This window comes from Nocardia sp. NPDC005978, assembly GCF_040614455.1.
Lineage (GTDB): Bacteria > Actinomycetota > Actinomycetes > Mycobacteriales > Mycobacteriaceae > Nocardia.
Map to the genome: position 1 here is coordinate 57,672 of NZ_JBEXUS010000021.1, position 44,660 is coordinate 102,331.

At 69.3% G+C, this 44,660-nt stretch carries 29 protein-coding genes (1 of these 29 only partly in view); 13 read left to right on the top strand and 16 right to left on the bottom strand.

What is annotated here, in order from left to right; translation table 11 throughout:
- The 7 genes from ABZ319_RS12530 to ABZ319_RS12560 all read left to right on the top strand — a co-directional run.
- A protein-coding gene (locus ABZ319_RS12530) for an alpha/beta hydrolase-fold protein (protein ID WP_354986483.1) crosses the window boundary here: on the top strand, positions 1-1,507 show its 3' portion. 494 nt of this gene lie to the left of the window's left edge; only the last 1,507 of its 2,001 coding nucleotides appear in the window; its start codon lies off the left edge, out of view; the stop codon is at positions 1,505-1,507.
- Positions 1,508-1,646: 139 nt separating this feature from the next.
- The gene (locus ABZ319_RS12535; RefSeq protein WP_354986484.1) at positions 1,647-2,174 is read left to right on the top strand and encodes a DUF732 domain-containing protein; all 528 of its coding nucleotides are present in this window, start codon (positions 1,647-1,649) and stop codon (positions 2,172-2,174) included.
- Complete coding sequence (locus ABZ319_RS12540) at positions 2,174-3,145, top strand: cutinase family protein (protein WP_354986485.1); 972 nt, start codon at positions 2,174-2,176, stop codon at positions 3,143-3,145. Before ABZ319_RS12535 ends, ABZ319_RS12540 begins: the two co-directional genes overlap by 1 nt.
- A gap of 600 nt (positions 3,146-3,745) precedes the next feature.
- Complete coding sequence (gene fadD32, locus ABZ319_RS12545; protein ID WP_354986486.1) at positions 3,746-5,668, top strand: long-chain-fatty-acid--AMP ligase FadD32; 1,923 nt, start codon at positions 3,746-3,748, stop codon at positions 5,666-5,668.
- 154 nt (positions 5,669-5,822) lie between these two features.
- Complete coding sequence (gene pks13 / locus ABZ319_RS12550; protein ID WP_354986487.1) at positions 5,823-10,994, top strand: polyketide synthase Pks13; 5,172 nt, start codon at positions 5,823-5,825, stop codon at positions 10,992-10,994.
- Between the two features lie 52 nt (positions 10,995-11,046).
- Positions 11,047-12,591 (top strand): acyl-CoA carboxylase subunit beta, encoded by a 1,545-nt coding sequence (locus ABZ319_RS12555; RefSeq protein WP_354986488.1) that lies wholly within the window; start codon positions 11,047-11,049, stop codon positions 12,589-12,591.
- A gap of 129 nt (positions 12,592-12,720) precedes the next feature.
- Positions 12,721-12,921: a DUF5988 family protein gene (locus tag ABZ319_RS12560; protein WP_354986489.1), complete on the top strand. Its 201-nt coding sequence runs from the start codon at positions 12,721-12,723 to the stop codon at positions 12,919-12,921.
- A gap of 12 nt (positions 12,922-12,933) precedes the next feature.
- Here the strand turns inward: ABZ319_RS12560 and ABZ319_RS12565 are convergent, their stop codons facing one another.
- The 8 genes from ABZ319_RS12565 to ABZ319_RS12600 all read right to left on the bottom strand — a co-directional run bounded on the left by ABZ319_RS12565 (position 12,934) and on the right by ABZ319_RS12600 (position 29,595).
- A complete protein-coding gene (locus tag ABZ319_RS12565; RefSeq protein WP_354986490.1) occupies positions 12,934-13,710 on the bottom strand; it encodes an alpha/beta hydrolase in 777 nt (258 codons plus the stop codon).
- 145 nt (positions 13,711-13,855) lie between these two features.
- A complete protein-coding gene (locus ABZ319_RS12570) occupies positions 13,856-17,161 on the bottom strand; it encodes an arabinosyltransferase domain-containing protein (RefSeq protein ID WP_354986512.1) in 3,306 nt (1,101 codons plus the stop codon).
- A 281-nt stretch (positions 17,162-17,442) separates the two neighbouring features.
- A complete protein-coding gene (locus ABZ319_RS12575) occupies positions 17,443-20,727 on the bottom strand; it encodes an arabinosyltransferase domain-containing protein (protein WP_354986491.1) in 3,285 nt (1,094 codons plus the stop codon).
- Between the two features lie 101 nt (positions 20,728-20,828).
- The gene (locus ABZ319_RS12580) at positions 20,829-22,655 is read right to left on the bottom strand and encodes a glycosyl transferase (RefSeq protein ID WP_354986492.1); all 1,827 of its coding nucleotides are present in this window, start codon (positions 22,653-22,655) and stop codon (positions 20,829-20,831) included.
- Positions 22,656-22,864: 209 nt separating this feature from the next.
- Positions 22,865-24,730, bottom strand: coding sequence for a glycosyl transferase (locus ABZ319_RS12585; protein ID WP_354986493.1), 1,866 nt, complete (start codon positions 24,728-24,730; stop codon positions 22,865-22,867).
- A gap of 196 nt (positions 24,731-24,926) precedes the next feature.
- Positions 24,927-27,011, bottom strand: a complete 2,085-nt coding sequence (locus tag ABZ319_RS12590; RefSeq protein WP_354986494.1) for a galactan 5-O-arabinofuranosyltransferase — start codon at positions 27,009-27,011, stop codon at positions 24,927-24,929.
- A 341-nt stretch (positions 27,012-27,352) separates the two neighbouring features.
- Positions 27,353-28,114, bottom strand: a complete 762-nt coding sequence (locus ABZ319_RS12595; RefSeq protein WP_354986495.1) for a decaprenylphospho-beta-D-erythro-pentofuranosid-2-ulose 2-reductase — start codon at positions 28,112-28,114, stop codon at positions 27,353-27,355.
- Positions 28,111-29,595: an FAD-binding oxidoreductase gene (locus ABZ319_RS12600; RefSeq protein ID WP_354986513.1), complete on the bottom strand. Its 1,485-nt coding sequence runs from the start codon at positions 29,593-29,595 to the stop codon at positions 28,111-28,113. The genes ABZ319_RS12595 and ABZ319_RS12600 overlap by 4 nt, the downstream gene beginning before the upstream one ends.
- A 64-nt stretch (positions 29,596-29,659) precedes the next feature.
- Between ABZ319_RS12600 and ABZ319_RS12605 the strand changes: the two genes are divergently transcribed.
- A complete protein-coding gene (locus ABZ319_RS12605; protein ID WP_354986496.1) occupies positions 29,660-30,142 on the top strand; it encodes a GtrA family protein in 483 nt (160 codons plus the stop codon).
- Between the two features lie 19 nt (positions 30,143-30,161).
- Here ABZ319_RS12605 and ABZ319_RS12610 read toward each other — a convergent pair whose 3' ends face one another.
- From ABZ319_RS12610 to ABZ319_RS12625, 4 genes are all read right to left on the bottom strand, one after another.
- Positions 30,162-30,785, bottom strand: coding sequence for a pyridoxamine 5'-phosphate oxidase family protein (locus ABZ319_RS12610; RefSeq protein WP_354986497.1), 624 nt, complete (start codon positions 30,783-30,785; stop codon positions 30,162-30,164).
- A gap of 268 nt (positions 30,786-31,053) precedes the next feature.
- Complete coding sequence (locus ABZ319_RS12615; protein ID WP_354986498.1) at positions 31,054-31,716, bottom strand: Crp/Fnr family transcriptional regulator; 663 nt, start codon at positions 31,714-31,716, stop codon at positions 31,054-31,056.
- 40 nt (positions 31,717-31,756) lie between these two features.
- Positions 31,757-33,784 carry an adenylate/guanylate cyclase domain-containing protein gene (locus ABZ319_RS12620; RefSeq protein ID WP_354986499.1) on the bottom strand — a complete coding sequence of 676 codons (2,028 nt, stop codon included), beginning with the start codon at positions 33,782-33,784 and terminating at the stop codon, positions 31,757-31,759.
- 16 nt (positions 33,785-33,800) lie between these two features.
- Positions 33,801-36,467, bottom strand: coding sequence for a molybdopterin-dependent oxidoreductase (locus ABZ319_RS12625; protein WP_354986500.1), 2,667 nt, complete (start codon positions 36,465-36,467; stop codon positions 33,801-33,803).
- A 149-nt stretch (positions 36,468-36,616) separates the two neighbouring features.
- Between ABZ319_RS12625 and ABZ319_RS12630 the strand changes: the two genes are divergently transcribed.
- Positions 36,617-37,165, top strand: a complete 549-nt coding sequence (locus ABZ319_RS12630) for a LuxR C-terminal-related transcriptional regulator (RefSeq protein WP_354986501.1) — start codon at positions 36,617-36,619, stop codon at positions 37,163-37,165.
- A gap of 196 nt (positions 37,166-37,361) precedes the next feature.
- Here ABZ319_RS12630 and ABZ319_RS12635 read toward each other — a convergent pair whose 3' ends face one another.
- Positions 37,362-37,856: a hypothetical protein gene (locus ABZ319_RS12635; RefSeq protein WP_354986502.1), complete on the bottom strand. Its 495-nt coding sequence runs from the start codon at positions 37,854-37,856 to the stop codon at positions 37,362-37,364.
- Positions 37,857-38,193: 337 nt separating this feature from the next.
- Here ABZ319_RS12635 and ABZ319_RS12640 point away from each other — a divergent pair, with 337 nt between their 5' ends.
- Positions 38,194-38,778 carry a DUF4282 domain-containing protein gene (locus ABZ319_RS12640; protein ID WP_354986503.1) on the top strand — a complete coding sequence of 195 codons (585 nt, stop codon included), beginning with the start codon at positions 38,194-38,196 and terminating at the stop codon, positions 38,776-38,778.
- A 41-nt stretch (positions 38,779-38,819) separates the two neighbouring features.
- Positions 38,820-39,689: a helix-turn-helix transcriptional regulator gene (locus ABZ319_RS12645; RefSeq protein ID WP_354986504.1), complete on the top strand. Its 870-nt coding sequence runs from the start codon at positions 38,820-38,822 to the stop codon at positions 39,687-39,689.
- Between the two features lie 90 nt (positions 39,690-39,779).
- On the opposite strand, the gene ABZ319_RS12650 is transcribed toward ABZ319_RS12645, so the two are convergent.
- On the bottom strand, positions 39,780-40,184 hold the full coding sequence (locus ABZ319_RS12650) for a MarR family transcriptional regulator (RefSeq protein ID WP_354986505.1): 405 nt from the start codon (positions 40,182-40,184) through the stop codon (positions 39,780-39,782).
- A gap of 87 nt (positions 40,185-40,271) precedes the next feature.
- On the opposite strand from ABZ319_RS12650, the gene ABZ319_RS12655 reads away from it, so the two are divergent.
- Positions 40,272-41,756 (top strand): MFS transporter, encoded by a 1,485-nt coding sequence (locus tag ABZ319_RS12655; protein ID WP_354986506.1) that lies wholly within the window; start codon positions 40,272-40,274, stop codon positions 41,754-41,756.
- Positions 41,757-41,850: 94 nt separating this feature from the next.
- Here ABZ319_RS12655 and ABZ319_RS12660 read toward each other — a convergent pair whose 3' ends face one another.
- Both ABZ319_RS12660 and rfbA read right to left on the bottom strand, forming a co-directional pair.
- A complete protein-coding gene (locus ABZ319_RS12660; protein WP_354986507.1) occupies positions 41,851-42,411 on the bottom strand; it encodes a dTDP-4-dehydrorhamnose 3,5-epimerase family protein in 561 nt (186 codons plus the stop codon).
- 2 nt (positions 42,412-42,413) lie between these two features.
- Positions 42,414-43,313, bottom strand: a complete 900-nt coding sequence (rfbA, locus tag ABZ319_RS12665) for a glucose-1-phosphate thymidylyltransferase RfbA (RefSeq protein ID WP_354986508.1) — start codon at positions 43,311-43,313, stop codon at positions 42,414-42,416.
- A 257-nt stretch (positions 43,314-43,570) separates the two neighbouring features.
- Between rfbA and ABZ319_RS12670 the strand changes: the two genes are divergently transcribed.
- On the top strand, positions 43,571-44,560 hold the full coding sequence (locus tag ABZ319_RS12670; protein WP_354986509.1) for an alpha/beta hydrolase: 990 nt from the start codon (positions 43,571-43,573) through the stop codon (positions 44,558-44,560).
- Positions 44,561-44,660 lie beyond the last annotated feature (100 nt).

The window sequence follows — 44,660 nt, forward strand, 5'->3', positions numbered from 1 at the left end:
GCGCAATCCCGGCTGGGTCCGGCACGCCTCGTCGTACTCCGGTTTCCTCACGCTGACCACCCTCGGCATGCCGCAGATGGTCAACTTCGCGATGAAGGATTCCGGCGGCTTCGACTCCAACGCCATGTTCGGCCCGCCGAGCAGCCCGGAGTGGAAAGCGCACGACCCCTACGAGATCGCCGACCAGCTCAAGGGCGTCGGGCTGTACATCTCGAGCGGCAGCGGCACCGCCGGGGCCTCCGATCCGCCGTCCGACATTCCGGGTCTCACCAGCAATTACGCGGGCGTGGGCCTGGAAGTGCTGTCCCGCTTGAGTTCCCAGAACTTCGTGTCCAAGCTGCACAAGCTGAATATCCCGGTGCAGGTGAGCTACCGCCCCTCGGGCACGCACACCTGGCCCTACTGGGACTTCGAGATGCGCCAGTCCTGGTCGGACATCGCGGCCTCGCTCGGCGTGGACGGCACCGCCACCGACTGCAAGCTCGGCGGTGCGATAGCCGGTGCGGCACAGGCCAACAACTGGCTCGGCGACTGCCTGACCCCGGAGTACCCGGTCGCCAACGGCGTCGCACAGGATTTCCGCAACGGGCAGGTCTACTTCTCCCCGGCAACCGGGGCGCAGGTCGTCGGGGGCGCCATCAGCGGCACCTTCGCCGGTCTGAACGGCGCCGGCAGCGGGCTCGGATTCCCCACCGGCGGTGAGCAAGTGCTGCCCGACGGCCGCGGCCGCTTCCAGGGCTTCCAGAGCGGATCCATCTACTGGACCCCGCAGACCGGCGCGCAGATGGTGCGCGGCGCGATCCTGGACGAGTGGGGCAGGCAGGGTTTCGAGGGCGGCCCGGCCGGTTATCCGAACGGCCCCGAACAGCGCACCCCGAACCGGGACGGCGTGGTGCAGGGCTTCGAACACGGGCCCATGTACTTCAGCGCCAAGACCGGCGCGCACCTGCTGCAGGGCCTGATCCTGGGCAGGTACGCCCAGATCGGTTTCGAGAACAGTGCTTTCGGCTTCCCGATGGGCGCCGAGCAGGGACTGCGCGATCTCGGCCGCTACGTCGCCTTCGAGGGCGGCAACATCTACTGGAGTCCGCTGTCGGGAGCATGGGGCGTGCGCAACGGCCCGATCATGCAGGCCTGGGGCGCGCAGGGATTCGAGAACGGTCCGCTCGGCTTCCCGATCGGTGAGGAGGGCGTGACGGCCGCGGGCGCCCAGCAGGCCTTCCAGGGTGGTTCGATTCTGGTGCAGGGTGACCGCGCGCAGGTCTTCTCGCTGGACGGGCGTCCCGTGGGCGGGCCGGTCGACACCAAGCCGGTGGTGGCCAAGCCCGATCCGGCCGGACCCGAAGCACTGCCGGGCGCCGGCCCGGCCCGCGCGGATCAGCCCGCGCCGGCGACCGGGCCCGGGCCGGCGGCCGCGCCCACCACGACCGAGCCGCCCGGGCTGGAAGCGGCAGAGGGCTTTCCCCTCCCGATTCCGGCCCTCGGCCCGGAGGTACGCCCCAACTGACCTGTTGGGGCGGGGTGCGGCGGGCATATTTTCTCTTAGAAGTGCATGAGGTTCGGCTCCGAGTCAGCGACGTCGGCAGAGGTCGCCGCTAATGTGGGGGCCGACCTGGTGCCCGCAGACAGATCAAGGAAACGAATAAATGCATCGGACCCGTGGCAAGGTTCTCGGCGTCGTTCTCGCTTTCGCCGCCACCGGACTGCTCGCCGCCTGTGGTGACAACGATTCGACGGCGACGAGCACGCCCACTCTGACCCCGACCACGGCCAAGACCACCGCGGCCACCACGCCCGGCGCCGAGACCCCCGGCTCCGAGGCCGCGCCCGCGCCCGGCGGCGAGCCCTCCAGCACGGTGGTCGAGCGGCCCAAGCCGGTGCCGAGCGAGTTCATCACCACCCCGAGCAATTCGGCCCCGCTCGCGGACCGCGACAAGACCTTCCTCGACGAGCTCAAGAAGCGCGGGATCAACCCCGCCGCCTCCGACATCGCGCTCACCGCGGGCAACCTGGTGTGCCAGGGCAAGGCCCAGGGCGCGCCCGAGGACCAGATCATCACCTACGTGACCGCCATCGCGGGCTCCGATCCCGGCTTCGACGAGTCGAAGATGTCGGTCGAGCAGGCGGGCAAGATCTACTACGAAGTCGCCTCCGCCAACTACTGCGACAAGTGATGTCGCGACGCCGTTCCGGACGCCGGTCCGCCCCGGCGGGTTGCCTGCTGCTCATCGCCGCGATCGTGATCGTCATCATCGTGGTGCTGCTGCTGTGGTACCTGCTCGCGGGCCGGTTGAAGGTGCCCGGCCCCACGCCCCCCGGCCCGACGCCGCCGACCTCGCAGCCCGAGAGCTGCCCGGACGTGCTGTTCCTGTCGGTGCCCGGTACGTGGGAGTCCAGCAGCACCGACGACCCGTACAACCCGTCCGCGAATCCGGCGTCGCTCATGCTCAACATCTCCAACCCGGTCCGGGCGAAGTTCCCGGACAACCGGCTGGAGGTCTACACCGTCCCGTACGTGGCGCAGTTCTCCAATCCCGTCGCGCTGCCACCGGACGGTCAGCAGTCCTACAACAACTCGCGGTCCGAGGGCACCCGCAAGGCCACCGAGAAGCTGGCCGAGACGTACGCGGCGTGCCCGCTCACCAGCTACGTGATCGTCGGCTTCTCCCAGGGCGCGGTCATCGCGGGCGACATCGCCGCCCAGATCGGCGCGGGCGACGGACCGGTCCCGGCGGACAAGGTGCTGGGCGTGACCGTCATCGCGGACGGGCGGCGTGATCAGGGGGCCGGACAACCCACCGAGATCGGCGTCTCGCCCCCCGGGGTCGGCGCGGAGGTGGCCCTGCGCGGCCTGAACGTCCCGGGCATCACCATGACCGGCCCGCGCGCGGGCTTCGGTGCGCTGGCCGATCGCTCGTTCACCATGTGCTCCCCGGGCGATCTCATCTGCGACGCACCCAAGCAGGCATTGAACCCGCTGAACATCATGGCCAGCGTCGGCACGCTGGTGAAAGCCGCGGGCAACCCGGTGCACAGCCTCTACGCGGGATTCGTCGTGGACGCCAACGGCACCACCGCCACGACCTGGACCGTCGACTGGGCAACGGGCCTGATCGAGAAAGCTCCGCATCCCGCACATTCCTGACTTACTGACCGACCCCCTAGTTTCGGGGTCACGTTGTAGAGTGCTCCAGATTGCGGTGCCTGGCTTGCGCGGTGCCGCAGCACAATCCGGCCAGCCAGGAGCAGGTGTTCATGAGAGCAGTCGCCGCCGTACCGCCTACGGCGACCGCTCCGGGCTGGGAGAAAATGGAGGACACGCCGACGCCGGGACTCGCCCGAAGGTGTTCAGCGTGTGCAACTCCTCTGTCTTCGCCGGCTGTGGCGGTCGGCACATCAGCCGGGACCGTCGCCCGGGTCCGCCGGGTGCGGCAACTCACATCGATGCCATCGTGTGTGAACATCGCCCACCCAAACATCGACATTCGCGCCGGTGATCCCGTGTGCGGATGCCGAGTGAGCTGGGATATGTTTGGCCGCTCCGGAGCATGGCAGGGTGGCCGCTCTGTAACATGACCCTGGTTTGAGTACATCTAGCCAATAGACGGTCACCGCGCAGACCGCAACAGAATTCTGCAGGTCGGCTCTCGCAAGAGCTCCCCGCGGGCGAAAAGTCGGGGCCCCACACAGGCAACAGCGGCATCGTCGCCGCCCATGTCGCGTGTGCCTCGGAGGAGAAGAAGGAATGGACGAGACTTTCGACGATTACCTCGACGAAACGGGGAACATCACGATTCCCGAGGGGCGCACCCTCGTCGACTACGTCGAGAAGCACACAGCCGGGAATGACGCGAACGATCTGGCTTACCGCTACATCGACTACTCCCGTGAGCGCGACGGCGTGTACCAGGACCTCACCTGGAGTCAGTTCGGCACTCGGCTGCGCGCGGTGGCCGCTCGACTGCAGCAGGTGACCAAGCGCGGTGATCGGGTCGCGATCCTGGCCCCGCAGGGGCTGGATTACGTCATCTCCTTCTTCGCGGCGATCTACGCGGGCACCATCTCGGTGCCGCTGTTCGATCCGGACGAGCCGGGCCACACCGATCGCCTGCACGCGGTGCTCGGTGACTGCACGCCCGCGGCGATCCTGACGGCCAGCTCCTCGGCCGCCGGTGTACGCCAGTTCTTCCGTGCGCTGCCCGCGGCCCAGCGTCCCCGCATCATCGCCGTGGACGCGATCCCGGACAGTGTGGGCGAATCCTGGGTTCGCCCCGATATCGCGATCGACGATATCGCCTACCTGCAGTACACCTCGGGTTCGACACGCACCCCGGCGGGTGTGGAGATCACCCATCGTGGCGTCGGCACCAACGTGCTGCAGATGGTGAACGCGCTGGACCTGAACTGGAACTCGCGCGGCGTCACCTGGCTGCCGCTGTACCACGACATGGGCCTGCTCACGGTGATCCTGCCCGCGGTCGGCGGCAAGTACATCACCATCATGTCGCCGTCGGCGTTCGTGCGCCGCCCCTCGCGCTGGATCCAGGAACTGGCCGCCGTCTCCGACGGCGCCGGAACCTTCGCCGCCGCACCGAACTTCGCGTTCGAGCACGCCGCCGCGCGCGCCGTGCCCAAGGCCGGTGAATCGCTGGACCTGTCCAACGTGCTCGGCCTGATCAACGGCTCGGAGCCGGTGACCACCGGGTCGATGAAGAAGTTCAACGAGGCGTTCGCCCCGTACGGTCTGCCCAAGACGGCCATCAAGCCCTGCTACGGCATGGCCGAGGCCACCCTGTTCGTCTCGGCCACCCGGCACGAGGACGAGGCCAAGGTCATCTACGTGGACCGGACCGAGCTCAACGCCGGCCGGATCGTGAAGGTCGAGCACGGCACACCGAACTCGATCGCCCAGGTCTCCTGCGGCTACGTGGCGGTCTCGCAGTGGGGCGCCATCGTGGATCCGGCCTCGCTCGATTCCCCCGAGGGCGCGACCGAGCTGCCCGAGGGCCGGGTCGGCGAGATCTGGCTGCACGGCAACAACGTCGGCATCGGCTACTGGGGTCGCGCCGAGGAGACCCAGAAGACCTTCCGGAACCGGATCGTCAACCGGGTCGCCGAGGGCTCGCACGCCGAAGGCGTTCCGGTCGACGGCAATTGGCTGCGCACCGGCGACTACGGCGTGTACGTGGACGGCGAGCTGTACATCACCGGTCGCGTCAAGGACCTGGTGATCGTGGACGGCCGCAACCACTACCCGCAGGATCTGGAGTTCTCCGCGCAGGAGGCCTCCACCCAGCTGCGGGCCGGCTTCATCGCCGCGTTCTCGGTGCCGGCCAATCAGCTGCCCGCCGAAGTGTTTGCGGCGGAGAGCCATTCGGGTCTGCCCTACGATCCGGACAACGGTTCCGAGCAGCTGGTCATCGTGGCCGAGCGCGGCCCGGGCGCCGGCAAGGCCGACCCGCAGCCGATCGCGGACGCGGTGCGCGGTGCGCTCTCGACGCGGCACGGCGTGACCGCGCGGGACATTCTGCTGGTGCCCGCGGGCTCGATTCCGCGCACATCCAGCGGCAAGATCGCGCGCGCCGCCTGCAAGGCGGCCTACCTGGAGGGCACACTGCGTGGCGGTTACACGCAGCAGGCCTTCCCCGATGCTCCCGACGAGGAGTGAGCGGGACCATCTAACGTGGAGTGGCGCGGACCGGTGTGGTCCGCGCCACTCATGCTTGAAGCCCGCCGCTTCGCAGCGGCCCGCTGTTGCACATGGACACTCCCCGCCGATACACCGCCGCACACCGTAAGCAGACAGGTAGCTTGAGGAACTGATGGCTGAGAACGAGGGCACGGCCCCCACCCAGATGACCGATAATGCTCCGGCTGCGCCCGCTGACGCGGCCGTGAAAGCGGCTCCCACCGGCGCCGATATGACGGTGGCGGAGTTGCGGGAATGGTTGCGCAGATGGGTCGCCGACGCGACCGGGCAGCCGCTCGAGCAGATCACCGTGGATCGCCCCATGGAGGAATTCGGCCTGGCGTCGCGGGACGCGCTCGCGCTCGGCGGTGACATCGAGGAGCTGACGGGCGTCATCCTCAACGCCACGATCGTCTACCAGCACCCCACGATCGCCTCGCTCGCGGAGCGAATCATCAACGGGGAACCGGACCTTCCGGCCGAATCGGCCGACGACTCGTTCTACACCGCGGGGTACACCCCGGACGAGGCGCACGACATCGCCATCGTCGGGCTGTCCACCCGCCTGCCGGGTGCGGGCGAAACACCCGAATCCACCTGGGATTTCCTCATCAATCGCGGTGACGGCATCCGCGACCTACCCGAAGGCCGCTGGTCGGAGTTCCTGTCCGACCCGCGCGCGGCCGAGGCCGTCGCGAACGCGAACACCAAGGGCGGCTACCTCGATCAAGAGGTCATCAAGGGCTTCGACGCCGAATTCTTCGCCACCTCGCCGGTCGAGGTGGAGCGCATGGATCCGCAGCAGCGGCTCACCATGGAACTCACCTGGGAAGCGCTGGAGCACGCCAGGATCCCGGCGAACACCCTCAAGGGCGAGGCCGTCGGCGTCTACGTCGGCTCCTCGGGCAACGAGTTCATGCTCATCGCCGCCATGAGCGTCGGCAACACCGAGCAGGACAAGACCCCGCTCTCGGCCGAGGCCTACGGCATCATGGGCAGCGTCTCGTCGATCATCGCCAACCGCACCTCGTACTTCTTCGACTTCCGCGGCCCGTCGGTGGCCATCGACACCGCGTGCTCGTCCTCGCTGGTCGCGGTGCACGACGCGGTGCGCGCGCTGCGCAGCGGCGAAGCCGATCTGGCCCTGGCCGGCGGTGTGAACGCCCTGGTCGCACCGATGGCGACGCTGGGCTTCGACGCCAACGGCGGTGTGGCCAAGGACGGTCACATCAAGGCGTTCTCCTCCGACGCGGACGGCATGGTCCGCGCCGAGGGCGGCGCGCTGGTGGTGCTCAAGCGCCTCGCCGACGCCGAACGCGACGGCGACACCGTGTACGCGGTCATCAAGGGCTCCGCGGTCAACAACGACGGCCGCTCCAACGGCATGCTCGCGCCGAACCCGGACGCGCAGGCCGAGGTGCTGCGCCGCGCCTACCGCGATGCCGGAATCGCCCCGTCCAGCGTCGATTACATCGAGGCGCACGGCACCGGCACCCTGATCGGCGATCCCATCGAGGCCGACGCGCTCGGCCGGGTGATCGGCCGCGGCCGTGACGACGACAAGCCCGCGCTGCTGGGCTCGGCCAAGACCAACTTCGGGCACCTGGAGTCCGGGGCGGGCGCCGCGGCGCTGGCCAAGGTCATCATGTCGCTGCAGCACAACGTGATTCCGCCGAACCTGGGCTACGCCGGACCCAACCCCTACATCCCGTGGGACACCGCGCATCTCAAGGTCGTCGAGCAGCCGACCGAGTACCCGCGCTACAGCGGTAAGGCCACCGTCGGCGTCTCCGGCTTCGGTTTCGGCGGCACCAACGCGCACATCGTCGTGCAGGAATACGTCAAGACTCCTGTCGCCCCGGCCACCGACGCCGCCGCGCCCGCGCCGGTCGATCTCGACAACGAGAACACCGACGTCATCTCCGAGGCCGAGCACATCACCGCCGAGGCCGCCGCGCCGGAACCGGAATGGGCCGACCGCGACGAGCCGCTGCCGCTGATCCTGCCGGTCTCGGCGTACCTGCCCTCGCGCCGCCGCCGTGCCGCCACCGATCTGGCCGACTGGCTGGAAAGCGAAGCGGGACAGGCGACTCCGCTCGCGGATGTGGCGCGGTCGCTGGCCAAGCGCAACCACGGCCGCTCGCGCGGCGTGGTGGTGGCCAAGACGCACGAGGAGGCCGTCGCCGGTCTGCGCGCCATCGCCGAGGGCAAGCCGGGCACCGGCGTCTACACCGCCGACGCGCCCGCCGCGCGCGGTGCGCTGTGGGTCATGGCCGGTTTCGGCGCCCAGCACCGCAAGATGGGTAAACAGCTCTACAACGAGAATTCGATCTTCCGCAGGACCGTCGACGAGGTCGACGAGTACGTGCTGGACGAGGCCGGGTACTCGGTGCGCGAGATGATCCTGGACGACGAGCAGGATTGGGACATCGGCACCGGCCAGGTCGGCACCTTCACCATCCAGCTCGGCCTGAACGCGGTGCTGCGCGCGCACGGCGCGGAACCCGCGGGCATCGTGGGTCATTCGCAGGGAGAGGTCGCGGGCGCGTACATCTCCGGCGGTCTGACCCTGGAGGACGCGGTCCGCGTCATCTGCGCCCGTTCGCGGCTGATGGCCGAGGGCGAGGCCATGATCACCGACGACCAGGTGCGCAACATGGCGCTGGTCGAGTACTCGGCCGAGGCCATCGCCGAGATCCTGGTGGACTACCCGGACATCGAGGTCGCGGTCTACGCCGCGCCGACCAACACCGTCATCGGCGGCCCGCCGGATCAGGTGCACGCGATCGTGGCGCGCGCCGAGGCCGAGGGCAAGTTCGCGCGCGTGCTGCAGACCCGCGGCGCGGGCCACACCTCGCAGATGGACATGCTGCTCGGCGAACTGGCCGCCGAGCTGGCCGGTCTGGAGCCGACCGCGCTGAAGCACGATCTGTACTCCACCGTCCACAAGGAGAGCGTCTACCGGGCGGGCAACCCGCCGGTGCACGACGTGGACTACTGGGTCACCAACATGCGCGGCTCGGTGTACTTCACCAACGCCATCGCGCAGGCGGTGAACTCGGGCATCACCACCTACCTGGAGCTGGCGCCGAACTCGGTGGCGCTCATGCAGGTGCTGGGCACCACGTTCGCCGCGGGCGTGCACAACGCCGCGCTGATCCCCACGCTCAAGCGCAAGGAAGACGAGTCCGCCGCGGTCATCTCGGCGCTGGCGCAGCTGTACGTGCAGGGCCACGCGGTGGATCTGCCGTCGTTGCTGCCCGCGGGCGCGTACGCGCCGGTGCCGCGTACCGCGTTCGTCCGGAAGCAGTACTGGCCCAGGGTCGCACTGACCGGCGGCGACTCGGGCGCGGGCCGGATTCCGGGCGCGCACGTCGCGCTGCCGGACGGCCGGCACGTCTGGGAGGTGCAGGCCCCGGCCGTCACCGACCTGGTCGCGCTGGTGAATGCCGCCGCCGCACAGGTGCTTTCGGCGGTGAGCGTGGGCGCGACCGTGGCGCACGCCGCGATTCCGGCCACCGGCACCCTGACCACCACGCTGACCCCGCACCTGGGCGGCGCGTCGGTGGCGGTGCACGCCAAGCAGGGCGCCGCCTTCACCGCGCTCTTCGACGCCGTCGTCACCTCCGGCGCGCCGCTGCCGGAATCGGTGGTGGCACAGCCGGTCGCGGCCCCGGCCGCCGAGGTCGAGGTCATCGAGGTGACCGGCGATCGCTGGGATCCCAACGGCAAGCAGACCATCGAGCAACGCCTGGCGATCATCGTCGCGGAGTCCATGGGCTACGCCGTCGAGGATCTGCCCATGGAGATCCCGCTCATGGAACTGGGCCTGGACTCGCTCATGGCCATGCGCATCAAGAACCGCGTGGAATACGAATTCGATATTCCGCAGCTGCAATTGCAGGCGGTGCGCGATGCCAGCCTGCTCGAGGTCGGCAAGGTGCTGCGCTACGCCATCGAGCACCGCGAGGAGCTGGCCGACATCGCCGCGCGCCAGGCCGCCGGCGAGGACATCTCGGTCGACGGCGATCTGGTCGCCGCCGCGCGCGCGGCCATGGCGGCGGGCACCGATCCGCTCGCGGTGCTGCCGACCGCGGCCGACCGGCTCGACGCCGAGGCCGCGGACGTGATCGCCGAGGCCACCGAGATCGTGGCCGAGGCCGAATCCACTACTACCGCAGCCGATTTCGAGTCCGCGCCGCCGGTCGGGGAGACCGACAAGGACAACGTGCCCCCGCGCAACGGCGCCGAGCGCCTGGCGTACGGCACCTGGGCGCTGGCCACCGGCAAGTCCGCGGGCGGCATCTTCAACCCGCTGCCCGAGCTGGACGACGCCACCATGGACAAGCTGGTGGCCCGGCTCTCGGAGCGGGTCAAGAACCAGGTCAGCGCGGATGAGGTGCGGGCCTGCAAGACCATCGAGAAGCTGGCCGATCTAGTGGCCACCTACCAGGAGCACGGCGACGACGTCGAGGGCTTCGTCCGCACCCTGCGCGCGAAGGAGGCCGGTTCCACCGCGGTGCCGGTCTTCGTCTTCCACGCCTCGGGCGGCAACACGCTCGTGTACGAGCCGCTGCTCAAGCGCCTGCCCGCCGGCACCCCGATGTACGGTTTCGAACGCGTCGAGGGCTCCATCGAAGAGCGTGCGCGCCAGTACATTCCGGAGATCCGCAAGCGGCAGCCGGAAGGACCGTACTTCCTCTACGGCTGGTCGCTGGGCGGCGTGTTCGCGCTGAAGGTCGCCGAGCTCATGCGCGCCGAGGGCGCGGACGTGCGCGAGGTCGGCCTGATCGACGTGGCGCTGCCGTCGCAGCCGCACCTGGACACCCCGGAGGAGCGGGTGAACCGGGTCCGGCGTTTCCAGGCGTTCGCCAAGAAGACCTACGGTTTCGAGGGCGAACTCGACGACGAGCAGCTCGAGGAATTGGCCGCGGCCACGGACGCCGAGCAGATCGACATCGTCCTGGAACTGGTCAAATTCGCCGGAGTGGACATTCCGGGCGGCGTGCTCGAACATCAGCGCAGCTCGTACATCGACGGCGGTGAACTGCAGCGCATCTCGCCGCAGCACTACGACGGCCACGTGGTGCTCTACCTCGCGGACCGCTACCACGACGGAATCATCGAGCTGGAGCCACGTTTCGGGGAGCGCCTGCCCAATGGCGGCTGGGACGAGCACATCCCGAATCTGGAGGTCATTCACATCCCCGGCGACCACATCGATATCGTGGACGAGCCGCGCATCGCGACCATCGGCGCCGATCTGACCAAGAAATTGGGGGCCGTCGACACGACGCCGAAATAGCCGCGCTGCGAAACGGGTTCTGCGAAAGTAGGTTTCTACCGAAGGGAGTCCTGTGAGCACTACCGCCGAGAAACTCGCTGACCTGCGACGGAAGTTGGAAGTCGCGAGGGAACCGGCGGGTGCCGCGGGGATCGCCAAGCGCGAGCGCAAGCACATCCCTTCCGCTCGCGACCGGATCAACATGCTGCTGGACCCCGGTACCTTCGTGGAAATCGGTGCGCTGGTTCGCAATCCGGGCGACAAGGACGCGCTGTACGGTGACGGCGTCGTCACCGGTCACGGTCTCGTCGAGGGCCGCCCGGTGGCGGTGTTCTCCCACGACCAGACCGTGTACGGCGGTTCGGTCGGGGAGATGTTCGGCCGCAAGGTGGCCGGCATCATGGAGTTCGCCGCCAAGGTGGGCTGCCCGGTGGTCGGCATCAACGACTCCGGCGGTGCGCGCGTGCAGGAGGCGGTGACCTCGCTGGCCTGGTACGCCGAACTCGGCCGCCGACAGGAACCGCTGTCGGGCCTGGTGCCGCAGATCTCCATGATCCTGGGCAGCTGCGCGGGCGGCGCGGTCTACGCGCCGATCAACACCGATATCGTCGTGGCCACCGAGGCCGCGTACATGTTCGTGACCGGTCCCAAGGTGATTCGCGAGGTCACCGGCGAGGACGTGAGTCTCGAGGAACTGGGCGGGGCGCGCAGCCAGGCCGAGTACGGCAACATCCACCATGTCGCGAAGGACGAACTGGCCGCCTTCGAATGGGTGCGCCAGTACCTGGGCTACCTGCCGTCGAGTTGCCAGGAATTGCCGCCGATCGTGAATCCTGGCCTGGAGCCGGACATTACGGACTCCGATCGGGAATTGAACGCCATCGTGCCCGATGCCGACAACGCCGGTTACGACATGTACGACATCCTGATCCGGATCTTCGACGACGGTGAATTCCACGAGTTCGGCGACTCCGCGGCCCGAAATGTCATCTGCGGCTTCGCCCGTGTGGACGGGCGCAGCATCGGCGTGGTCGCCAATCAGCCGCTGGTCTACGCCGGCGCCCTGGACGCGCGCGCCTCGGACAAGGCCGCGCACTTCGTCCGGCTCTGCGACGCGTACGAGATCCCTTTGGTTTTCGTGGTCGACACCCCCGGCTTCCTGCCCGGCGTGGAGCAGGAGAAGATCGGCGTCATCAAGCGCGGCGGGCGATTCATCTTCGCGTTCGTCGAGGCGACCGTGCCCAAGGTGACGGTGGTGATCCGCAAGTCCTACGGCGGCGGCTACGCCGTGATGGGATCCAAGCAGCTCGGCGCGGACGTGAACCTGGCGTGGCCGACCGCCCGCATCGCGGTCATGGGCGCGGAGAGCGCGGTCAGCCTGATCGGCGCGAAGTCGCTGGAGGCCGCCCCCGAGGAGCAGCGCGCGGCGATGCGCCGGCAGATGATCGCCTTCTACAACGCCACGATCGCCACCCCCTGGGTCGCGGCCGAGCGCGGCTACATCGACGCGGTCATCGACCCGGCCGACACCCGCCTGGAAATTCGTAAGGCGTTGCAGCTACTGCGCGACAAAACCGTCGCCCGTAACCCGCGCAAACACCATCTTCTTCCGCTCTGATCCGAGGCCGTCGCCGTTCGGATGGGAGTGGAACGGGGTCGTCCGGGGGTGCGAGATGTGTCCGATTTGCGGCTCGCCGATTGGGGCGAATCGATTGGTCGGGTGACCCGCATGTGAGAGCCTTCAGCTATGAGTAGCTCACCTAAGGCATTGCTCGAAGGCGGACCTGACGGGCTCGATCACCGCATCGTGCCCATTACGCCGCCGGGAATCGAGTTGCGGGTGGCGTTCGGCGGCGGCTACGAGCGGTTCAAGGTGACCCCGCGCTGGGAGGACACTCCCGAGGGGAGCCTCCCGGTCTACGAGTGGGTGGCCCACATCCCGGGCTGAGCGCCGCCGGGACTACCGATGCGCCGGTTCGGCGCGGCGGATGGGCTGCCGCGTCGGGGCCGGATCGTTGCCGAGGAAGTCCGCGATCTCCGCGTAGACCTGCCCCGGCTTCTCCATGACCAGCAGATGCGAGGTCGCGGGGATGATGGAGAGTTCGGAATCGGGGATCGCCCGGTACAGCGCGATGGTGTGTTCGAGTGCGACGGCGTCGTCGTCGCCGGACATGACCAGGGTGCGGTGCGGGATGTCGCGCAGATCCTCGGGGGCCAGGGTCGGGCCGGTGCGGCCCATGTCCAGCATCTTGGCGGCCACGACGGGGAAGTGGGTTTCGCCGTGCGGGGAGACCTCGCCGTAGCGCCCGGCCAGGTACTTCTGCGTGTCCGGATCCTCGAATCCGTCCATGACGCCGGGCAATACGCCGATGTGGTGGAAGTTTCCGCTGATCAGCACCAGCTTGCGGACCAGGTCCGGTCGGCGCAGCGCGACCAGCATCGCCACGTTCGCGCCGTCGCTGTGCCCGACCAGGTGCGCGGGCTCGCCGACCACCTTCTCCAGGAACGCGATGAGATCCTCCGCCATCACCTCGTAGGTGAGCGGGCCCTCCACGTCCGGGGTGTGGCCGTGACCGCGGCGGTCGGTGGTGTACACGCGGAAACGGCCGACCAGCGCGGGCATGGCGGGGGCGAACATGCGTGAATCCACGAACCCGCCGTGCAGCAGGACCACCGGTTCGCCGTCACCGTGTACGTCGTACCAGGTCGCTACATCTCCGAGTTGAATATTCACCATGGCTATATCTTCCCGGTAGGTTCCGCCCGTGCTCACAACGGGTGGGTTTCCCCGGTGAGCAGGGGTGAAACGGTGGTCCGGGCGGGCGGAACGACAACGGCCGCCCGCGGATCGCGGGCGGCCGTTCATCGGATCGGCGTGCGGGTCAGGAGACCCGGAGCTGTCCCGGGGACCAGAAGCCGGAGCGGGTCGCCGTCGAGGTCTCGATCTCGGCGGGCTGGGCCGGGTAGTACTGGTCGTACTGCTCCAGCGAACCCCAGTCCCGATCCCAGTCCTCGTTCAGATAGGTCGGGATCGTCTTGGACTTGGCCAGCATCTCGGTGAAGCCCAGCGGGCCGCCGTTCTCGGCCGCCTGCCAGGTGTTGGTGGAGCTGATGGCCAGCGGGCGGTCCGGCAGGATGCGGAAGTTCGGCATCTCCGCCACGCCGTAGCGGTGATCGAACGGGCGCTGGCACGGGAACTGCAGGCCCACCGCCCAGTCCAGCAGCACCGGCTGGGTGGAGCCGATGTAGCTGTTGAGCGTCTGCAGCTTGGGCACGCGCGGCGCGGTGAAGGCCAGCCACTGATCGCCGATGAGGATCGGGTCCTTGGCGTTGATCCGCACCGCGTCCGCGTTCTCCGGCAGCGCCGAGAACGGCACCCGCAGGTTGCGCCACGACGGGGCCGGGCCGATGTCGCGCGGCAGGTAGGAGCCGAGCTCGGTGACGGTGCCGTCGGCCTCGCGGTGGCCGTACTCGACCACCAGCGACTGCCCGTAGGTCATGTTGCCGGTGTCGTCGAAGGACAGGATGCGACCCGCGGCCGAAATGACAACCAGCGGAGCGTCATCCGAGCGCGCGGGCAGCTGGTACCAGCTGGACTTCATCTCGGCGGGCTGCTGCACGCCGTCCTGGTAGCTGCCCATGACCGGGGTGGTGGCGGGATCGAGGCCGAACGGCAGCGCCGCGGTGCTGCCGTTGATGCCCTCGGCGCCCTTGCCGCCGGCGGTGCCCGCGCTCTCGCCCTCTTCGAAGGCGGGACCGATGGTCTGGGTGTCGGTGTTGCCGGTGCCCGGCTTCACCTCGACGTTGTCGGCGCTGATCTTCTCCGGAATGCCGTTGGGGGAGAAGCCGATCGGGTTCGCCCCGGCGAGCGGATCGTTGTTCACCGGCGGGTTGGCCGGATCGATGATCGGGGTCAGGTTGCCGCCGTTGACATCGGTCTCCACCAGCACGTCATTGGCCAGGCCGCACGAATTGCCGCCCACCGCATCGAAGTTCGAGCGGGCCAGGGAGTACGCGGGGTACTGCGACACCGCGCCCTTGACCAGCGACAGCACCTCGAAGGCCACCATGAGCGCGGCGATGACGGTGAGCGGAATCGCCGCGAAGCGCCGAACCCGCCTGCCGCGCGCGGTCTTTCCGCTCGCCATCGGCTTGGCGTAGCCCTCGCGCAGCGACTGCCAGGCCACCAGCGCCAGCGCCAGGCCGAACAGCATGAGCATGAGGGTGTTGGACTGGTAGCCGCTGAGCGAGACCCGCTTGTCGTACCAGGGCACGCCGTAGCTCGAGACGTACCAGTAGCCGTTGATGCCGGAGAAGGCCACGGCCAGGGTGAACAGCAGGCCCGCCAGGAACACCGACCGGTTCTTGCGCGAGCGCAGCGCCGTGGCCGAGACCGCGACCGCGGTGACCGCCGCCAGCGAGCCCGCGATGCCCGCGTACGCGCCGAAGTGGTGCGTCCACTTGGTCGGGTTGAACATCATGAAGAAGATGGTTCCGAAGACCACGCCCATGAGCCGCCAGGTCGGCGCGGAGGCGATGCCCGGCACCTGCCGCCGGCGCAGCAGCACCAGCATCGTGGTGATCAGGCACAGGATCATGAGCAGGAAGGCGAAGCGGCGCGCGAGCGAGCCGTCGACGGTCTCCACGAACAGGTAGTAGTAGCGCAAATAGTCTTCGTACCAGGCCAGATTCGGGCCGATCGCCTGCCGGACGCGGTTGGCCTCCATGATTCCGGAGAAGGTCTGATCGCCGAAAACGACCACCAGCACCAGTAATCCGGACGCGGCGATGGGTGCGAGCAGCGCCGTGGTGCCGAACTGCCGGTGCCTGCGCACCACGATGTGGACCAGCGGGCGGATGCCGGCGAGCAGCGCGGCGACGCACATGAGGCCGGTCGGCGCGGCGGCCAGGGTGAACGCCGCGACCAGCACCGCGATGGCGGCGGGCAGCAGGCGCGCGGTGGCGATGGCGCGTTCGATGGAGACCCAGGTCAGCAGCGCGCCGAGCGCGACGATCGGCTCCGAGCGCAGGCCGTTGCAGTAGGGCAGCCAGAACGCCAGGAAGACCAGGCCGCCGGTCCACAGCGCCACCTTGGAGGTCGCCACGCCGCGGCCCAGGCGCGGCACCACCTCGCGGCTGATCACCAGCCAGCACAGGATGCCGCACAGCAGCGCCGGAATGCGCACGACCGGGCTGGCCGTGGAGATTTCGGAGAACGCCTGGATGACGTAGTAGTACCAGCCGAACGGGGCCTCGGGGACGCCGAACCAGCGGAAGTAGTTGGCCATGTAGCCCGCGTGCGGCGCCGCCCGGACCATGGTCATGATGTAGCCGTCGTCGGAGGTGTTGGCGCCCACGAAGTGCCACAGCAGCAGCGTGCCGATGATGCCGCCGTCCGCCCAGGTCGGCTTCAGCCAGTGCCGGGGGAAGATGCGCCGGTGCCCGCGGCCGTCGCTGGTGTCCAGTGCCGCGAGCGCGCCCAGCGACAGCAGGGTCAGCAGCACGGCCGCGACGATGGCGGCCAGCTTGAGCAGGGTCGGGGTGGAGGAGAACCGCGAGTCCACCGTCATGGAGAAGGAAAGGCCCTGCGGCACATCACCCTTCATGTCGGTGAAGACGCCGACCACCTGGGGGCGCAGGTCACCGAGCAGGCGGCCCTCGACGGGGACGGTGACGTTCTCGCGCCCGCCGTTCGCGGTGACCCGTTCCGCGGTGCGGGTCAAACCCTCGAAGACGGCGGAGGTCTGGGTGTTGTCGGAGGTGATGACGATCTGCGTGCAGTTCGCCATTTCCGACCGCTGCGCGGTTGCCACGACCGCGTTGCGGTCCAGCACGTCCACGCTCTCGCCGGACACGCGGACGAACAAGCCCTGCAGGTCCGCTCCGCTACCCTGTGGCGGCGCGGTTGCCAGCAGGATGCCGCCGCGCGGATCCAACTGATTCACCGCCGCGCAGGGAATGGTGGCCCGCAGTTCCAGCGGCACCTGCGACATGAGCGCGGCGTCGATGCTCTCCAGTGTCCCGCGCTGCGGCCACTGCACCGTCGCGACCGTCTGCTTCACCGGCAGGAACGGGGTCGCGAGCGCGAACAGCGCTCCCAGCACGCCCGCGACGATCGCTATCAGCTTCGCGGTGCGGTAGTCGCGAGGCGTCGCCGTGGGAGGCGGCGGCGTAGCGGGTTTGCTCAGGACAGCGGAGGCGTCGGGCACGGTTGCTGATGGTACTGGGCTCCCCCGCCTCCCCGGATATTCAGCGCCCGGCCTGAGAGCCGTTGACCGTCGTGCACGCGTGGTGCGGATTCGCGCGCACACAATTTTGGGGGTACCCCCGGAGTTACCCCGATCTCACGAGATCAGGTGTCCGGGCCGGAGCTTCGGCGATTTCACCAGATCAGGCAGTCTTTCGCACCCTTCGGTGGCAGCTTTCGCACCCGCCGGACTCGTGGTGGCGACGGGTGCGAAAGCGATCTCTACTTCGCTCGGATCGGTGCGTCTTTTGCGAAGCCGGTGCGGGTTTCGACGACCACCTGCAAGTCGGCCGGGGCCGCGTCCGGGACGTACGGGGTGAAGCGCTCCAGGGAGCCCCAGTCCCGGGACCAGTCGTCGTTCAGGTAGGACGGGATCGTCGCGGACTTCAGCAGCAGGCCCGTCCAGCCGAGGGGGCCGCCGCCGATGTCGTCCTGCCAGGCGTTGGAGGCGTCCGAGCCGGTGCGGTCGGGCAGGATCCGCCACTCGGGGACCTCGGCCACGCCGTCGTGGTGGTCGAAGGGGCGCTGGCAGGGGAAGGCCAGGCCGACGTGCCAGTCCTCCAGGACCGGGGCACGGTCGCCGACAACGGAGTTCAGCGTCTCCAGCTTCGGGAGGCGCGGCGGGGTGACGGCCAGCCACTGGCGCTGGGTGATGTCCACGTCGTTGGCCACCAGGCGAACGGCGTTGACGCCCACCGGGATCTGGTCCAGCGGGACGCGCAGGTTGCGCCACGACGGCGCGGGGCCGATGTCGATCGGCCGGACGCGGCCGGTGCCGGTCATCGTGCCGTCGGCGGCGCGGGTGCCGTACTCCAGGAACAGATCCTGGCCGTAGGTCTCCACGCCGTCCTTGTTGACCGACCGGATGCGGCCCGCGGCGGTGATCGCGAGCACCCGGTAGGCCGGGTCCGAACGCATGTCGCCGGTCAGGTCCAGGCGGTACCAGCCGGTGGTCAGCTTGGCGACGGCCTGCTCGTCCTCGCTGTAGCTGCCCAGTACCGGGGTGGTGGCGGGGTCGAGGTCGAAGGGCAGGGTGACGGTGCTGCCGTTGACGCCGGTCTCGGCGCTGGTGCCGCCGCCGGTGCCCGCGCCGGTGGTGTTGGTGGTCTTGTTGGCCGAGTCCTTGTCGACCGAGTTCGCGCCGCCGGTGACGGTCTCCTCGGCGTCGGCGGTGAGGTCGGTGGCCACGCCGTTGGGGGTGAATCCGGTGTTCTCGGCGGACAATCCGTCCGCGACCGAGCCGGTCCAGGGCCGCAGCAGCGAATCGCGCGTGTTCGTCTCCACCAGTACGTCATTGGCCAGCCCGCACGAATCACCGCCCAGGGCCTGGATATTGGACTTGGCGACCGAGTACGCGGGGTACTGGGTGACGGCGGCCTTGGCGAGCGAGGCGACCTCGAACAGCACCAGGGCGGCCGCGGCGATGGTGAGCGGCATGCTGGCGAATTTGTCGAAGCCGCGCACCGGTTTCGGCGTCGTGTACGGCTCGCGGTAGTGCTGGAACGCGGCGATGAGCAGGCACAGGATGGCCAGGCCCAGGAACAGCGTGGAGAAGCCCTTGCCCGCGACGAGCGGTGCCTTGTCGAACCACGGCACGCCGTAGCTCGACACGTACCACCAGCCGTTGGGTCCGGTGAACGTCATGGCGAGCAGGAAGAACACGGCCGCGGTGAACAGGGTGCGATTGCGCGGCGAGCGAATCCCGTTGACGCCCACCGCGACCGCGGCCAGCGCCGCCACCGAGCCCGCGAGCCCGGCGTACACGCCGAAGTGGTGCGTCCACTTGGTCGGAGTGAACATCATGAAGAACAGCGACATGAAGACGATGCCGAGAATGCGCGCGGACGGTCCGCGCGAGGTGCCCGGGATGCGGCCGTTCTTGCGCAGCATCACCATCACGCACACGCCCAGGCACAGCAGCATGGCCAGAATGCCGAAGCGCCGGGCCAGCGAGCCGTCCGGGGAGAGCATGAGCAGCGAATCCCACCGCGTGCGTTCGTCGAACCACGCCACGTTGGGCCCGATGGCGGTGCGGACGCGGGTGGCCTCCATGACCGAGGCGAGCGTCTGATCCGCGAAAACGACCACCAGGACCAGGGTTCCGGCCGCTATGCCGGGCGCGAGCAGGGCCGCGTAGCGCAGCAGGGCGGGGCCGGTGTTCTTTCCGTCCGAGCGGGCCTGCTTGATGATGACCTGCAGCACCGGCCGGGATCCTGCCACCAGCGCGGCCAGGCAGATGAGCCCGGTCGGCCCGGCGGCGAGCGAGAACGCGGCGATCAGGACGCCCACCGCCGCGGGCAGCAGCCGGCCGGTCGCGATGGCGCGTTCCATCGAGCACCAGGTCAGCAGTGCGCCGGCGGCGATGAGGGGTTCGGGGCGCAGGCCGTTGTCGTACGGCATCCAGGCGGCCAGGAACACGAGTCCGGCGGTCCAGACCGCGACGTTGTCGCGGCGCACGCGTGCGCCCAGGCGCGGCAGCACTTCCCGGCTGATCACCAGCCAGCACACGATTCCGGCCAGCAGCGACGGCAAGCGCATCCACGGGCTGGAGTCGCTGATGCGCGACATCCACACCAGCACCTCGTACGGCCAGCCGAACGGGGCCTCGGCGACGCCGAACCAGCGGTAGTAGTTGGCCATGTAGCCCGAAACCTTCGAGGCCCGAGCCATGTTCAGGATGTAGCCGTCATCGGAGGTGTTGGCGCCGATGAAGTGCCAGAGCACCAGCGTGCCGAGCACCACGCCGTCGGCGGGCCGGAAACGCCACCAGTGCGCGGGCAGGAAGCGCCGCGGCTTGCGGCCGTCGCGGGTGTCGAGCAGATGCAGTGCGAGCAGGGCGATCAGCGTGCACAGGACCGCGCCGGCGATGGCGATGCGCTTGATCCAGCTCGGGGTGCTGCTGAAGCGCGCGTCGATCTCGGCGTGCGCCGTCGAGGCCCCGAGCCGGTCCTTCGGCAGGTCGGTGAACATGCCGACCAGCTGCGGCCGGGTGTCGCCCGCGACCCTGCCCACGAACGGGGTGCCGTCCTTGCGCGCGGCTCCCGCGAACTCCGCGCGGGTCTCGGTCGCGTCCGAGTGCAGGGTCAGGGACCCGCAGTTCTGGATCTCGTCGATCGGCGCGGACAGCAGCGGAATGTTGCGCAGCAGAACCGAAATCGTGCGCTGGGCCGGGACGGCGGGGTTCGCCTCGGCGGCCGCCGCATCGTCCACCCGGACCACCAGCCCCTTGTCGACCGCCTTCCCGGATGCCACCGGGACGGTCGAGAACAGGGTGCCGGTGGGCCGCTCGCGCAGTACCTCGCAGCCGATGCTGACATCGAGCGTCAGCGGCGTGTACGACACCAGCGGCGCTTCGATGTTCACCGCGTCGCCCTGCGGCCAATTCAGGGTCGGCCGATCCTGTTTCACGGGCAGGATCGGCGTCAGCACCGCCAGCAGAAAGCCCAGCAGTCCGGAGACCACGGCGATGAGGCGGATGCGATGAAACGCTCGGGTGTCTTCGCGCACGATCCCCGATGCTAGCGATCACGGGGCCCGGCGGTCCGTTCGCCGTGCTCGGACCGCCGGTCGGCGGTCGGGCCGTGGGGATTTCGCGCCGCGCGGTCGCGTCAGCGGAGGTGCCGCACGTCCCAGAGCCAGACCCCGCCCACCTGCCGCGCCGGAATGCCGAGGAGTTGATCCACGGTGGTGCGCAGGGTGACGCTGTCCTCGTTCACGTCCAGGACCAGCACGTCGGTCTCCCAGTACCGCAGGTCGATGACGGCTTGATCGCGGTCGGCCTGATCGATGACCGGGACGGTGGTCGAGCCGAGCACCCGTTCCAGCTGATCCAGCCGCGTGAGCAGGCGCGAGGTCGGCCGCTCGTCGGCGCCGTACCGGGACCGCCCGTCCGCGCCGTCCGGCCCGACGAAGTAGCCGCCGACCAGGGGGAACGCGAAATCGGAGTCGACCTGCCACTGCAGGGCGGGCGTATCGATCGCGGTGGCGGGCGGCACGGACATCACGCCGCCGCCGGACAGGTACCCCGCCACGGTGCCGTCGGTGAAGAAGACCGGCGTCGGGGAGCGGTCGGAGACCGGCAGCATGGTCGGTGCGATCGGGGCGAGCGCGCACGCGATCGCGGTGAACCAGACGATCGGCTGCCACCGCGTGCCCGCGGTGCGCCAGTGGTCGATCGCGCGCTGGGTGGCCAGGGTCATGACGATGGCCATGGCCGGAACGGCCGCCATGGTGAAGCGCGATTCGATGATCCCGTTCACCGGCGGAATCCAGCCGAACAGGATCCACGGCATGGGGATGATCGTGTAGTTGCCCGCGAAGGACAGCACGATGCCCATCGACAGCGCGCTGAACCCCAGGGCGACGACCAGGCAGGCCCGCACGATCCGTTCGCGCCACAGCAGCGCCGTGGCCACGAGCAGCACCAGCACCAGTGGCCAGCCGAAGTAGGAATTGTGCTCTGTCGGATTGATTTCCACGTCCGGGCCGATCGACAGGGCGGCGCCGGCCGATTGCGCGGAGAACTGGAACGGCGCGAGGATGTCGTTGCCCACGCGGCCCAGTCCGACGAACCGATACGACTGCGGCCCGAAGAACTGCCAGCCGAGCGGAATCGCGGTGAGCGTCAACGTGATCAACGCGGCGAGCCCCACCGGCGGCGCGATGACCCGCACCGTTCGGACGATGTTCGCACGGGTGCGCAGGTAGGCCAGGCCGAAGACCGCGAAGGCCAGCGCGAAGATCAGCAGCGGCTCCTCGCCCAGCGAGATCTGCAGGGCGACGAGCAATCCCAGCACGATCGAGTCGCGCGGCCGCCGCTCGCTCCCCGCCTCGGGGGCGTCCTGCGCAAGGCGCGCCATCTTGACGACGCGTTGCGCGATGAACGGGAGCAGCACCAGGAAGACGAAATTCGGGTGACCGTTGGTGTGCGAGATCATGGCGGGCGCGAAGCCGCAGAACACGCCGCCCAGGGCCGCGGCGGCCTTGGAGCTCACCAGTTCCCGCGAGAAGACCCAGTACCAGCCGAACGCCGTGCCGGACAGGCCGAGGGTGAGGGCGAGCACGAAGGTGACGGTCGGCCCGAACAGCAGGGTCACCGGCGCGAACGGCACGCCGAACCCGTACATGAGCGTGTTCGCCATCAGGTTCACGCCGTCGGGATAGTTCTGCAGCGTGGTGAAGAACGGACTCGCGCCGTCGGTGATGTTGTGCGCCCCGAGCGCGTAGAACCACTCGTAGAGGATCTGATCCTGATCACTGTTGGTCAGGTAGCCGGTGCCCGTGTTCCGCCACAGGTCGCCGACCACGAACACCGCCAGCGCCAGATATCCCAGGCCGATCAGAACATCCGTGCGCGCCGCGCGCAGCCGCCCCGCGAGGGACGGCCGTCTTCGCCGGGGCGGAGCCTCCGGTGCGTCGTGCTTCGAAACCTCCACCGCCGGTCGGACTTTCACGGTCCGATCGGTCGCCCACCCCAGTGCCACGCGCCCTAGCTCCCTCTGACAATCACGTTCGAGATCAGCCGCTCACGGTACCCGGGCGCGAGTGATACACGGTCACGGAGATTGTCTTCGCGAACGACCCCGCGCGCGAGCCCCGGATTGTCCGGGGTCCGCGCCGCGGCTCGGCGGCGATCAGGGACGGCTCAGACGAGCCCGCGCACGTCCCACAGCCAGACGCCGTCCACCCGCTGCGCCGGGAAGCCCAGCAGCTGATCGACGGTGTAGCGCAGGGCGTCACTGTTCTCGGTCGGCGGCAGCACCACCACGTCCGCCTGCCAGTAGCGCAGGTCGGCCAGGGCCTGATCACGCACGGCCTGGTCGATGACCGGCACCCGATTCGACTTCTGCGCCTGCATCAGCAGGCTGGCGGTGGGCCGGTCGTCGGGGCCGTAACGGCCCTTCTTGTCCACGCCGGTGGGGCCGACGAAGTAGCCGCCGGCCAGCGGGAACGTGAAGTCGGCGTCGGACTGCCAGCGCAGCGCGCGGGCATCCGGCGGGGTGGGCGGCGGGGCCACGACCACCGAGCCGTCCGAGACGTACTGGCGCACTGTCCCATCGGCGAAGAAGGCCGGGGTGGGGGAGCGCTCCACCACCGGCAGGATGGTCGGGGCCAGCGGCAGCAGCGCGAACGCCAGCGCGCCGAACCAGGCCAGCGGCCGCCAATCGGTGACCGAGACCTTCCAGTAGTCCAGGGCGCGCTGGGTGGCGAAGGCCAGGATCAGCGCGATGGCGGGCACGGCGGCGATGGTGAAACGCGATTCCAGGACCGAGTTCAGCAGCGGCACCCGCTCGAAGAACTTCCACGGCAGCGCGAAGCCGGTGTCGTGCTTGCCGAACATCAGCGTCGAGCCCAGCGAGAGCGCGGTGAAGCCCAGGATGACCACGGTCGCGGCGCGCACCGCGCGCTCGCGCCACATCAGCACGGCCGCGACGGTGATCACCAGCAGCAGCGGCCACCCGAAGTACGAGTTCTCCTCGGTCGGGTTGATGGCCACGTTCTGCCCGTGCATGACCATGCCGCCGAGCGATTCGGAGGGGAACTGGAACAGCGCCTTGAAGTCGTTGCCCATCGGGCCGTGATCGATCATCCGGTACGACTGCGGGCCGAAGAACTGCCACCACAGCGGAATCTCGGTGAGCGCCACCGTGATCAGCGCGGCCAGCAGCACGGTCGGGGTGATCGAGCGCAGTACGCGCAGCATGGCGCGCGGGGTGTGCAGGTAGTACACGAGCGCGAAAACAGCGAAGGACAGCGCGAATATGAGCAGCGGCTCCTCGCCGAGCGCGATCTGCAGGGCGACCAGCAGGCCGAGCACGAACGCGTCACGCAGGCGCCGCGCCTTGCGGGCCTCGAGCGAATTGTTCGCGCGCCGAGCCATTTTGATGATCTGCAGGGCGATGAGCGGCAGCAGCGCCAGTACCACGAAGTTGGGGTGCGCGTTGGCGTGCGAGATCATGGCGGGCGCGAAGCCGCAGAACAAACCGCCCACGGCCGCAGCGAATTTGGAGCTCACCAGTTCGCGCGAGAACAGCCAGTACCAGGCGAAGGCGGTGCCGAACAGGCCGAGCGTGAGCACCAGCACGAACGTGACAGTCGGCCCGAACAGCAGCGTGACCGGCGTGAGCGGGACGCCGACGCCGAACATGGCGGTGTTGGCCATCATGTTCACGCCGTCGGGGTAGTTCTGCAGCAGCGTGCTGAGCGGATTCTCGAAGTTGGCGATCTTGTGGGCGGTGACCGCGAAGAACCACTCCCACATCGTCTGGTCCTGACCGCTCTTGATCAGGTAGCCGCTGCTGGGGTGCAGCCATTGCCCGGCGAGTACGAAGATCGCCAGCGCCAGATAACCGGTGGCGACGATCAGATCGGTACGCGCCGAGCGGATTCGGCGAAGGACCCGCTGCGGCCGCGTCGCTTCCGGGTGAACCGGCCGCGGTGCGGTCCGATCCAGCACCGCCACCGCGGATTCCTGCTCGGATGCTCGGATGTTCGCCCACCCCAATGCCACGCGCCAACTCCTCTTGCCTTCACAATCAGCGGCTCACGCTACCGGTCCCGGCTGAGATTGCGCTGGCAAGTGGATGAGTTATCCACAGAAACGGGCCTGTATCCCCAGATTCGGACGCGATTCTGGGGATAAGTGAGCCTTGTCTCGTCCTCTTATTCAGATTTGTAGTGAGCTACACCACATTTCGCGAAACCGCTCACGGTTGCCGCACCACGAGGGTGAAAGGTCCGATGTCGGTGACGCGGAAGTGCGGGTCCGCGAACAGTGTTCGGGGGAACGCGACGGTGTACCGCTTCACGTTCGGATCGTTGGGGTAGACGTCCTCGGACAGGCGCAGGGTGTAGTCGTCGCCCGCGCGGCGGAACAGGAAGGCGTCCGGCGCCCGCCACGGGCAAACCTCCAGCGCCGCGATCAGCTCCGGCGCGGACGCCAGCGTGCTCCAGCGCTTGATCTCGGCCGCGCGCGCGGGGAAGTCCGCGAGCGGATTGGCGTAGTGCGAGGTGAGCGCCTGGAAGCCCCAGTACGGGTAGATGGCCAGGAAACCGGTGTCCGCGGTGAGCAGCACGCTCTCGTCGCGGGCGCGGCCGGTCTGCTCGCGCAGCGCCGCGTCCACGGCCGCGTAGTGCGAGACCGCGGACGGCGGCCGCTTGTCCGCGCGCACGCCGTCACCGTCGGTGTCGGTGTAGGCGGTGGTGATCTCCACGTCCAGCACGTGCGGGATCTGCTGGGCGAACGCCACCGCGGCCAGCACCGCCACCACCGCGGCGGCCGGTCGCAGCCGGGCGGGCTCGTTGAGCACCTGGTACAGCGCCCGGACGCCCTCGACGAAACCGAAGGAGCCCGCCGCGGCCAGCAGGGCCAGCAGGATCGGTTCGAGGCGGAAGGCCAGCAGGGTGGTGCCCGCGGCGGTGGCGGCCATGGAGAGCAGGCACCACAGGTACACGGCCACCACGCCGATGCCCAGCCCCTGCGCCCGGCGGGAGCTGCCCGCCCGCAGTACCAACCAGACGATGCCGAGCAGGCAGAAGCCGCCGCGCAGGGAGAGCTCGAACATGGGCAGCGGCAGTTCCGCGCCGGATTCGGGCAGGTAGTGCAGGGCGCTGCCGCCGGAGCTGACGCCCTTACCGCTGAGCGTGTCGATGATGATGGGCAGCCACACCGTCAGCGCCAGCAGGCCCGCGATGACGGCGATGGTCACCAGTCGCACGAGAATCGGCGTGATCGTGCGCCAGGCCCCGCGCACCGGGGTCGCCGGCTCGAGTCGCCGCGCCGCCCGCAGCGCGGCCCGGCGTTCGCGCAGCGCCAGGCCCATCGCGATCAGCGCCATCAGGGTGACCGCGAAGGCGGCCACACCCAGGTACAGCGTGTAGAAGGTCGCCGCGAGGCCCAGGAACAGTCCGGTGCCGATGACCGCGCCCCAGCCGCCCGCGGTCGCCGCGGCCGGTTCGGCCGGGCGGTACAGCGCGCCCCAGGCCAGGATCAGCACCGGTACGAACAGCAGGATGAGCACCGCGCTGTAGGCCTCGGGCGAGCCGTAGGCCAGCGTCATGGCGGTGACCGCGGTCGCGACCGGCACCGCCCAGTCCGCGCGAATCAGCTTGGACCACAGCACGAGTGCCAGCACCGCCGCCACCGCGAGCCCGATGATGGCGAACGGCTTGAACGCCGCCCAGCCGTCCAGCCCGGCGAGATTCGCGAAGCGGCCGCCGACCCAGAACCAGCCGCCGGGATAGAACGGAGGCAGGTCGATGTAGTTCATATCCCGCAGTGCCACACCGTCGGTCAGCCGCGTCAGGTACTGGGTGCGGAACTCCTGATCGACCGAGAGCCCGAACAGGTACAGCTTGGTCGCGGCCAGCGGCATGCCGAGGGTGACCGTGACGAAGGCCGAAAGTCCGGCCCAGGACAGCACTTTCGCCAGCAAGGGGCGCCGGTGCGCGCGAATCAGCGCGACGGCGATCACCAGCACGGCGATCGCGGCCACCTGCCCGACGGTGGTCAGCGCCCGGGTCACGTTGGAGGAGTTGAACGCGGGCCACTGCACGCGCCCGAAGGCGAACAGGCCGATACCCGCCACGACGCCCGCGACGACGAGTGCGAGGATCGCGTCGCCCAGGGCATTGCCGACGAGCCGCGTCGCCACCGTGCCCCGGCGTGCGCCCGGATCCGGTACGGGGGTGGCCCCTGAAGCGTCCGGTGCGGGGGCCTGCGGCGGGGGAGTCGCAGCGGTCGGGGTCGCCGGTGGGACTTCCGGGGTGGCCCCGGGGCCCGTGGCGCTCATCGGCGCGCCCCACTCGCATCGGGCACGTTCGCGCCGTACGCAGCCAGCCGCTCGATGTTTCGCACTCCGCCTCCGGATCCTCGTCACCGTGCCCGGCGCCCAACCGGCCGCCGCGGGTCAGCCTAATGGCCACCGGCGCCCGCGCGCCCGCGCACGGCACCGGCGACGGTCCGTGCGCGGGCCGGGTTCCCGTCCGCACCGCACGGCGGGTCCGGGCGCATGCCGCGGCCGCCGCCCGCCGTGCGCGCGGGCCGGGAGGAACGCGCTTGCGGGTGAACGAGAACTGCCGCACCTTCGAGTGAAGGTGCGGCAGTTGTCAGTTCGTGCCGGTTCGCGTGACCCTAGATGGGCAGCTTGCGGAAGATCGGGCGCGGAACGTGGCGCAGGATCATCATGACGTACCGGAAAGTGCCCGGGGCCCAGACGATTTCCCTGCCCTTCTCGGAGGCGGCCACCGCGAGCACGGCCACGTCCTCCTTGTTCACCGTCAGCCCGTTCTCCTTGGCGTGCGCGGAGAGCTTCGTGCGCACCATGCCGGGGCGGATGACCGTGACGCGCGGGCCGAACTTGGCCAGGGCCTCGCCCAGGCCCAGGTAGAAGCCGTCGAGCCCGGCCTTGGTGGAGCCGTAGACGAAGTTGAAGCGGCGCACGCGCTCACCGGCGACCGAGGACATGGCCAGGATGCGGCCGTAGCCCTGCGCCTTCATCTTCGCGCCGAGCAGTACGCCGACCGACACCGCCGCGGTGTAGTTGATCTCGACCATGGTGACGGCCTTGCGCTGGTCCTGCCAGAAGACCTCGCCGTCGCCGTCGATGCCGAACGCGACGATGGCCACGTCGACGTCACCGCCGGCCCAGGCCGCGTCGATGACGGCCGGGTGCGAATCGGTGTCGAGGGCGTCGAAGTCGATGACCTGCACCTCGCTCGCGCCGGCGTCCTTCATCAGGCGCACGGAGTCCTCGCGCAGCGGGTCGCCCGGCAGCGCCGCCAGGATGATGCGGGCCGGCCCCTTCTTCAGGTACTCGGAGACGATCGCGAGACCGATCTCCGACGTACCGCCGAGAAGCAGAATGGACTGCGGATTCCCTACCGCGTTGATCACTGAAGCTCCAGCCTTCGCGCCATATCGGACATGAAAACGCCTGTGGGATCGACACTTCGGCGGATCTTGATCCACTCGTCGATCCGGGGGTACATCTTGTGGAAGGTCTCCGCGGTGGTGCGGGAGTCCTTCGCGGTGTAGAGCCTGCCGCCGAATTCCATGACGCGGCGGTCCAGATCGGTGACGAGCTCGTTGAGGCCCGGTCGAATCGGGAAGTCCACGCAGATGTTCCAGCCCGGCATCGGGAAACTCAACGGTGCCGGATTACCCGCGCCGAACAGCTTGAAAACGTTCAGGGCGGTGTAGTGCCCGGACGCCTGGATATCGATGATGATCTTCTTGAATTCCTCGACCGCCTCGGTCGGCACCACGAACTGGTACTGCAGGAATCCCGCCGGACCGTACGCCCGATTCCACTCCGCGATCATGTCGAGCGGGTGATAGAACTGCGTCAGGTTCTGGATCTTGCCGGTGTAGTTGCCGCCCATGGCGTAATACGCCTCGCCGACCGAACCCAGGGTCAGCTTGTTCGCGGTGAAACTCGGGAAGATGTTCGGCACCGTCAGCAGCTGCGGGGCGTCGAACTTGAGCGGATTGCGCTGCTTCTTCGCGGGCAGCTCGTCCAGCTTGGCCAGCCGGCCGCGAGTGATGCAGGCGCGCCCCAGTTTCGGCGCCGGGTTCATGGCGTCGAACCAGGCGCTCGAGTAGGTGTAGTTGGCTTCGCTGCCGTCGCTGTGCGCGGCGATGGTCTCGTCCAGCGTGGTGGTCTTCACGCCGTCGTTGATGAAGTAGGCCGTCTCCGTGGGCACCATCTCGATGGTGGCGCGCAGGATGATGCCGGTCAGGCCGTTGCCGCCCACGGTCGCCCAGAAGAGCTTGGCGTTCTTCTTCGGGCCGATGGTGGAGACCTTGCCGTCGGCCGTCAGCAGGTCGATGGACCTGACGTGATTGCCGAAAGAACCCTCGCTGTGATGGTTCTTGCCGTGAATATCGGAGGCGATGGCGCCGCCGATGGTGACCTGGCGGGTACCCGGTAGCACCGGCACCCACAGCCCGAACGGCAGCGCCGCCTTCATGAGCTGGTCCAGGCTGACACCGCCGTCCACGTCGACCAGGCGCGAATCGCGGTCGATGCGGTGGATGCGGTTCAGCGCCGGCATATCGATGACGAGCCCGCCCGAGTTCTGCGCGTGGTCGCCGTACGAGCGGCCGAGGCCGCGCGCGATGACGCCGCGGCGCAGGTGCGCGGGCTTGGAGTCGTTGTCCTCCGCGACCATGGCGACCGCCTGGGCGATCAGCTCCGGGTCACTCGTGGAGAGAACTTCCGATGTGGTGGCTGCGGTGCGACCCCATCCGGTCAGGCGACGGGTGCGCGTCGGCAGTTCGAACGAACCGCTCGACGCTGCGTCCGCACCCGCGCTCGCCGAACTGCTGTCGGCGGCGTCCTTGGTGGTGGTCTGAGCTTTCGTGGACATCGGGATAGAGGCTACAGGTATAACCAGTTCGCGGCTCGTGTCCTGCTCCCCTGGCACTACGCTCTGCGATGTGACCGCGGAACCCCACCTGCCCCTGCCGCCCGAGCTGCCCCTGGTCGACGAGCCCGGCGGCACGGACGTCGATCTGAAGACCCAGATCATTCGCTTCGGCGTGACGGGCGGCCTCTCCGCGATCGTCGACTTCGGTCTGTACCTGCTGCTCTGGAACGTCGTCGGCCTGCCGCGCGACATCGCCAAGGCGCTGAGTTTCATCGCGGGCACCACGACGGCCTATCTCATCAACCGCCGCTGGACCTTCCAGGCGCCGCCGAGTCGCAAACGCTTCGCCGCGGTGATCGCGCTCTACGGCGTGACATTCGCCGCACAGGTCGGGCTCAACGCCCTCGTGATCGAGACGTTCCCCACGCTGAACCTCTCGGCGCTCGGGAACGATCTGAACGTCACCGTGCTGCTGGCCTTCGTCATCGCCCAGGGCACGGCCACGGTGATCAACTTCATCGTGCAGCGCGCGGTGATCTTCAAGATCAACTGATCGGTCACCCGGCGCGGGGTCAGTGATCGACCAGCGCGTCCTGTTCCGCGTCGGCCTTGGCGTGGAAGTAGTCCCCGCCCTTGGCCCGGACGTTGTCGGTGCCCCACTGGCGCGATTCGCGCTGGGCCGGGACCAGGTGCGGAATGTGCTTGCGGCAGTGGATATAGCACTCCTGCACATCCACCACGACCCAGCGCTCGGGGCGGCGGCCGCGATCGTCCGCGGGCAGGCCGGCGACGCAGCGGCGCATGAGGGTGTCGTCGACTATGCGGGCGGTCCCGTTGATGTGCAGGCCGATGAGGTCGTGCACGAAATCGATGAGGAGGATGCCGATGTGCGGGTTCTCCAGCATATTGCCGAGGCTGGCCAGCACCCCGTTGCCGCGATACTCCGGGTAGGCGAGGGTGCCGTCGTCGATGACGTGCAGGAAGCCGGGTTTTCCGGCGCGAAAGCTGTTGTCGCACTCGCCGTGTTTGTCGGCGGTCGCGATGAAGGCCATATCCATCCGGCCGATGAATTCGATCATGGTGGCGTTGAGCCGGGTTCGCATCTGATCGGAGTAGAAGCGGTCCGCGCGATCGCGCGTGCCGTAGCGCTCCTGTAGTTCCCGTTCGCCATCGCTGCCGTTTCTGATACCGGGCATCGTGCGCCCCCTTTGGTAGCTGAATACCGGATGGAAGAGGCTCGGCCACGAACAACGGCCACCCGAAACCCTATACGGTTTAACTATATTGGTGTGCCGAATGGCGTGAACCGGCAGAACGGCCCTGGTGGGGCCGGGTAGTCGGAAGCCGGGCGAGCCTTCCCGATCGACGATCCTCCCGAATGAAAGCTTCCGCAAGAGTCTTTCGTCTATTTGCTGTCGATGCGCTGAATGTGCGGAATGGGGATTCGGGTGCGTGCACAGCGCGCTATCGGGCGCGTGTGGCCAACCGCGCCGGATCCAGCACGGTGACCGCGCCCCGGCTCAGGCGCACCACGCCCTGATCCTCGAGTTCGCGCAGCACCTTGTTGGCGGTGGCCCGGGTGGTGCCCGCCATCGACGCCAGGTCCTCCTGGGTCAGGTTGATCAGCGCGGGAGTGCCGGCGCCGTCGGCGTACACCCGGGCCAGGTGCGCCAGCCGCCGCAGCACCCTGGTCTCCACCGGCAGGTAGAGCGCCTCCAGCACCGAGGCGGACAGCCGGCGGACCTGGGCGGCGAGCGAGGTGGTCAGGAACCGCTCCACCTGCGGATGCTGCAGGCGCAGCCGCTCCAATTGCGACCGATTCAGGGTCAGGGTGGTGGCGTCGGTGACGGCCACGATGGTGGCGGTGCGCCGGGCGTCCGGGCTCAGCAGCGCCTGCTCGCCGAACATGTCGCCGGGACCGAGAATGGTCAGGGTGGCGGTGTGACCGAGCGGGGTGGTCACGCGCACGACCAGCCGCCCGCCGGTGATCAGGTGCACGCAATCGCCGGGATCGCCTTCGTGACAGACGATGTCGCGCCGGCGGAACCTGCGCGGCGTGCAGGCCGCGATGAACTCGCGCCGCTCGACCGGTGAGAGACCTTCCAGCAGTGGGAATTCCATCACCATCGCGACCGCCTCGGCCGAACAGCCCGCGCGGGCACGGTTTTCATCGCAGTCCTTCCAGCCGGAACGCCGTCACCGGCAGACTCTTACCTTTGATGTCGAAATCTCCGAGGCAGTGCACCCGCGCGGCGGCGCCGAGGCGCTCGCGGGTCAGCGGGCCGACCACCACGGTGCCGGGCTCGGCCAAACCCTCCAGGCGCGCGGCGAGATTGGTGGTGTCGCCGATAGCGGTGAAGTTGCGCATCTCGCGCGCACCCACATTCCCGACGATGGCCGGGCCGGTGTTCACCCCGACCCGGAACATCGGCCAGGCCGCACCCGCGCCGGCCGGGCCGCGGCCGTTCGCGCCCTCGGTGCTCTCGCGCACCGCCGCGGTCGCCCGCTGCAGCGCCAGGCCGGCCCGCGCCGCGCGCAGCGCGTGATCGTGCTGGCGCACCGGCGCGTTGAAGATGGCCATCACCGCGTCGCCCACGAACTGCACCACGGTGCCGCCCTCGGCGAGGATCTCCGGCACGATCGCGCCGTAGTAGGTGTTGAGCATGCGCATGACCCGCACCGGCCCGGCCTGTTCGGCGAACGGGGTGTACCCGCGCAGATCCGCCATCAGCACGCTGACCTCGTGTACCTCTCCGCCCAGCCCGGCCTGCGCGGGATCGGCGATCAGCGCGGTCGCCACCTGCGGCGACATGTAGGACCGGAACAGCCCGTCCAGCTGCTGGTAGAGCCGGGCGTTCTCCAGCGTCACCGAGGTCTGGCTGGCGAACGAGCGCGCCACCGCGTGCTCGGCGGGGCCGAGCTGCCCGGGCTCGCCGTTCCCCGCGCGCGTCAGTTCCAGCACACCGGACCGAATTCCCTTGACCGTCAACGGGAAGACGAACGCGGCGGGGTTCGGCGGCCGACCGTCGTCGAAGTACAGCCTGCCCTGACGCTGCACGCCGATGCGCACCCGATCCCGATCGAAGGCGACGTTGGCCAGCCGCTGGATCTCCGCCAGCAGTTCGAGCTCACCGCGAATCACGGTGGCGCGCTCGCCGACAGCGACCAGCGCGCCCAGTCGCCGCACCTGTTCGCGCTCGTCACCGACCGCCCGTGCGCTCTGCTGCAACACCGCCACCTGGCGTTCGGTGAGCCCGAATCGCCGGGAAAGCTGTTGTCCCACAACGCCCAGCGGCTCGTCGGGCCGGACGCCGCCGGTGGCGCGCTGATCCAGCGCGAGCACCATCTCCTCCAGCGCCCGCGCGTAATCGCGCTGGATGGCCGCGACCGTGCTGCGCTGGGTCACGCTGTCGAACAGTCCGCGCGCGGAACCCTCCCGCCGGAACGCGCGATGCGCGCTGACCGCGATGAGCAGGAACGCGACCCCGAGCAGGACGTGCCATTCCCACCAGGTCACCCGCCAGCTGCGCCCGAAGCCGACCGCGAACATCGCCTCGGCCAGCAGGACGAAAGCCGTGAGCACACTGAGCAATACGGTGCTGCGATTGCGCAGGTACATGTAGGCGTAGGTGCCCGCGGCCACCAGATAGCAGGCCCCGCCCAGGAAGGCCGCCGCCACCAGCGGCCCCTGCACCTCGTCCGGGCTCGGATGCGCGTCGAAGGGCGGCACCCGGGTCAGCGACAGCAGCGCCCACACGCCCATGAGCGTGAGCGGCAGGGCCGCGAGCACGTCGATGAAGCGGTGCGCCCAGGCCGTCGGGCCGTACTCGGCCACCGAGGCCAGCGCCGCCACCCCGCCGAGCATGAGCCCCACCGGCACCGCGCCGGTGAATCCCACGTTCGACTCGGTCAGGATGATGCCCGGGGTGGCGAGCGCGTGCAGGCCCAGGAAGCCCGAATTGAGTTGGAACACCAGCGAAACCAGGATCAGGCGCATGTCGCGGCGGGCGCGGGCGGCCCGCAGCAGCAGCACGCCCAGCGCCAGCGAGAGCACCGCCGCGCCCAGGATCAGCCAGAAGTGCACCCCGCCGTGCATGTACTCGTGGTCCAGGTGCGGATTGGCCACCAGCAGCCACAGTCCGGCGGCGGGCAGCGCGACGTGCACGAGCCACAGCAGTATTCGGAGGTAGGACATCGGTTCGGCGCCCGTGTCACGCCGGGGTGATCGTCACCGGGACGCCGTTGAACACGGCGTTCCCGGACGGTGCGTCCACGAGCGAATCATCGGTCAGCACATTGGCGTTCACGCCCGCGTGTTCGCGGGCGACCGTCTGCGCGCTGCCGGCGTGCCCCCACCCGTGCGGCAGGCTGACCACCCCCGGCATGATGTCCCCGGTCGGTTCCAGGTCCACCGTGACCGCGCCCGCCGCGGACTTCACCACCGCCTTGTCGGCCAGTCCGAGCCGGGCCACATCCTCCGGATGTATGTGCAGCGTGCAGCGGTTCGACCCGCCCACCAGCGGCGGCACGTTGTGCAGCCAGCTGTTGTTGGACCGCAGCTGCCGCCGCCCGACCAGCACCATGGCAGGCGCGGGGTCCGCCAGCCGCGCCCGCAACCGCTCCACGTCCGCGAGCAGCGCCTCCGGCGCGAGCTCGACCTGCCGGGTCGCGGTAAGCAGCAGCCCCGGCAGCCGCGGCCGCAACGCCCCGAGGTCGATCCCGTGCGGGTTGTCCAGCAGCACTTGCAGGTTCAGGTCGGTACGCGGAACCCCGCCGCCCCCCACGCTCCCCGCGTCCACATCGGACGAGGCCCGCCCTTCGCCCGCACCGGGATCGGCGGCCCCGCGGTTCCCCGCGCCCGATTCGAGTCCCGTCGCCGTGCCCAATTCCGCTGCGGGGTGGGAGTTCGCGTCGTCTGCGGTAGGCGTCGCGGCGGCGGTTGCCACCGCTCCACTGTTCGCGGCCGGGTCGGCAGGCGCACCCTCGTTCTCGCGCGACGATGTCCACGCTTCGGCCGCTCCGGGGCCGGTGGCCGGTTCCGATCCGGTCGCCGTGTCGAATCCCGCTGCGGGGTGGGAGTTCGCGCCTTCTTCGGTGTTTGTCGCGGGTGCGGCCGAATCGGTCCGCGCCGCGGTGTGTGCATCGGAAGCTGCTGGGGAGGAGGCGTTTCGGGCCGGTTCGCCGGGCACAGGCGTCGTCGCCGACCGCTCATGGGTCCACTCGCCGTACGGGCCGAGTTTCAGCATCAGGTCCACGCGCTGCTCGGTGGTGTTGTCGCCCAGCAGGTCCGCGCGGCGGTCGGCCAGGCCCGCCTTGTGCAGGGTGCCCGCGATTACTATCTCGTCGACCGTGGCCAGGGGATCCATGTCGGGGGCGAGCTCCTGGCCGGTGACGGCCAGGGCCAGGCGGGCCATCACCTCGGCCTCGGAGGGCTCGCCGGCCAGCGGGACCAGGGGGCGGGAGTAGCGGGCGTAGTTGCGGACCGCGAACTGCAGCAGGGCGAAGTCGTAGTGGGGGGACTGGGTGATGCGGGGCGGGGGCAGGATCACGTCCGCGTGGCGGGTGGTCTCGTTGAGGTACCTGTCCACGCTGACCATGAAGTCGAGTCCCGCGAAGGCCTCGTCCAGGCGGGCGCTGCTCGGCGCCGACAGCACCGGATTCCCGGCGACGGTCACCATGGCGCGAATCTGCCCGGTGCCGGGGGTGAGGATCTCGTCGGCCAGCGTCGCCACCGGCAGCTCGCCCATGGCCTCGGGCAGGCCGCGGACCCGGCTGTTCCAGCGCCCGAGCCGGAACGGGCGGGTGCGCACGATGCCCAGCGCCGCGCCCTCCGCGAACATGACGCCGCCCGGGGAGTCCAGGTTCCCGGTGAGCACGTTCACCACGTCCACCAGCCACTGGGTGAGGGTGCCGAACTCCGCCGTGCAGGTGCCGATCCGCGCGTAGACGGCCGCGGTCCGCGCCGCCGCCAGCTCGCGCGCGAGCCGCGGCACGGTCTCGGCGGGCACGCCGGTGCGCTCGGCCACCACCTCGGGGGTGAAAGGCTCGGCGGCCGTGCGCACTTCGTCCAGGCCGCGGACCCCGACGCGTACGGTGGTCAACCCCTCGGCGAACAGCGCGCGCACGATCCCGAACAGCAGGTACGCGTCACTTCCGGGCCGCACGAACAGATGCTCGTCGGCCAGCTTGGCGGTGCGGGTGCGGCGCGGATCCACCACCACCAGGCGGCCGCCGCGCTTGCGCAGCGCCTTGAGCCGCCCCGGGAAATCCGGTGCCGTGCACAGGGATCCGTTCGACTCCAGCGGATTCGCGCCGAGCATCAGGAGGTAGTCGGTGCGATCCAGGTCCGGCACCGCCACCGTCAGCGGATCGCCGTACATCAGTCCGCTGGCCACCTGCTTGGGCATCTGGTCGGCGGTGCTGGCGGAGAACAGATTGCGGGTGGCCAGCGCCCGGATGAGCAGCGGCACGTAGAGCGCCCCGGCGACGGTGTGCGCGTTGGGATTTCCCAGGTACAGCCCGAGCGCCTGATTGCCGTGCTCGGCGGCGATCGGCGGGAGCCGATCGGCGATCACCCCGAAGGCCTCGTCCCAGCTCACCGCGCGCCAGCGGTTGGTCGCCCGGTCCCGCAGCATCGGCGCGGTCAGGCGCTCGGGGTCCTCGTCCAGCTGCCCGAGGCTGGCGCCCTTGGGGCAGATGAAGCCGCGACTGAACGGATCGGCCTGATCACCGCGCACGGCGGTGACGTGATCGGCAGCGTCCAGGGTGATCTCGAGCCCGCACACGGCCTCGCAGAGCGGGCAGGTGCGAAGGAGGGTCCGCGGGGCGTCGGCCCCCGGGGGCGTCGTTGTCCGCGAGCTGTTCGTGACGGGGGTCATACCTCATCATCGCGCGGGAACCCGGGAGGCGAAACAGGAGCGAGCAGACTCACCCGCACCGCGGCCCGAGTCCGTTGTGTCGGATTCCCGACAGAGGCGGCGTATGCGCGCGGACAGACTTTCCGCCCGGCCCCCGCCAGGCTCGGGACATGCGGTTTCTCGATCGGGCACAGGCCCTGGACGCGCTGCGCCGGGCGTACGACGAGGTGGCGGCGGGCGCCGGTTCGGTGGTCGCGCTGACCATCGGCGGTGAGCCGGGCCTGTTCGTGCGCACGCCCGACTCCCCGGCGGATGGGCTGGCGGCTGTCCCGCCCGAGGTCGCGGCGGTGGTGCAGCCCGATGTACGCGGCGCGGTGCCCGCCGACCTCGCGGTGCTACTGCCGGACCAACCCGCCGAAAACGCCGCGGCCGAGCCGCCGGCGGTCTACCGCCTGTCCGCCCGGCAGCGCGACGTGGCCGATCTGCTGTGCGCGGGCCTGACCAATGCCGAGATCGCCGACTCCCTGGTGCTGTCGGTGCGGACCGTCGATCACCACGTGTCGGCGATCCTGCGCAAACTCGGCGTGCGCAATCGCCGCGCGGCCCGCACGGCGGTGCTGGAGCAATTGCTGCTGCGCCAGGGCGGTCACCCCGGCGGCCCCAGGGCGAACCCGGTGCAGCACGGCGGCCGCGAGTCCCGCGCATTGCGCAGCGCGTGAACGACATTCCGGAGTGTCCGGCCGATTTCGCCGCGGACCGCGCCGATTATCGGTAGCCTGAGCACATAACAGCAGCACCCGGGACGAAAGTCCCGGGTGCTGTCGTGTTTTCACATCCGTGCCCCGAATACGCCAAAAACCGCGGGTGCCGGGGTGCACTCGCGGTTCGCGGCTGTGGAACTACAGCTGACCGGTCTCAGGAAGCGATACGGGACACCTGCGGCTTGACGCCTTTGGTGGCGGCGCGAACGCCCGCCCCGATGGCGACGACCGGCGGCACCCAGCGAGCCTCGTGCGGGGCCACGCCCCAGCAGGCCGAGCCGTCGAAGAGCTGGGTGGGCGGCAGCGGGATGCCGGCGCCGTCGGTGTGCACGATCGCACCCGCCGCGCGCAGCGCCTCGATGGCCGCGGTGGCCTTGCGGAGGCCGGTGACCAGGTGGATCTCGCGGCGCTCGGGCCCCGGGATCTCGATGATCGGGCCGGTCAGGTCATTGGCCCGCAGGAAGCGGCGCACGAATGCGGCCGTCTCTCCCGTGAGCTCGATGCCCGACAGATTCTCGTCGGTGACCAGGCTGATGCCGTTGGCCGTCTCGGCAACCGTCCAGCCGCGCTGCGTGTATTCCTGCGCAGAAGCGGCCAGTGCTGCCGCCATAACGGAAGACGAAAACGTCGTACGCACTGGTTTCTCCATTCCCCGGTAGATCTACGTCCTGCTCTGTGCGACGTATCGCAACCAGACGTCCGAACCGTTACACGTTCTTTTCTCTCCGAGTTCGGTTGCGCCCGTCGAAGCGGCGCTTTGCGGGGATTTTGGCGCTGAAGTGTCCGTGTCCCAGTTGGGACGAAACCGTGATTGCGGGCCGCTGCCAGCAGTTATGCCGTCAAGGCCGCTGGCGTCCCCGTGCCCCGATTCGCCCGCGTCATTCGGGGAAGTGTTCTAGAACACATCGTGTCGGTCGGCCGCCGGGGTGCGACACCGGCGACACTTCCCGTGACCGAAATGGTCTGGGGGAGAGAGGATCGTCGTCATGACCGACCAATCGAACACGAGCGCAGCCGAACTCGAGGAGTTCGACGAGGAAGAGTTCGAAGTCGGCCGCTGGGCGGCCTTCAAGGAAACCGCTGCCCGGCGCATGTCCAGGCGCGCGGCGGCCGAGGCGGAGCAGGCCGAAGAGCCCGTCGAACCCTTCGCCAGCCCAAGCGCTTTCGGCGCGTGGAGCGTCGCGGCGGCCAAGAGTCTGCTGGACGTGCAGTTCCAGCACGCCGCCACCCGCACGCTGCTGCCGCTGGCGTACCTGCTCGGCCTGGCCGCCGCGGTTGCGATCCCCATCGTGGGAACCGTAGGGCTGTGGCGCATTTCGACCTGGCTCGGACTCGTGTTCGCGCTGGTGTTCGCGGTGCCGCTGGGCCTGACCATCGCCGCGGTGGTGCGCCTGCTGCTGGAGTTCGTGCTGAACGCCTCGCGCCTCGCCGCTCGCGTGGAACACATCTCGGACATGGCGGACGACCTGTTCCAGGCGCTTTCCGATGTGGCCGAACCGGTCAATCAGCTCTCGGAAGACGTTCGCGCCGTGCAGTTCTGGCGCTATCGACGCCGTTCGCCCCGTAAATAATTGTGCGACAATTTCCCTCGCATGACTCGTAAGGGGGAGGGATGGCACTACCACAGGGGATCACCGGCTCGACCATGCCGCGGAGGCAACTCGGGCGGCAGCTGCGTGACCTGCGCAATCGCGCGCGGATGACCACGAGGGTGGCGGCACAGCGGCTGGAATGGTCCGAGGCGAAGATCTGGCGGATCGAAACCGGCCAGACCTCGCTGCGCAGTTTGGACGTCGAAGCGATGTGCCGGATCTACGGCGCTCCGGAGGACGCCATCTCGCCGTTGACCGCCTTGGCCCGGGAAACCAAGGCGCGCGGCTGGTGGACCGAGTACGGCGATGTGATCGACGAGGGGTACGAGGTCTACATCGGCCTCGAGGAGGCCGCCGGTCGCCTCACCACCTATGAGAACGAGCTGGTGCCGGGCCTGCTGCAGACCGAGGCCTATATGCGCGCGGTGCTGGCCGCTGCCTATCCGGGCATCTCGGCCGAGCAGATGGATCGGCGGGTGCGGGTCCGCGCGGCCCGCCAGGCGCTGCTCACCCGCGCCGAGGCGCCGCTGCGGCTGGACGTGGTGATCTCCGAGGCGGTGCTCTGGCACCGCATCGGCGGCGACGAGGTGACCGCGGGCCAGCTGGACAGGCTGCGCAAACTCGGCGAGCTGCCGAATGTGCGCCTGCGCCTGCTGCCCGCGGACTGCGGCTACCACTTCGGCATGGACGCGGGGCGCTTCGTGCTCCTCGAATTCCCCGCCGCCGCAAACGAAGCCAACGAACCACCGGTGGTCTACGTGGAATCGCTGACCGGCTCGTCCTACCTGGACAAGGAGCCCGACGTGGAGCGCTACCGCGAGGCGTTCGCCTCGGTGGCTGCCATCGCGGTGGACGCGCTTCCGCTCATCGACACCCTGCGCGCGGGCTGAACACGCGGCCGCCGCGGCATCGGCCGCGGCGGATCGCGTAGCGGGTATCGGCTCCAGCGCCGCGCCTGTCGGCTACGGCGTTGCGCGCCATCACATATCGCGTAGCGACTGCTCCAGCACCGCCCGGTGGGTCGGCGCGGCCTCGCCGTGCACTTCCCGGCCCTTGTCGGTGAGGCAGACGAAGATCGCCCGCCGGTCCTGCGTGCACAGGGTGCGCGCGACCAGGCCGTCGCGTTCCAGGCGCGCCACCGCGCGCGAGAGCGCGCTCTGGCTCAGGTGGATGTCGCCGGCCAGATCACTCATCTTGTAACTCTCCCCGCCCGCGTCGATGAGACGGTCGAGGGTTTCGAATTCGCTGAGCCCGATCCGATGCCTGCCCTGCAGCTCCTTTTCCAGGGCGCAGGAGGTCGTCGCGTGCCGGGCCAGCAGATCACGCCACTCGGAGACGAGACCGCTGGTGGCGGCCTGTTCGACCGGCAATGTCGACTTCGGCATGCGCCCGATCCTAGTCCTCGGCCCATAATCATGCAACCGCATTTAATGTTTGGACAACTAATGCGTGCGCATGTAATGTCACCGCTCGTGACTTCCACAGACATCCGCTCCGCAGTGAGCACCGCAGCGGCAGAGACCCAGCAGTGGCCGATTCGGCTGTGGGGCATGCTCATCACCCTCTGCATCGTGCTGTTCCTGGACGGCCTCGACGTCTCGATGATCGGCGTCGCGCTGCCGTCCATCGGCTCGGAACTGGGCCTCGAGACCTCGACCCTGCAGTGGCTCGTCTCCGGTTACGTCCTGGGCTACGGCGGCCTGCTGCTGCTCGGCGGGCGCACCGCCGACCTGCTGGGACGCCGGAAGGTCTTCCTCATCGCGCTGGCGGTCTTCGCCGTCGCGTCCCTGGCGGGCGGGCTGGTCAGCTCCGGTCCGCTGCTGATCCTGACCCGTTTCATCAAGGGCCTGGCCGCCGCGTTCACCGCGCCCACCGGCCTGTCCATCATCACCACGACCTTCGCCGAGGGCCCGGCCCGCAACAAGGCGCTGTCCATCTACACCGTGTTCGGCGCGGGCGGGTACTCCATGGGCCTGCTGTTCGGCGGCCTGATGACCGGCTTCGGCTGGCGCTGGACCTTCCTGCTGCCGGTGCCGATCGCCCTCGCCGCGCTGGTTGCCGCGTTCTACCTGGTGCCCAAGGACAAGCCCGCCGACGAAGGCGGCCACGATCTGTTCGGCGCGCTGCTGTCCACCGCGGGCATGCTGCTGCTGGTCTACACCGTGGTCTCCGCACCCGAGGCCGGCTGGCTCTCGGCGCGCACGGTGCTGTCCTTCCTCGCCGCCGTCGCCCTGTTCGCCGGTTTCGTCGCGGTCGAGAAGCGGGTGCGCTACCCGCTGGTGCGGCTCGGCATCCTGCGCAAGCCCACCCTGTGGCGGGCCAGCCTGGCCATCATCGCCGTGGCCGGATCCTTCTTCAGCTGGCAGTTCATCACCACCCTGTACCTGCAGGACACCCTCGGCTGGACCCCGCTGCACCTGTCGCTGGCGCTGCTGCCGGTCGGCATCCTCGTGGTCTCCTCCGCGTTCGTCTCGGACAAGCTGGTCGACCGCTTCGGCACCGGCCCGATCATCGCGGTGACGCTGACGGTCATGGCCATCGGCTACCTGATGTACCTGCGCCTGGACACCGCGCCGGGCTACCTGACGGTGCTGCTGCCCGCCATCCTGCTGATCGGCATCGGCTGGGTCGGCTTCCCCGCCATCAACATTCAGGCCACCAGCGGCATCGACGACGACGAGCAGGGGCTGGCCGCCGGCGTGCTGCAGACCGCCATGCAGGTCGGTGCGGCCATCGTGCTCGCGGTGACCACCGCGATCATCTCCTCCGGCGCGGTGCACGGCCCGGACGCGGATCCCGCCGCGGTGCTCGACAACTACCTGCCGGGGCTGCAGTTCGCCGCCGGGGTGGCGATCGTCGGCGCGCTGGTCGCGCTCACGGTCTACCTGCCCGGGACGCGGGCTCGGCTCGCCGCGCAGCAGGAGAGCAAGAACCTGGAGGTCGAGCTGGTTTCCTGAGCTCGGCCCACCGAAAGCGCCGGGGCGCACCGTGATCACACGGTGCGCCCCGGCTGCGTCGTACGGGCCGGGCGGTCGCGCCGGGCCGGTGCGGTCAGCGCGGCATGTCGGCAAAGCGCGGCGCGGCCGCGTCCTTGGGCGAGCGCACGAAGGTCAGCGGCTCGCCGTCCCGGCCCACGCTCGGCCATTCGATGCCCAGGTCCGGGTCGAAAGCGTCCATGTCCCGGTCGAATTCGGGGGAGTACTCGAGCGAGCACAGGTAGATGACCGTGGAGTCGTCCGCGAGGGAGAGCAGCGCGTGCCCGAGCCCCTCGGCCAGATACACCGACTTGCGCTCCACATCGTCGATGATCACGCTGTCCCACCGCCCGAAGGTCGGCGATCCCGGCCGCAGGTCCACCACCACGTCCAGGAACGCGCCGCGCGTACAGGTCACGTATTTGGCCTGCCCGGGCGGGGTTTCGGTGTAGTGGATGCCGCGCAGCACGCCCGCCGCCGAGGTCGAGGTGTTGACCTGGAGCAGCTCGAAGGGCCGGCCCACCGCCTTCTCGAACTCCGAGGCCTTGAACGCCTCGGCGAAGACTCCGCGCTCGTCGCCGTGCAGGGCGGGGGTGAACTCCCACGCCCCGGGCACCGAGAGTTCCCGAATGCGCATGTTCACTCGTCCTGTCGCTTGTCGAATCCGGCGTGATCGCGGCCCATGGCCAGCAGGTTCAGCAGGTACGCACCGTAACCCGAGCGCACCATCGGTTCGGCGACGGCGCGCAGCTGCTCGTCGTCGATGTAGTTCAGCCGCCACGCCACCTCCTCCGGGACGCCGATCTTGAGGCCCTGGCGCTCCTCGATGGTGCGCACGTAGTTCGCGGCGTCGAGCAGCGAGTCGAAGGTGCCGGTGTCCAGCCACGCCGTGCCGCGGCGCAGCAGATCCACCTGGAGCCTGCCCTGTTCCAGGTATGCCCGGTTGATGTCGGTTATCTCGTATTCGCCGCGGTCGGACGGTTTCAGGTCGCGCGCGATCTCGATGACGTCGTTGTCGTAGAAGTACAGTCCCGGGATCGCGTAGTTCGAGCGCGGGTGCTTGGGCTTCTCCTCGATGGAAATGGCCTTGCCGTCGGCGAATTCGACCACGCCGTAGGCGGTGGGGTCCGAGACCCGGTAGGCGAAGACCGCGCCGCCGTCCAGCCGCGTGAAGCGGCCCAGGCTGGTGCCCAGGCCGGGGCCGTGGAAGATGTTGTCGCCCAGCACGAGTGCGGCGGGTTCGGTGCCGATATGGTCCGCGCCGAGCACGAATGCCCGGGCCAGGCCGTCCGGTTCGGGCTGTACGACGTAGGTGAGCGAGACGCCGAACTGGCTGCCGTCTCCCAGGAGCCGGGTGAAGGCTGCGGCGTCCTCGGGGGTGGTGATGACCAGGATGTCCCGGATGCCCGCCAGCATGAGGGTCGACAGTGGGTAGTACACCATCGGTTTGTCGTAGACGGGGACCAGTTGTTTGCTCACCCCACGCGTGATCGGGTGCAAACGCGACCCGGTGCCGCCCGCCAGGATGATTCCACGCATGTCACAGCAGTCTGCCAGTTGGGTCGCGCGCGGGTGCGGGGAGGTACGGCCCGATTCCGGCTGGACGGCGATTCGATCACACGCGTTTACCTTCATGCGGATCTGTCGATAACTGTTGCGTAGGTCACGTTCCCGTGGTGTTCTGAAACAGCACTATGTGAGATGTCAGCGCTGACTCTCGCGCGCCGGGTATCCGAGCTGTTCGCGGACTCCCGTTCGAGCGGCTCGGCGCGCCCAGCGGTGAAGGTAGGTGCGCTATGGCAGCGACCAGCAATGACGGTATGTCCGTGATCAATCCGGACGGCAGCAGCCGTTACTCCCAGGCTCTGGAACTGGCCTGCCGCGGGATCATCAAGCCGATGGGGGAAATGGCCACGGTCACCACCTCGAACATGCCCATCGTCGCCGCCGTGGTGAACGGCCTGGCCAAACTGCGCCCCGCCCCGCGCGGCGTGGAGCGGGAAGAGGTGCGGCTCAACGGTTTCCGGATGGAGATCGTGCGGCCGGCGGGTGCGCGCAGCTCACTGCGCGACGGCGCGGTGATGTACATGCACGGCGGCGGTTTCTTCCTGTGCGGTCTGGACACCCACCGGCCCGTGGTGGCCGCCATCGCGCGCCGCACCGGCCTGCCGGTGGTCAGCGTGGAGTACCGCCAGCTGCCCGAGACCGACATCTCCGGCGGCGTGGAGGACTGCCTCAGCGCCTACCGCTGGCTGCTGCGGCACGGGGCAGATCCGAGCCGGGTGGTGTTCGCGGGCGATTCCGCGGGCGGCTACATGACTTTCGCGACCGCGCTGCGGGCGCGCGATCGGGGCCTGCCGGTCCCCGCCGGACTGGTCGGGCTCTGTCCCGCGCTCGATCTGGACTGCACCGAGAAGCGCGCGCATCCGAATCTGCGCAGGGACGCGCTGATTCCGCTGTCCGCGCTGGAGTCGGTTGTCAAGATCGGCGCCGAGGTGAACGGGCGGCTCGATCCCGAGCTGTCCCCGGTCAACAATGTGCTGGCCGGACTGCCGCCCGCGTTGCTCATCGTCGCCGAGGACGAGGTGCTGCGACGCGACAGCGAGATCATGGCCCAGCGCCTGGCGGCCGCGGGAGTGCCCGCGACACTGGAGATCTGGCGCGGTCAGGTGCACGCCTTCATGTCGATCTTCCCGAACATGCCCGAGAGCCGCGCCGCGCTGGCGCACGTGGCGCAGTTCGTGCGGGCCCGGCTCGAGGCCGGAGACGTGGCGCGCACCGCGTGACGCGGCCGGGGCCCGGGCGGGGGGGGGGGGCGGGGCCCCCCCCCCCACGCCACGGGGATTCGCGCGCAGCGGGAAGACGTGCCCGGGCCGGGACAGCTCA

Bases quoted from the DNA above. Each gene is read 5' to 3' on its own strand.
- ABZ319_RS12535 (WP_354986484.1), top strand. From the start codon at position 1,647: ATGCATCGGACCCGTGGCAAGGTTCTCGGCGTCGTTCTCGCTTTCGCC.
- ABZ319_RS12540 (WP_354986485.1), top strand. From the start codon at position 2,174: ATGTCGCGACGCCGTTCCGGACGCCGGTCCGCCCCGGCGGGTTGCCTG.
- fadD32 (WP_354986486.1), top strand. From the start codon at position 3,746: ATGGACGAGACTTTCGACGATTACCTCGACGAAACGGGGAACATCACG.
- pks13 (WP_354986487.1), top strand. From the start codon at position 5,823: ATGGCTGAGAACGAGGGCACGGCCCCCACCCAGATGACCGATAATGCT.
- ABZ319_RS12560 (WP_354986489.1), top strand. From the start codon at position 12,721: ATGAGTAGCTCACCTAAGGCATTGCTCGAAGGCGGACCTGACGGGCTC.
- ABZ319_RS12565 (WP_354986490.1), bottom strand. From the start codon at position 13,710: ATGGTGAATATTCAACTCGGAGATGTAGCGACCTGGTACGACGTACAC.
- ABZ319_RS12590 (WP_354986494.1), bottom strand. From the start codon at position 27,011: ATGAGCGCCACGGGCCCCGGGGCCACCCCGGAAGTCCCACCGGCGACC.
- ABZ319_RS12610 (WP_354986497.1), bottom strand. From the start codon at position 30,785: ATGCCCGGTATCAGAAACGGCAGCGATGGCGAACGGGAACTACAGGAG.
- ABZ319_RS12615 (WP_354986498.1), bottom strand. From the start codon at position 31,716: ATGGTGATGGAATTCCCACTGCTGGAAGGTCTCTCACCGGTCGAGCGG.
- ABZ319_RS12620 (WP_354986499.1), bottom strand. From the start codon at position 33,784: ATGTCCTACCTCCGAATACTGCTGTGGCTCGTGCACGTCGCGCTGCCC.
- ABZ319_RS12625 (WP_354986500.1), bottom strand. From the start codon at position 36,467: ATGACCCCCGTCACGAACAGCTCGCGGACAACGACGCCCCCGGGGGCC.
- ABZ319_RS12630 (WP_354986501.1), top strand. From the start codon at position 36,617: ATGCGGTTTCTCGATCGGGCACAGGCCCTGGACGCGCTGCGCCGGGCG.
- ABZ319_RS12635 (WP_354986502.1), bottom strand. From the start codon at position 37,856: ATGGAGAAACCAGTGCGTACGACGTTTTCGTCTTCCGTTATGGCGGCA.
- ABZ319_RS12640 (WP_354986503.1), top strand. From the start codon at position 38,194: ATGACCGACCAATCGAACACGAGCGCAGCCGAACTCGAGGAGTTCGAC.
- ABZ319_RS12645 (WP_354986504.1), top strand. From the start codon at position 38,820: ATGGCACTACCACAGGGGATCACCGGCTCGACCATGCCGCGGAGGCAA.
- ABZ319_RS12650 (WP_354986505.1), bottom strand. From the start codon at position 40,184: ATGCCGAAGTCGACATTGCCGGTCGAACAGGCCGCCACCAGCGGTCTC.
- ABZ319_RS12660 (WP_354986507.1), bottom strand. From the start codon at position 42,411: ATGCGCATTCGGGAACTCTCGGTGCCCGGGGCGTGGGAGTTCACCCCC.
- rfbA (WP_354986508.1), bottom strand. From the start codon at position 43,313: ATGCGTGGAATCATCCTGGCGGGCGGCACCGGGTCGCGTTTGCACCCG.
- ABZ319_RS12670 (WP_354986509.1), top strand. From the start codon at position 43,571: ATGGCAGCGACCAGCAATGACGGTATGTCCGTGATCAATCCGGACGGC.